Genomic DNA, 57,224 nt, shown 5'->3' on the forward strand with positions numbered 1-57,224 from the left:
TTGTGAACACATTGATTGATCCGGCAGAAAATCTAAATCGGGAAGAAAAGCTAAAATGGCTAATGAATGCCTATGGAAATGATGTTATTAGGCTTGCTTTTACATATTTAAAGCAAAAGGAATTGGCTGAAGATGTGGCGCAGGATGTTTTTATAAAATGTTATGAAAAAATGGATTCCTTTCGAAATGAATCATCCTATAAAACCTGGCTCATCCGGATTACGGTGAACAGGTGTAAGGATGTGTTGAGGAGCTGGCATTATAAAAATATGTATATTACGAATTTTTTTAAACAACAGACTGTGCCTTCCCTTGATTATCAGGTTATTGAAAACCAGGAAAATGAATTAATAGCTAAGCACATATTAAAACTTACTATAAAGTATCGAGAAATCATTATTTTATTTTATTATCAGGATTTATCCATCGAGGAAGTCTCGGACTTGCTAAAGATTAACGCTAATACGGTGAAAACCAGGCTGCATCGAGGACGGCAAAAATTAAAAGAATCATTGGAAGGAGAGGGAACAATACATGGAAAATAAATTGGAAAATTTAAAAGAAAAAATGGATAAAACCGTTTTGAAAGATGTGTATTTTGATGATAAGCATGCTAGGCATGTCTTGAACACAATAAAAAAGTCGGAATTTAAAAAGCGTGAATTTCCGTTGAAGAATAAGTTTAACGCTTTGCTTAGTGTTTCGGTCGTTTCAATCTTGTTTTTAGGAATTATCTATTTTGTTGGAATCCAGTTAAATTTATTAGATGGACCCGAAAGGAGACCGGCTGGTGAACCAAAGGAAACTCTGCCTTTAAAAGAGGAAGCAGCCTCTATAGAAGAAAATAAAGAAGCAATTAAAAAAATACTTGAGCTTGAGTTTACAGGTCCAGATGAGAAATTAATGGATTTAATGTGGAATCCCAAATATAAGACTGTTGTTAATGGTCAAGAAGAGAATAAAGAATTCGATCAATATATAGAAGAGAAATATGGACCATATTTTACAGAGTCGGGTCTCCAGTCCTTCATAGCTGCTTTTGGAGGGACTCAATACCACACTTTCGCTTACAATTCTGAATACCAGTTAAGTTTCAAGGATGCCATGATCGAGCAAAATGAGAATAACCCTAGACTTTTTACCTTTATTGCGAAGGTCGGTTATCAAAAGAACGGCGAGGAAGAAAAAACTGTGAATGTAGAAGGTAAGGTTTTGATCTCAACAGAAGAAAAAGGAAAGATTGGAGAATTTCAGTATGGAAACGACGAAGGTTTGTCGGATAAATTGAGAGAATAAAATCAACTTTTTGTTCAACTAATTAGATATTACTTTACCCCTTTTAAAATTAAAAGGGGTCTTTTTTTATGTACTGCCTGACGATTAGGTCGGACGAAACTGGTTTAACCTCCACCTCTCTTGACCATATTGATAATTGCCCCATATGATGAATTTCGTGGGTAATGATGTGACGTATGATCTTACCGTAAGTAAAGAAATGAGTATCACCTCTCTTACTGCTTATTTGAATATGTTTTTTCTCATAATCCTTTGGCAAATTTAGTAGGAAATGTTCCGTTACATTCTTTGTAAATAGAGAATACCTTTCAACATCTTCCAGATTAACTATAAAGTCCTTCTCAGAATAGTGATAAGGTTCTTCAAGCATGTAATTTATCCATAAAAGTTCACAATCTATAACATGAATAAGGTTTTTTAGTATGCTGCCCATACCACCAACTCTCTCAGCTTGTAGCTCTTCTGTTGGAATGGACTTACACCATTTAAGCCATTCTTCTCTTACTTGCCAATTATAAAAAAACAAATCTAACAAAATAGCTACCTCCCTAATGTTCTATAAAATATTTTAACAATAAATAATTTCTTTTGGTACTATTTGTTAAATATGCAAAAACTATTTAATGACTGTTTTGTAATGGATTTGTAAATTCATGAAGGAACTGAAACTGCTGAAAAATATAGATGGGCAAATTGTTTAAATTCAATATCAGTTTAACATTTTGGTGACATGCTCCTAAAAAGGTAATTAACGTATAGTGTGATAACTACCTTTTTAGGAGTGATGTGTTTTGTCCCATTATAATAATCGGTATTTCCCCCATATTAATAATGGTTATAACTACGGTGGGCAGTATCCATCCCCTGCCACCGGTATTCAAAACAGCCATAGAAATTCTGCAACAAGGGCTAAATCTTTTTCTAAAGAGGAAGCAGCCGCAATCGCCTTGCTTTTAGGCATTGATTTTTGCAAAAGCAAGTTTGATTTAAATGAATTTTGGATGGGGGTAAATACTGAGCTCGAACATGGAAAAATATCCAGTCAAACAAATGTAACGGATAATGATCCTCTAATGACGGGGAAAATTGCCCTGGCTCATCTCAACGAATTTCCTGATTACTACAAAAGATTAAAGGTACTTGAGGAAGAAGCAAAAGCCTTTTGGAACAAATAAAACAGGGGGACGGTTCTAGTGTTTTGAAAACACTAGAACCGTCCCCCTGTTTCGCTTGAGTCTCACCCTTACGTAATATGACGCTTTATTACTGTAAAATTACATTTCTTTAACTTATCTCAGGAAAAGACGGAATATCCATGCTGGTGGCGAATTGTATAGGTATAGAGAAAAATAGGGGGCAATATCTAAGAGAATTGGGGGGACTACAAATGCTGGAATTTGATACTAATATCGATCAATTTGCCACTATAAAAGTAATTGGAGTAGGTGGCGGCGGAAATAATGCCGTGAACCGGATGATTGAGGACGGCGTACAGGGAGTGGAGTTCATTGCCGTGAATACAGATGCTCAGGCTCTGAACATGTCAAAAGCTGAAGTCACTATGCAAATCGGCGGTTCGCTGACCAGGGGCCTTGGTGCCGGTGCCAATCCTGAAATCGGCAGAAAGGCTGTCGAGGAAAGCCGGAAGCAGATCAAGGATGTCCTGCAGGGGGCGGACATGGTGTTCGTAACCGCCGGAATGGGCGGCGGAACCGGGACCGGAGCTGCGCCGGAAATTGCCCATATCGCGCGGGAACTTGGCGCGCTTACCATTGGAGTGGTGACTCGTCCGTTCACTTTTGAAGGCCGCAAGCGGGCACAAAATGCGGCAGCCGGAATTGAAGAGATGAAGAAAGCTGTTAATACTTTAATCATCATTCCTAACGAGCGATTGCTGGCAATCGTCGACAAGAAAACGCCGATGATTGAAGCCTTCCGTGAAGCCGACAATGTCCTCAGGCAGGGTGTCCAGGGCATTTCCGACTTGATCGCTGTACCAGGCTTGATTAACCTTGACTTTGCTGACGTGAAAACGATTATGTCCCATAATGGAACGGCGCTTATGGGCATTGGAGTGGCTTCAGGTGATGACCGTGCTGCCGAAGCTGCCAAAAAGGCCATCTCCTCACCGTTGCTTGAAACAAGCATCAATGGCGCGAAAGGAGTGCTGATGAACATCACGGGGGGCGTGAACCTCAGTTTGTATGAAGTGCAGGAGGCGGCAGATATTGTGGCAGCTGCAACAGATGACCAGCTTAACATGATTTTTGGTTCGGTCATCAATGAAAACCTGAAAAATGAAATCATGGTGACCGTGATTGCTACGGGCTTCGATCATGATGAAGATGAAACACCGCCATCGAATTTTTCGCGCCGTCCGGGAGACATGATAGCCAATTCCCGCGAGCAATACCAGGCTCAGTCGAGACGGCGAGAGCCTGTTGCCTATTCAGAATCGAGGAATTATGGCCAAGCCCAAAACTACAGCCAATCCGGAGGCTACGGCCAATCCGGCAATTACAGTAAAACGCCTGCAAACGCTGAGCCCGCAAATGGCGAACGGGAAACCCAGCAGCAAGACGATTCGCTTGAAATTCCAGCGTTCTTGAGAAAGCGAAGCAGACGAAGGTAATTTTACGAAAAGGGCCAAATCATTGCGATTTGGCCTTTTTTTAATTCGAAAAAATAACCGTTTATTCCCTCTTTTTAACTGGCAGATTTTAATTTAAAGAAAGGTTGAATCATGGAGCTATATACAAACGAAGCCCTTGTGCAGCCTGATTTTGTGGACCTGTCCAGATTGTTGCATTTCCTTAATCATACTTGAATATGTAAATCGTTAATTACTTAGTCTAAACAGGATTTTTACATTAATCTCCATATTAATGGGGATACTTTAAGAAAATATGAGATGGGATTGAAAATTAATGGTTGAACACAAACCCAAAATAACATCTGCTGAAATTTCGATGTTGTGGAGTACTTACATAGGCGACACTATGTCTATATGTATGCTAAAACATTTTTTACATACTTGTGAGGATGAGGATATTAAACCTATTATTGAGCTTGCTCTTAGTTATTCAACCGATCATGTTATTCATATATCAGATATATTTAAAAAAGAAGGTATTCCTATTCCTCAAGGATTTGGAGAACAAGATGTAAATTTGCAAGCAAAGAAACTTTTTTCTGATGTTACGTATCAGCGTTACTTGCATCATATGGCTAGAACTGGATTAAATTCATATGGTTTAGCTAAGTCAATTTCTGCTCGTAAAGATGTCCGCGAATTGTTTAAACAGTTTTCAGATCAATCAGAAACGTTGTATGACCGTAATGCAGAGCTGATGCAGGAAAAAGGGGTCTTTATCCGAGCTCCTTATATTGCTTATCCTGATAAAGTGGAGTATGTTACAGAGCGGAAGTTTCTTGGTGGACTCATAGGGCATCGACGGCCACTCCTAGGTGTAGAAATTGCCCATTTAGGGATTAATATTGAAGTGGCAAATGTAGCTAAAACCTTTCTTCTGGGATTTAGTCAAGTCGCACAGTCAAAAAAAATTAGTGATTACTTTAAAGAAGGCTATGATTTAGGAAAGAAAATGGTTGAAGATTTTATGATAAAACTAAAAGAAGACGATAATTCTTATCCATCCACCTGGGATTCTACTATTACTAATAGCACTGATGCACCTTTCTCAGATAAATTAATGTTATTTCATACAAATTTACAAAGTGCCATCGGTATTGGAGACTTTGGACTTGCTATTGCTGCATCACTTCGGAAAGATGTAACCGTCAATTATGAAAGCTATATCCTTAGGGTTGGTACCTATGCTGAGGAAGGTGCAAAAATCTTAATTGATCATGGGTGGTTTGAAAAACCGCCTCAATCTATTGATAGAGAATTACTTAGAAACAAAAGTAAATTTTAATTAAGAGGGATTGGAGATAAAACAGGAAGAATTAAAGTTCAGAAGGAGAAAAATGATTCAATAATGAAGAAACTCCGCAGAAATAAATCTGCGGAGTTTTTTTTAATAGGAGTTCTATTATTTACGGGAAGCACGAAGGTCTTCCAAGGACCAGCCTTCGTATAGACCGATGTCATCGAATGCTTGCAGGAAGGCGTTGTATTCTTTGCTGCCTTCACCATACAGGTCAGTTGCAGACTGCAGGATGGCTTCACGGAACTCAGCGAATGACGCATCATAGTGCAGATAGTCATAAGCGCGGTACCATGTATCCGCTACAACCTTGCGTCCCATGTCATACTTTTCAGCAACAAGGTAGGCAGAGTACTGAAGGATTGTACAGTTGATGTGTACGCCTCCGTTATCAAGGTTGGCAGGAAGGTCATAGTACTCATCCATATGCATTGGGTAACGGCCTTCGCCATCCACACTGTAAGGGAAGTAAACGGCACCTACCTTGAATTTTCCAGGATTTTCGTTGCTTCTTAGGGCAGTTCGGCCACCTTCAAGCCATGCCGATCCCATGATATCTTCTCCGATTTCCCAGTTGGCATCGTCAACAATAGCTGCAAACGTATCAGAGTACGCTTCATTAACTGCGCCAGTTTCGAAACGATAACGCAGGCCGCCGTTATAATGAGTAATGCCGTGAACCATTTCATGAGCGGTTACATCCAGGGATGCAAGCGGGATGAATTGTTTTCCGTCACCATCGCCGTAAGTCATCATCGCAATACCATTGCTCCAGAAGGCATTGTTGTACGCTTTACCGTAGTGTACGCGTGAATTAATAGCCATTCCTTTGTCATCAAGCGAGTTGCGGCCATGGTTATTCTTGAAATAATCATAGACAATCTTGGAGTTGCTGTGGGCATCAACAGCTGGACCCTGTCCGACAGTTTCCCATGAACTGCTGTCGCCGCTGTAAAGGACGTCTTTCCAGGAAGCATCGTTATTGGAATACAGCCACATCTGGTTTCCAGTGTTCTTCATGTTATACGTAAAAATTCCGTTCATCCCAGAAATCGTGGAATCTGCCAGGTAGAAGCTGGAGCCTTCACCGCTGCCCGGGAGGTTTCCGTGAGAGGTGGACAGGTTCTTCAGGACTCCTGTCGTTCCAAGTCCAGTACCTCCGGCCGGCTTTAAGCTGCTTGCTTTTTCAATCGCAATTGGGGTTGGCCCCTGTGTGGATTTCTGGCCATTGTCAGCTGCATTGAAATCAACTACATCACTAAAGAATCCAAGACCAGTCATGGCATTATACTTGTCAATGACTTTACCAGTTTGTGCATCTATGTATGCATACCAGTTACCTTGTTCTTCATTGTAAAATTCCAGGTTCACCCTGTAGGCAAGGTAGAATTGATTTTCGTGAGGGAAGATGACGAGCTCGGAAGCCTCAAAGTCGACCTGTTCAGGTGCATCTACTGCTTTTTTCGCTGCACTTAGGGCGGCTGCCTTGCTGACTGCAGGTGTAGTGTCGATTTTAAGCTCATCCACAGCCGGGTTGTAATTTCCGTTGACACTCGTAATCTCGTTATTTTCGTTGTAATGAACATTGATTTGGTTTCTATCGACTGGAATTCCATCTTTAGTTTGCTGCAAACGAACGTGTGTTTTACCTTCTTCTTTCTCAACTTTCACTTCAGTAAGGTTTTTTCCTGGTGCTTTCATGTTAAAAAAGTCTTTATGCTGCTCCAGGAATTTCTTGGCGTTGTCACTGCTTGCCTCAGACCTCTTCGTGGAAAGCTTACCTGCTACAAACGCAGGTGTTCCTTGTCGATCCTCGCCAACGATCTTTACGTTCCCGTTGTTCAGGTTTTTGAATTGTTGAAGAGAGTTCCCCTCTGCGAAAGCCGCTCCGGAAAAAGAACTGCTTAGCAGGAAGGAAGATAGCAAGATTCCACCGACCTTCTTTTTCATCCTTACCCCTACTTTCTTATCATAATTTTATAAACTAGTATCTCGAAAATCGAAATACCTAGCTTACGTAAAAGAATACTCAACAACAGTTGAAGAATCAACAGAATTTTCTTTTAATTCAAATCAATGGAAATCTTGATTTGCCATGTTTTTTAGGCCTTATGAAATTGTTTTAATAAAAAGCTATGGTTCTATCAACCCAGCCGGCAAACTAGCAAAAATTCCGGAATTGCCTGAAAAGTCAATGCATTTTAGGGCATTATGCCAAATGGACCAAGGAAGAAACAACATGCAGAAAAACGTCGAATCCTTGCGGAAAAACAGGAAGAAAAGACTGTGCTTAGAATTAAACAGTTGGTTTTAAAACAGGGGGACGGTTCTAGTGTTTTGAAAACACTAGAACCGTCCCCCTGTTTCGAAAGGTTTTTACAGTTATTTGGCGAATTATTTATGTAATGGAAGGGAGATGGAAAAAGGTATGGTTAAAGAGAGTAAGGCTATGGAAGTGAAGCGGTATACAATACAGCAGTTTTATGGATCTGAGTCGATTGCGGGGAATTCGATTTCGTCTGATGGAAGGAAAGTTTTGTTTTCTGGAGACAAGACGGGGATTTACAACGCGTATTGTGTGTCGGTTGAAGACGGTGTGCGGACACAGCTCACGCATTCTGAGGAAAATGCTGTTCTTGTAGCGGGCTTTTTTCCCGAAGATGACCGCTTTTTATTTTTAAGTGATAAGGGCGGGAATGAAATACTACATATCTATTTAAAAAATGATAATGGGGAAGAGGTCGACCTAACTCCTGGCAAGCAGGAGCGGGCGGAGTTTTACGGCTGGAGTCAGGACGGAAAAAGCTTTTTCTACGGATCCAATAAGCGGAATCCTAGTTACATGGACGTCTATGAAATGGATATTGCTACTTATGAACCCACTTGTCTTTTTGAGAATGAAGAAGGATATGAATTTGGGTCTATTTCTAAGGATAAGCGGTTCATTTCCTTAGGGAAAGTGAACAATGCCAATGATTCCAATGTCTACATTTTTGACCGGGAAACGGAGAAGATGTTACATGTAACTCCGCATGAAGGGGATATTCAGAATATCCCACAAGCATTCTGCAGGAATTCCGAGAGCCTTTATTTCCTTACTGATGAAAATGAGGAATTCCAATTTCTAAGAAAGTATCACATTTCAACAGGTGCAACAGAGGATGTTGTGAAGGAAAATTGGGATATCATGTTCTCACGCTTCTCCAAACAATCCACTTACCTGGTTTATGGGATTAATCAGGATGCCAGTACAGTCGTGAAGGTTCTTCATTTGGGCACTGGAGACTATCTTGATCTGCCTCAACTTCCGGATGGGCAGATATTGGATTTGAAATTTTCGGCAGATGAGAGTCTGTTGACATTCCTGTTTAATGGCCCGAATTCTCCTACGAATTTATATAGCTACGAGCTAGAGACATCTCAATTAAAACAACTCACCGATACCCTTAATCCGGAGATCAGCCAGGCAGACTTGGCGGATGGGGAAGTAATTCGCTATCCTTCTTTTGATGGATTGGAGATTCCAGCAATATATTACCGGCCAAATGTGAAAGCGGGAGAAAAGGCGCCGGCACTAGTCTATGTCCATGGAGGTCCTGGCGGGCAGTCAAGAACGGACTACAGTCCGCTGTTCCAATACCTGGCAAATAACGGCTATGCTGTTTTGGCTGTCAATAACCGCGGCAGTTCGGGGTACGGCAAAACGTTCTTTAGTGCGGCCGACCTGAAGCACGGCGAAATTGACTTAGAGGATTGCATCCAGGCGAAGAAGTTTCTGCGGGGGCAGGCTGATATTGATGGAGAAAAGATTGGCATCATCGGAGGAAGTTATGGTGGCTATATGGTTCTTGCTGCACTGGCTTTCAGACCGAAGGAGTTCAATGTTGGGGTGGATATCTTTGGAGTTTCCAACTGGGAACGCACGCTGAAAAGCATTCCGGCCTGGTGGGAAAGTTTTCGTGATGCCCTTTACCAAAAAATCGGAAACCCTTATACGCAAACAGAATACATCCGAAGCATCTCTCCATTGTTTCATGCTGATAAAATCAACAAGCCGATGATTGTCTTGCAGGGAGCGAATGACCCGCGTGTCCTGAAGGTCGAGTCTGACGAAATCGTCGCCGCTTTAGAAAAGAACAATGTACCGGTGGAATATATTGTATTCCCTGATGAGGGACACGGTTTTATGAAAAAAGAAAACCGGATAAAAGGCTACCAGGCCGTCCTGGACTTTTTGGAACAATATTTAAAACGATAATACTCAAAAAAATCGTCTGGATTGAATTCCAGGCGATTTTTCGGCACGGGTAACGGGGACTGCTTGATCAGGACCTTCAAGAAAAATTGATAGATCTAATAGACGGTGCTCGTGTTATAAAAAAGGGAGTTGTTTTGGTAAAAACAGGAGAACCGTCCCCCTGTTTTTTCCCGTGTTTTTTACTCAATCGATTCTTCTTTATACAGTGCGGCATTGGCTCTTGTATTTAGACTTTGTGTGGATGCCCACAGGTTGCCAAGGAATCGGGGCATCATCTGCTGCGATGGGAGGATGCCGTATCGTGAAAAGTAGATGAACAGTTTTAGATAGGTTCTTGCATTGCCAGGCAGGTGAATTTCCTTCGCGTAATATTGATTTTCTGTGACTGTTGCGAATGATCGAGTTTCAAAGCCAGAGATGAAACGAGTCCTCTCGCCTTTGTACTCATTTTCAATGAAGTGGATTTTTTTTATGATGGTAGGGTCGTCGTTTCCATCGTAGTTGGCCAACCGCGCCTGATCGAAGGCTGAAATTGAATCAAGTGCTGGAACCAGCGACAGCACATGGCCATATGCCTTGTCATGGCCTTCGTAAAAGGGATTAATCTCCAATTTATCGAGCAGTTCAACCAGTGCTAATTTGTCTTCTTTTAAATAAGGGGGCCTGAAAATTTGCCGCGAGAGCTTTAACTCATCAAGCGTGCCACATTCAAAAGAGATGAAGAAATACCACTGCCCATAATCATCGAAGCTGATGTCGTAGGTTTTTTCGTCCTTTTTCAGCCGATAATCTTTGAACCGATTTTCTTTGTCGAATGTAAAATCCCTTGCAGCCTCATTACCAGGCATAAAGCCATAGGGAGACTCAATAGGAACTGCAATTTCTGAGAAGTATTTGTTTTTCATCTATAACACACCTTTTATCCAGATACATAAAGAGTACCCATTATCGAGTGACTGAACACTATAAAACCAGGAAAACAGAGGGACGGTTCTAGTGTTTTAGGTTATGGATAAAAAAACCACCAGCTTGAGGAATCTCAAGCTGGTGGGGATGACCGTCTTTTATAAAAGCCTTTATCTTACATGCCAAAACCTACACGCTGGTTATCTTGTTCGGAATTCCATTCTTGCTTCTTTGATTTTTTATTGGCTGATTGGAGCTCTGAACAAATATGTTCAATGTCGACTGCCTGATCGTAATGGTATTGGAGAGCCACTGCTGTATAGAGCTCATTTAACTGTGCAAATGAAAAGCCATTTGAAAGTTGAATCACTCTGTCCAATTCACTTGAAGTGATGAATTGCTGGATGTTCTTCTTCAGCAAATAATGTGTTCGCATGTCTTTTGAAGGCAGCTTTAGTTCATAGGCGCGATCGAAACGTCCAGCACGGTTGATCAATGCCGGATCTATTTTTTCTGGATAGTTCGTCGTCCCGATCAGGAAAATGCCTTCTTTTGAAGTCGCTCCATCTAAAGTGTTGAGAAAATACGAACGAACATGTTCCGGCATGGAATCTATATCTTCAATCACCAGGACCATCGGTGCCATTCTGGAAACTGAGGAAAAGACTTCTTTGATTGAGTAGCTGGAAGTATACTCTGTAATTTGCCAGTATGCTACCGGTGCTGAAATGCTGTTCGCAATGGATTTGACAAGAGTCGTCTTTCCATTTCCCGGTTTTCCGTAGAGCAGGATTCCTCTTTTATAAGGGATCTTGTAGGTGGTGAAAAACTCTTTGCTTTCCGAAAAGAACTCATCGATGGAGCGATAGATTTCTTTCTTCGTTGTTTCTTCCAAAAATACTTCATCCCTGTTGACAAGGTTCGTAATTCTTTCTTTGCTGGTATCCACACCATCATCGGTGTCTGTATAAACAGTCACGTAATTGCGAATATAATCCCGCTTCCTCTTAAGGATGTATTGAAGGTATTTTTCTAAGCTAGCTTGATTTTCGCAAAGGAGTAAGTCGTAAGTAGTGTCCATATGATTTTGAAAAATAGGAACACGTGCCAGCGCCACCTTGAATTCAGGATAATAAAAAACGGAGTTGTTGATTCTTGGCTTTGCAATCAGTTCCATTACTTTTTCTGTATGAGTGGAAGAGATCGTGGCCGTTTCAATGACATCAAGGATATAGGATACAAACTGGACCTTCTCATTGTTCGAAACCACATCCTCTTCTAACACTTCCCATATTTCATTGGTGGTTTCATCATCAGAAAATTGTTGAAATGTTACGCCGAACCGATCAAACAATTCCTCTTTAATTTGATGAATCAAATACCCATATTCATAATAGTTTGGAACCAGTGTTGCATCCATTTCTTTAAAAGATAAAATAAAATCTTTAGGCTTCATCATTTTCTTCCTTTTTAGAATTAAAGTTATTAAGATTCATTTTACTTTATTGATAAAATAGTTGAAATAGGAAAATATTAGTTTGCAAAAAGCAACTCTTTCTGACAAATCCAAAAGGAATATCGCATTCTATGTTGAATTTAAAATAATTGAAATTTGCAATGTGGAAAACAGACAGAATAATTTCGTTTACCATAATATTAATCTAGAGGTGTGCAGAATGATGAACCTCATAAACCGGATTACACTTGACTTAAAAAAATCAAATTTAACTCAATATTGGCCTGATTTTAAAATTGTTGCATTTGCTTTATATGATTCTTCGAATGTTTATTTATTTAACCACCCAAACCACAGGGATCTACCCAATACCTATCAAACCATTGAGTGGAATGAACAGTTTGTCGGCTGTACTCTGATTCTCTTTGAAGAGTACCCAACCGCGATTGTAAATCTTGAAATGTTTAATGACTACGAGAGCTTGTATTCGATCATCGTTCATGAATTGTTTCACGGTTACCAATATCTAAAGGATGAAAAGCGGTTCCCAGATGAAATTCTGGGAATTACTTATCCATTAACCAATGAAAATATAGGGTTAAGAAATCAAGAAAGATTTCACCTTTATCACGCGTTATTGGAAAAAGACATACAGAAGAAGAAATTCCATGTCTGTGCGTTCATGACTTTAAGAGATCATAGAGCGGTAAAAATTGGTGAGTATCATTCCTATGAGAGAATGATTGAAACCGTTGAGGGACCGGCGTGGTATGTTGAATTCATGGCTTACGAAGAGAAAAGCCAACTGGAATATATCTCAGTTTTACAAAAGTATGGGGAGTATTTGATTGATCCCTATGAATCTGCCTCTAATATCAGAAGAAGCTGCTATAGTTCAGGATTGGCTATGTGCTTCCTGCTGGACGAATTATCACCAGGTTGGAAGGTTGACTATTTAGATAGGGAGGAAACATTGTACGACTTTTTCAAAGGGAAGGTTTCATATGTACCGATAGACCACATTGAATTAGCTTCAGACACGGAGGGTGTCATTCAATATGCAATTGGAAATAGAGAGAAAGAGTTTAGATGGTTTGAAGAACTGGAAGGTGAGTTACTGATTATAGAAGGGGAGATGAGGACAACATCCTTTGATCCAATGAATATCATCTTATTGGACAATAGGCTTCTACATAAAAACTTTCTGAAAGTGAACCTCGGGTCTGATGAATTTTTGATTCAACAGCCTGTGCTTGCTAGTTTTATAGATAGGATTCAAATCATGAATAAAATGCAGCTTAAATTAAAGAAAGAGCCCATCGTAAATAATGACTCAATAACAGTTGAAAGTATTGGAGTTATAAAGGGAAGATATCACAAACAAGGGACCAACCATCACTTGTATCTTCATGCACAAAGGAGTGAAATCTCGAAATGATCAAAATTAAAAAATGTTCAATAGAAGATATAAAAGACCTTCAGGAGATTAGCCGGGAAACGTTCTATGAAACTTTCAAGGAACAGAATTCTGCTGAAAATATGGAGGCTTATTTAGAAAGGGCTTTTAATAGAACACAGCTTGAAAAAGAAGTATCTACTGCTTATTCAGAATTCTTTTTTGTATATTTTCACGATGAAATCGCTGGATATTTGAAGTTGAACACGGAAGGTGCCCAGTCGGAACAAATGGGTGAGGACACCCTTGAAATTGAGAGGATTTATATCAGGACCAAGTTTCAAAAGCATGGCCTTGGTAAGTATCTGCTAAATAAAGCGGTTGAGATCGCTATGGAACACCATAAAAAGAAGGTCTGGCTTGGCGTTTGGGAGAAAAACGAAAATGCGATTGCCTTTTATAAGAAGATTGGCTTTGTCCAGACTGGGTCACATTCATTTTATATGGGCGATGAAGAACAAATCGACTTGATCATGATCAAAAATCTTATTTAAGGTGGAAACATTATGTATATACCTACGCATTTTAAGCTGGAAGATGAAGCCATGATCCATGAATTCATTGAAAAGTATAGTTTTGCAACTTTGATTTCACAGCATAACGGAGTGCCTTACGCTACTCATCTTCCGTTGGCATTCAGGAAAACCGAAAATGCGTTATATGGCCATTTTGCACGTCCGAATCAACAATGGAAGGATGCAGTTAACCAACAAGTTCTTGCTATTTTTCATGGGCCGCACAGTTATATTTCACCTTCCTGGTACGAAACGATGAACGCCGTTCCTACATGGAATTATGTTTCTGTCCATGTATACGGAAAAATGGAAATAATCGAAGACCAACAAGTGATATTTAAATCATTAAATGAAATGGTTGGAAAATACGAAACTGCCTCAAGTCCATACAATTTAAGTGAGGTAGATGCGAGTTACATAGATGGCATGAGCCAAGGAATCGTGGCCTTCAAAATCAACATCACAAAAATCGAAGGAAAAGCAAAATTAAGCCAGAACCATCCAGCCGAACGACAAAAGTTGATAATCAAACAATTAGAAAACAGTACCCAGCAGGACGATCAAGAAGTTGCGGCACTGATGAAGAAGAATCTTGAAACAGAGGGACGGTTCTAGTGTTTTAATTGATCGTTGAACACCTTTAATGGGGGAGAATAGTGTGAAAAAGTATAAACATGCATTGATTTCATTAATGCTACTTGTCATTTGCTTAATCACCTGGCAAGTCACGGGATCGGCGGCTGAGAAAACAGCTGAAATGGATCAGGTAACTTCCTATGCGTTATATAGTTTCCTAGGCACACTAACTTTCCTGGTGAGCACTGTCATTCTGTTTTTAAATATTTTATTAAAACGAGTAAAAGGTTCTAAGCCATATAGCTAACATCAGTTCCTGGCATAGGTTTGGACAGGATTAATGGGGAAGTCATAGACAAACACAAAAAGAAAAGCCGCTCAACAAAGCGGCATTTCTCATTTTTAGTGCTTATTTATTCAAAGGGGGAACATCTTTCCTGACGACATCGAACAATCCTGCACCGATGATGTCGAGGGCTGATTGCATTCTTTCAGGTGAGATGTTGTCTTCGATTGTGTCTTGTGGTGTATGGTAGACTTTCTCGATATGATAGACTAACGGGCTCCAGCTGTCGATTCCCATCCAGATGAACAGGGCGGCTGGGATGCCGGCATTATGGAATGGGACATGGTCACTTGAACCGAAAGTACCTGGCAGGATATCAGAATTTCCTAAGCGTGCTCCGGCTGCCATAGTTGAATCCGTGACGATATTAGTCGAGCCGTTTGGCGTCATGGCATAAAGGTTTTTCGCTGGGCCGTAGCTTGTGGCAACCATGTCGGGAACAAAGACAGCCTCGATTTTATCTCGCTGTTCCTGAGTTAATTGATCCACATAATATCTTGCCCCGAGCAGGCCGCGCTCCTCGGAACCAAAGGCAATAAACTTCAATTCTTTATCGGTATTGTAGCCTTTATAAACACGAGCAAGTTCAAGCATCAACCCTACACCAGATGCATTATCGTTACCACCAGGAGCACCGACGACGCTGTCATGGTGAGCGCCCAGAATCACTTCTTTTGTATTTTTATTATTTCCTTTAGGAGCCTTTGTCGCGATAACGTTTACGGATTCCAGATTAGAGAAATGCTCAGCTGATAGGTTAATTTCAACAGGGCCTTCCGCCAGCTTTTCTTTCAGCCATTCCCCCTGAATGTATGCCGCTCCATATACTGGGATTTCAACAGCACTAGTTAAACTTGGGTTGAATGTTTGCCCATAATTTCCGCGGCTACCGACAAGACTTTGCAGGATGACACCCGCAGCTCCGGATTGCACAGCATTGTCCACTTGAGTGCGATAACCTGCTACTGAGGATGCTCTAGGCATTACGACAATTTTGCCTGCGGTATAAGCCGGGAAATCTGCTGGATTTGTCCCGCCATCGACAAAAATAACCTCTCCAGTGACATCTTCCTTGCTTACCTTTCCATTCGGTGCAGCAGCCATCTGCCAGGAAGTACCGTCAGCAAAGGAAACATCGGCTATGTACTGGTCCGCTACCGGGAAGTATTGAAACTCTACCTCGTAGCCGTAGCTTTTTAGGACATTCGCAATGTACTCAGCGGATTCCTTTTCCGCTTGCAGCCCGCCAGGACGAGGGCCAATCTCTTCAGATAAGTAACGGATATGCTCGATTGCTCGCGCTGCGTCCACTCTGGCAATCACTTTTTGATCCTGTGAATAGCCCGATTTCCCATTGCCAATATCGGTTTGAGCAAATCCGACAGAGCCGAACGCCATCGACAATGCTAAAAGTGAAGCCGCTACTTTTAACCCTTTTTTCTGTAAAACCATGTTTCTCCCTCCTATTAATCAGTTCTCTAAGATTCTAGTAAATCCAAAATCTTACATCTATATCTTATTTCACTAGGAAACGAAGGGACAAGTTAAAAAGTTCCTAATTTTCTAAATTTTACATAATATTAACGGGACTAAAGTATCAAAGGGGATGGATAGGGATTAATAAAATACCTTTTAAAAATTGGAAATTCCTGCTGATTTTCTCTCTAGCAAAATTTATACTAGAAACAGAGACTTTTAGGGGAGATATCATATGTATAAAATCATGCTGGTCGAAGATGATCCGCAGCTGTGCGAGCTGATCAAGGGGAATTTGGAGCGCTATGGTTACCAGGTGGAGCTGCCGGTTCATATTGCAAAGATCGAGGAAGAATTTGCGGGTATCCATCCTGATCTTGTTTTACTGGATATCAATCTGCCTTATTATGATGGCTATTATTTGTGCCGAAGTTTTCGCCAGCGGTCGAATGTACCGATATTGATGATTTCTGCACGGAGCCAGGAGATGGAGCAGATCATGGCAATCGAGCTTGGTGCGGATGATTTTATCACGAAGCCGTTCACATTTGAGATGCTCCACACGAAGATTAAGGCGACGTTAAGAAGGGTGTACGGGGAATATTCGGCAAAGGAAGAGGACAAAAACTGTGTTGGTTTGCTTTGTCTTGATGAAAAGACCTTCGAGCTCGAGTATAAGGGTTCAAGCGCAGAGCTTTCAAAAAATGAGTACAAATTGATGAAGAAACTGATAGAGCATCAGGGAACTTTTGTTTCGAGGGAAGCTCTGATCGAGGAAGTATGGGATGCGGTCACTTTCGTAGATGATAATACACTGACTGTCAATATGACGAGGATTAAACAGACTCTAGCTAAGCTGGGGTTAAGTCAGGTTATTAAAAGCAAGCGAGGAGTGGGCTATATGCTCGAGATGCAGAATGATTAGAACTCTGTTCTTCATGTTCATAAAAGACCGCTTGCTGCTGATTTTATTTTACATAATCAATATTGTATGTGTTGTGCTGTTTTTCCATCTGAGTGAACCTGCGAACAAGGAATACTTTTATCCATTGTCAATCGGTTTATTTTTCTTAACTGTATATTTGCTTATTGATTGGTTCCGTTTTTATCCAGCCCATCGAACGATTGCGATGCTTATGCAGGGGCAGAATGTCGATTTCACGGCACACACAATGGAGCAGAAGGCGTTCCAGCAATTGCTCCATAAACTTGTCAATGAATACACAAAGGAAAACAATCAGTTAAAAGAACATAGCAAAGAGAGAATCCATTTTCTTTCACACTGGATGCACCATTTAAAAACTCCGGTATCTGTGATCGAGCTGATTTTACATAATGAAGAAAAAACAGAAACGATGGAAAAAATCCATGAGGAGAACAGACGTCTTCACAATTCCATTGAGCAGGGACTGACGATGATCAGGATGGATCAGTTTGGCAATGACTTTGAGGTGCAGAATGTTGATTTGCTTGCTTCGTTACGGAAGCTGATTAATGCAAGGAAAAAAGAGTGGATCTATCAATCTGTTTTTCCTGCCATTGAATCTAATGGCGAACATGCGATGATCATAACTGATCCGAAGTGGAATGAGATTATGATTGATCAAATCATCACGAATGCAATTAAGTACTCTTCCCTGAAAGAAGGCAGCAAGAAACTGGTCTTTAAAATAGAGAAGAAAGGCGATCATATCGAACTATCGATTATCGACGAGGGTGCCGGCATTCCTGAGTATGATCTAGAACGGGTTTTCCAGCCGTTTTTTACTGGAGAGAATGGAAGGCAGCATCGGAATTCCACAGGTATAGGCCTGTACCTCAGCAAGAAAATCGCTGACAAAATGGGAGCGGGAATCACCATCCATTCCAAATATAGAGAAGGAACAACGGTCACCCTTCGCTGGCTGGCCGGCCAAAGAGGTTGAAGTCACTTCATGATACCTTACAAAACTGTAAGGTATTTTTTAGCGACTTCGATGGCTGCGTTTCTTTTTCATAACTATGATGGTGATAGATTGTTAGTGGGAGGTTGAGTCATGGTTATTATGGAAACTGAAAATATCGTGAAAGTATATGGCGGGGCAAGTGGGGAAGGTTCGACGAAGGCGCTTGACGGTGTCAGCCTTTCGGTCAATGAGGGAGAGTTCGTGGCGATCATGGGGCCATCAGGAAGCGGGAAGACGACATTGCTGAATGTCCTGAGCGGGATTGATCAGCCTAGCTCAGGCAGCGTTTCGATTTCTGGACAGGAAATTAGTGAAATGACAGGGGATGCACTTGCTCTTTTCCGGCGCAGACAGCTGGGATTTGTTTTTCAGGAGTTCAATCTTTTAGACAGTTTGACGGCAAAAGAAAACATCATCCTGCCGATGGTGCTTGAAAAGAAGTCAACAGCTGAAATGGAGGAGAAGGTCCAGGGTCTCGGGGAGCTTTTTGAAATCGATTCGATTCTTGATAAGTATCCTTATAATATTTCGGGCGGCCAGCAGCAGCGAACTGCCGTCAGCCGTGCTCTGGTGAATGAGCCGGCGATCGTTTTTGCGGATGAACCTACCGGGAATCTTGATTCCAAATCTTCGGCTGTCATCATGGAATGCTTTGAAAAAATAGTCAACGAGCTAGGAACGACGGTCCTGCTCGTCACGCATGATGTGTTCGCGGCAAGCTACTGCCAAAAGGTTGTGTTTATCAAAGACGGGCAGATTCATTCAAGTATCGTGAAAAAAGGGAGCAGGAAGGAGTTCCTGAATTCCATCATGGATCACCTGGCCGTCCTGGGAGGAAGAACCCATGACATTTAACCAGGTAGTCTGGAAGATGGCGAAGGCCGATTATAAAAAATACATCTTTTATTTTCTCTGTAACAGCTTCGCAGTCATGTTCTTTTTCATGTTTTCAACGGTGTATTTCAACAGCCGGATAGAACAGGCGAAAAAGCTTGAAGGCATTCAGGACGCATTATCGATCCCGGGAGCTGCGCTGATTATCTTTACGATTTTTTTCATCAGCTATGCCCATAATGTTTTCATGAAAAAGAGAAGAAGTGAGTTCGGGCTCTTCTTGTCATTGGGGATGTCACCAAGGGACATCAGCAAATTGCTCGTGATTGAAAATGGGATCATCGGAATGGCGTCGATTCTTTCCGGCCTTCTTGCAGGAGCGGTTTTTTCCAGATTGTCTTTCATGCTGCTGATGAGCAGTATCAATTTGCAGGACATTCCGTTTCATTTGAGCGGTAAAATGTTCTTATATTCAATCGGGGCTTTTTTGGCGGTCTTTTTGCTGGCGGTTGGAAAGTCGCTGATTTTTACACTTAGAAGCAGTATGATCCTCGTGATGAAAAGCAACAGGTTTGCAGAGACCATCAAAATGAGAAGTCCTCTCCTGGGTGCTTTCGGCCTGCTGCTGATGGTGGGTTCGATCCTTACTCTTTATTTTACCTATGAAGAGTCCTCAGGGGCGTTCCTGCCGCTTTGGACGATGGCGATGTTTTTAGGCTTGTATATCGCATTCAGCCAGGCTTCCAGCTTTTTAATTAGACTAGCTAAAAAATTTCCTGGTTACTATTTTCACCGATTGCTGTTTTTGTCCAGTCTTGAATATAAATTCAAGCAGATGACCTCAATCATTATGCTTGTTGCCGTGATGATTATGATCACGATTTTCTATAGCACCCTGCTTTTGACCTTTTATAAAGCTTCCGAAAAGGATGCGGTTAAAAACAATCCTTTTGATGTAGCGTATTATCAAATAGAGACAAAAAATAATCTGTCAGAGGCAGAGCTTAACAAGATCTTGCAGACGAAGGATCAGCTCGAAATTCCGATTTTTTACTATTTGGAAAAACAAATACTTGCTGGCAATGGTTATCACTCTTACAATTTCATGTCACTAAGAAACTTCAATGAACTGACTAAGCAGGAAAAGAGTCTTGAGAACCAGGAATTTCTCTTCTTCTTAAATTCTGAGCCTGAGTATGCCCATACCGAATTTTCTGAAACGTTCCGAATCTCAATGGGGAATGATGAGGTTACGTTTGAAATGAAGGATTATGTCGTGGAAAGAAGGATCAATCTGCTGCCTAACTCATATGAGTTTGTGGTTGTGAATGACGAAGTATTTGATAAGATGACCAACTCATTGGATGGCCATGTATTGACCCTGAATTTATTGAATGTTGAGGACTGGAAAAATAGTGAGGGTGCTGTGGGGGAATTGGTGAAGAAATTTGAAGCCATGAATCAGGCAGCACCGCCGGCCAATTTTTCAGATCTGCCATACATCGAGGAAGAATTGTTCCGGGTGGCCTCAAAGGTGGCTGACTTCCATCTGAACAAAACAACCAGCGGAATCATGTTTTACGTCACCACATTTTTAAGCATCCTGTTCTTCATGGGAACCTTCATTTTATTGTATTTGAACCTGTTTTCGGAAGTGGATACAGAAAAGGCCAAATACAAGAATCTCTATAAAATAGGAATGACCTCGAAGGAAGTAAAGAAGAATGTAACAAGGGAAATCATGACGATTTTCTTCGTACCAACTGTGATCGGAACTCTTCTGGCGTTCATTTACTTGGTGATCCTGTCAACAGATGTTGGAGGAATCATGAACAATCCAGACATCCTGATGCATTTCCTGTTAATCGCAGGAATCTACCTGGCCATCCAGCTTGGATCCTACTTTTACGCAAGGAAGAAAATGCTGATCCAGCTGTTGGGGTAGTTACTAGAGTGCTTCTTCCATAGTGAGAAAAGTAAAGCAGTTCAATTTGCAACAGAATTGGACTGCTTTTATGTCGCAATAAACTGGTTCTTTTTTTACAGATTCTGAAATGAGAGTCCACTTACTGGGTAATTATGTTAAAATAAAGGGAGTAAAGTTCAACCGTCCGATTAATGCGCGGGAGGATTGCCTATGAATGAAGGGGTATTATTTGGAGTTCTGATATTCATACCCGGAATCATCTTATTCCTGTTTCCACCCAAAGAGATCAACTACATTTATGGTTATAGAACTCCAAGATCAATGAGAAATAAAGAAAATTGGGAGAAAGCGAATAAATACAGCAGTCGTTTGATGATTATATTCGGGTTAATCATAGTTGTTATTTCACTTGTTTTTAAAAGTACAATTTTAAATTTAATATCGCTTGGAGTTTCAATCATCCTTATTTTTATTTTGGTAGAGATGAAAATATCAAAGAATTAGTTTATATGAGGGGGATTTATTTTGGAATTTATCATGATTTTAGTCGCGTTTTTAGTTTGTATGGTTATTGGATCGATATTGAATATTCTTTTGAAGACAACCAAGAAAATAAATTGGTTCATTACCTTCGCGATCAGTTTATCCGTAGCCGTATTTGTCCAAATCCTAAATGTTATGTGATATAACGAATTAGATTACCAGATATGTTTACTAAGCAACTTCCGGCATATTAGTATTTTTTTAACAAGTGATTTGAGAAATAGATTGTACAAAAACGCCTAATTCGTTTGATTTAATGGCTTTTTTTTCCATCGAAAGGGTATCATTCGTTATATAATCTGAGAAAAGGTAAATGTCAGAGGAAAGATTTATAATTCTGATCTTTCGGCCAAGCTCACCATCATTCAGCAAGCTTGGCTAGTTTGAATTAACTATTTGATTTAGAAGAATCCCCATTCAATTTCTCCAGCAACTCGATGATTCGTTTGTTTTGTTCGACTTGCTTCTCCGAATTTTTATATACCCGATACACCCATATTAATAAAACAATAAATGAAATCGGCGCTGCTAATCCAATGAATAAAGACATTAACCCCATTGCAGATGGTGCATACATTCTATCTCCTCCTCTGCTAAATAATACCATTTTTATCCTAGTGCAAGTGTTTAAAGTTTTATGACAAGTTTACTTAAAACATTTAAGTTTATTAGACCTTTTTGAAGCTACCTAGGGTCAGAAGGTCTATTAAAAAGAGTTTATTAGACAATTTGAGGGTCACTAGAGGGATAAACGTCTATTAAAAAAATTTTATTAGACATTTTGAGTGTTACCAGAGGCCGAAATGTCCATTAATTGCTCTAGCCTTCCAAAATTGTCTCTTACTCTCCCCGCGAAGTTTCCCACCAAGCAACCATTAAAAATGCTATAATTATCATAATAATTAGATAAATCACCAAAACTACTAGAAAAGGTGATCATATGCAGTATCTTCGTTATCAATGGGAGCCGTTTTTATCGTATGGGCAGCTGTTTGAGGTGGAGAAGAATAAGATTGTGTACCGTCAGGGGGAGGCGGGGCGCGGGATTTATTATTTAAAGAGCGGAGAGATCAAGGTGACGCTGCTGTCGGACAAGGGGGATGAGCGGATCATCAATATGGTGCCGCCGGGGATGTTGTTTGGCGAGCATGGAGTTCACGGTGAACCGTATTTGACGAGCGGGGCGACGACTTGTGCTTCGAGAATCTATTTTTTTTCGGATGAGGCGGTTGCAGCCATTACGAAAGAGCATCCGCATGCGGCTGGTATTTATACGGACTCGTTAATCTATAAATTTCGTACTCTTGCGGAAATCATTGCCCACCTGGACAGTCCGGTAGAACAGCAAATGGCCTTCTATTTGTTAAAGCTTGTTCAGGAAAACGGGAATGCCTCGATGAACCAGACTGCTTTTTCAAAGTATATCGGCACTTCCCGGATCACGGTGAACAAAATCATTCAAAAGTGGAAGCAAAAGGGGTACATAGAGCTTCATAAGCGTGAAATCGTAATTAAAGATTTTGATAAAATCAGGGCGATTGCCCAAAATCCAAATGATGCTTAACTCACCAGGTTTCTTAGGAAATCTGGTTTTTTTATGAAGTATTTTCGTTTGTTGATTTCGATGATGCCGGCTTCCTGCCACTCCTTCAATACTTTGTAGACTGTAATCCTGGTCAGGCCGGTGCAACAGGCAAGGTCTTGCTGGGATATCGGGATTTCGTAATTTTTGAATTCATCACAGATATTATGCAGGAGAACAGCAAGTTTTTGCTCTGATGTAAGCGCATTCAAATTAATCCGATCTAAAAGAATTTTCATTTTATGAATGACGCTTTTTGAAAAAAGTTTGAAGAGTTCTGGGTGGGCGATCATCAATTTGCGGAATTCGTCTGCTGAAAAATGATAGACAACGGAATCTTTAACGGCAATCGCGGTGGTGAAATGGGTTTTCTGGTCGAGTGACTGGACACCGAGCAGCTGGTTCGGGATGACAATATTCAACATGTTTTCTTTCCCAGTCGCGGTTTCTGTTACAATCCGGACCAGGCCTTTGTGAAGATAATAAAAGCCTTCTCCGTATTCTCCTTGCTTGTAGATATGCTCCTTCTTTCTGAAAAATTGGCGGGTGCCAAATTTCAGGTAATCCTCCCAATGGAAAATTTCCTCGTAAACCGTAACCATACCATGACCTCCCCGAAAGTAACGATGATATCTAACATTATCATAGGGGAAACAAGGTAAAATTTCTATAATTAGTTAGATAATTTAGACTTTTAAGAAAACTATTTTAAAAAAAACGTTAAATAGGCTACAGTTGCGAAGGAAATTTAGTATTACAATTCTTTATGAATTTTCAAATATTTTTTTCAGGAGGGTGTATATGGGAATTAGGACTGGGGCTCAATATATCGAAGCGGTTAAAGCACGTAAACCTGAAGTTTGGCTATCTGGCAGGAAGGTGGAGAATTTGTTCGAGGAGCCTGTTTTTAAGCAGCCGATCCTTGAAATTGCAAAGCTGTATGACATGCAGCACGATCCGGAATTCCAGGAGAAAATCACTCATGTGTGTGAGGAGACGGGCGAGCGTGTGAACAACGCATTTCTTGTGCCGAAAAGCTATGAGGACCTGGTGAAGCGCCGCAATGTATTCGAAGCATACGCAAGAGCTACATTCGGCCTGATGGGCAGGACACCGGATTTCTTGAATGTCGTGGTAACCTCCATGTACTACAATTCTTGGTTCTTTGAAAAATACAATAAAAACTGGGCGGAGAATGTCCGCAACTACTATAGATACCTGCGCGACAATGATATTTTCCTGACACATGCGATCATCAACCCGCAGAATGACCGCAGTAAAACATCGCATGAACAGAAGGATACGTACACACATCTTGGTGCGGTAAAAGAAACGCCGGACGGATTGGTGGTAAGGGGAGCAAAGATGCTGGCGACACTCGCACCGGTTACGGATGAAGTCATCATCTACTCTTTCCCTGGCTTTGCGCCTGGCGATGAGAAGTACGCGCTTGCGTTCGCAATTCCAATCGATACTCCAGGATTGCGCATCATTTGCCGTGAGCCGATGCAGGACGGAACACGTTCATTCTTTGACCATCCGCTTGCTTCCAGATTCGAGGAAATGGATGCCTTACTTGTCTTTGATGATGTCGTTGTTCCTTGGGACCGCGTTTTCCTTTACAACAATGTCGAGGCAGCGAACAAATTGTATCCGATGACTGGAGCTGGTCAGCAGCCGGCACACCAATCTGGGGTTAGAGGTCTTGTGAAATTGGAGTTCGCCACACATGTTGCCATGAAGGTGGCTGACACGATTGGCGTCGATGGGTATCTAAATGTCCAGGACCAGCTTGGTGAACTGGCGCAGTCACTTGAATCGATCAGGGCACTGCTGAAGGTGGCTGAGTATGAGCACACGATGACAGAGCATGGAGAAGCGATGCCAGCCTACGTGCCGCTTGAAACGATTCGCGGCTTGCTGCCAAAAATGTATCCGCGTGCGATTGAAGTCATCCAAATCGTGGGTGCAGGCGGCCTCCTGATGTCACCAACTGGGGCTGATTTTGAAAGTGCTGAATTGAGAGACTCGATTGATAACTACTATGTAGGACGTGAAGGCATCTCATCTCTGGAAAGGGTCAGCATCTTCAAGCTTGCATGGGATCTTTGCGGAGAAGCATTCGGCCAGCGTTTGCTGCAGTATGAGCGTTATTATACAGGCGACCCGATTCGCAAGAGAGGGATTTTCTATAACAATTATAAGCGCCAGACTCCGCTCACGATGGTCGACGAGGCGTTGAAGGGTGCACAGCTGGATGAGAAGGCGCTGGATGAAAAAGAGCTGGATAACAAGGAAGCGCTTACAAACTAGGCGATCATTACAGGAGGAGAAGGACGAATGAAAGCACATATTTATACCCAACTGGAATTGCCTCAATGTATTGTGGCCATTGGCGCTTTTGACGGTGTCCATCGCGGACATCAGGCAGTCATCAGGCAGGCGGTTCAGCGGGGCAGGAAGCTGAATATTCCAAGTGTGGTCTTTACATTCGATCCTCCACCCCGGGTTTTTTTTCAAGGAGCAAGGATGCTGAACACGGTCGATGAAAAGCTCATGAAAATGCAGAAACTGGGCGTCAAGCATACGATCGTTGCCAGATTCGATGAGGTGTATACCAAACGAAGTGCATACGACTTTATCGACTGCCTGGTGAAATTGAACCCAGCTGAAATCATGGTCGGCGGCGATTTCCGATTTGGCAAGGACCGCCTGGGGGATATTTCTCTCCTTGAAAAATATTTTAATGTGCGTGTGGCGAAACCTGTTTGCTGCTCCCAGGGAAGTGTGATTTCTTCCTCAAGGATTCGCCAGCTGATTTCTGAGGGGGAGATTCATCTCTCAAATGCCTTACTCGGATGGCCAGCAGGAAAATAGGGTTTATTTTAAAAGATTAGGGGGACCACGATGAAACTGCTAGGAATATCAGGAACGATCATCGGCGCGAAGACGGGCATCGTCGTCCGTAAAGTGCTGGATGATGTCAAAAAGAATTACCCGGACATCGAGGTGGAAATGCTCGATATGATGGATTACGATGTTCAGTTCTGCGATGGACGTCCAACGGAAAAATACTCGGATGATACAAGGACAGTGATTGAAAAAGTAACGTCTGCAGACTTTTACGTAATTGGAACCCCGATCTTCCAGGGGTCGATTCCAGGCGTGCTGAAGAATTTGTTTGACCTGATCCACCCTGATGCTTTCAGGAACAAAGTAATGGGGTTTGTCGCGAATGGCGGTACCTATCAGCATTTCCTCGTCGTCGAGAATCAGCTAAAGCCAATTGCCGGCTACTTCAGGGCATTCGTTGCTCCAAGCTATGTGTACGCCAATTACGACCATTTCAACCGTGAAAATGAAATCGTTGATGAAGATTTGCTGAAGAGGATTTCTCATCTGGCCGATGAAGTTGTTCATATGCAGAAGTCGTTGAAGGGAAGCAAGGTTGAGGCTTCAGAGTGAAATCAAAATTTTTAAAAACTGAAGGGAGACAAAAGATATGAAAAGTCAATTTGTTCCGATCAATCTGATGAAGTTTATTGAGGAAAACAGGGACCAGCTGAAGCCGCCGGTCAATAACAAGGTCATCTGGAAGGATGCCGAGCTGATGGTGATGCTGTTGGGCGGACCGAACAAGAGACGTGATTTCCATGTGGATCCGTCGGAAGAAATTTTCTACCAGATTCAGGGCAGCTGCTATGTAGAGGTCATCAATGGTGAAGGGAAGCGCGAGGTCGTTGAAGTAAAAGAAGGCGAGATGTTCCATTTGCCAGCGAACGTGCCGCACTCTCCGCACCGTGTCGCAAACACGATTGGACTTGTCATTGAGCGAAATCGTGCTGAAGGTGAGCTAGAGGATTTTGTCTGGTTCTGCGATAACTGCGACCACGAAATGCACCGCGCGACGATTCAGCTGACGAATATCGAAATGCAGGTAAAAGAAGCGATTGCGAGCTTTAACGGAAATGAAGAACTGCGCAAATGCGATAACTGCGGACATATGATGCCGCCAGAAGCGAGTGAATGGAAATGCGAGTAGACTTTCATACGCATATCATCCCGGAGAATTTCAGTGAATTGACAGCGCGCTTCGGCGGGGAGAAGTGGCCGACACTTGAGCGGACATGCGCCTGCGGAGCGAACATCATGATTGCTGGCAAGGTGTTCCGTGAAGTGACCGATCAGGTTTGGAGCGCTGAAAAGCGGATTAAGGATATGGAACGGGAAGGTGTCGATATCCAGGTCCTTTCACCGATTCCGGTGACATTTTCTTACTGGGCTCCTGCTGAGCAGGCGGAAATTTTGGCGCGCGTTCAGAACGATTTCATCGCGGAGACGGTAAGCCAGTATCCAACAAAATTCATCGGTCTTGGTGCTGTACCGATGCAAAATGTTGAAGTGGCAATCCGGGAAATGGACCGCTGCAAACATGAATTAGGTCTCGCCGGCATTGAAATCGGCACGAATGTGAATGGTGTCAATCTGGATGATCCTCAGTTTATTGAGTTCTTTGAAATGGCTGAAAAATGGGAAGTTCCATTGTTCATTCATCCATGGGAGACGCTTGGCAAGGATCGGATGCCGCGCCATAACCTGATGTACACGGTCGGGATGCCGAGTGAAACAGCGCTTGCTGGAGCGAGCTTGATCCTTGGCGGCATTATGGATAAGTTCCCTAAGCTGAAGATTTGTTTGGCACATGGTGGCGGCGCGCTGCCATACTTGCTGCCGCGACTGGATCAGGGCTGGAATGTGTGGCCGCATTTGCGTCTGCTCGACAAGCCGCCAAGTCATTACGCAAAGCAGTTTTACTATGATTCACTTGTGAATGAGCCTGTTAACCTGAATTACCTGCTGCAGAACTTTGGCCATGAGAAAATCATCATGGGTTCAGATTATCCATTCCTGCTGCGCGAGGTTCCTCCTGGGAAGGTGATTGACGATACGCTCGGGTTATCGAAGGAACAGACAGAAGCGATGCTCGGTAAGAATGCGCTTCGATTCTTGAATATTCCAGTTAAGGTGGGGAGTTGATTTTATGGAAAAGGTGCAGGTCACACCAGAAGACCGTTTGAAGGAATTAGGCTTGAGCTTGCCTGCTCCCCGCCCTGCGGCAGGGAATTACGTCAGCTGCGTGAGGACAGGAAACTTGATTTTTACTTCCGGACAGGGTACCAACGAATACCGTGGCCGACTGGGTGAGGATGTTTCGATTGAGGTCGGCTATGATGCGGCCAGGCAGTGCATGTTGAACCTGTTGACCGTGCTGAAGGAGGAACTTGGCGAGTTAAGCAAGGTGAAACGAATCGTGAAAGTACTTGGCTTTGTGAATAGTTCACCAGATTTTACGGATCAGCCGAAGGTGATGAATGGTGCTTCGGACTTGCTTGTGCAGGTGTTTGGCGAGCGAGGGAAGCATGGTCGTTCAGCTGTAGGGATGGCACAGCTTCCTTTGAACAATGCGGTCGAGGTTGAAATGGTCGTCGAAGTCGAGGATGAGGAGGCTGGATTAGGGTGAATCTGACTCAACCACAGGCTATAAAGGATGCAAAATTGTTTATAAATGGTGAATACCGTGATGCGATTTCAGGGGAGACGTTTGATACGATTGATCCTTCGACTAATAAGAAGTTGGCGTCGGTTGCAAAAGCTGGCGTCGAGGATGCCCAGCATGCAATTGATGTGGCCCAAAAGACATTTGAGAGTGGAGTCTGGAGTGAGATGCCGGTAGCCGAAAGATCCAAAATTTTGTGCCGGATGTCTGATCTTGTGATGGAAAAGGTAGATGAGCTGGCGCTTGTCGAGACGCTTGATGTTGGGAAGCCGATCAAGGAAAGCCGAGGGTTCGACATTCCAAGAGCTGCTGCCAATTTGCGCTTTTTTGCCGAGATGGCGAACTACATCAATCATGAGCATTACGACCAGGCCCGGTATATGTCCTATTCCAAATACGCTCCGGCTGGTGTGGCCAGCTTGATCATTCCGTGGAATTTGCCATTTATGCAAATGACGTGGAAGGCATCAGCGGCGATGGCGGCTGGCAACACAGTCGTTGTTAAGCCGGCATCCTATACTCCTCTGAGTGCGGTGATGCTTGGTGAGATTGCCAATGAAGCAGGACTGCCGCCAGGAGTGCTGAATATCATCACAGGCCCAGGCGGAAGTGTCGGTACCGAAATGACACGTAATCCTTCGGTTCGCAGGATTTCCTTCGTCGGTGACAGCACGACTGGCCGAACGGTGATGCAGAACGCGGCTTCTCAACTGATTCCGGTTTCGCTCGAGCTTGGCGGCAAGTCAGCCAATATCGTGTTTGAAGATGCGGACCTCGATGAAGCAGTTGCTGGTTCCATTGAAGCGATTTTCCGCAACCAGGGTGAGATATGCCTGGCAGGATCTCGTTTATTGGTTCAGGAAAGTATCTATGATCAGTTCATGGAGAAGTTTGTGGAAGCGGCCCGTGCTATCAAGGTCGGCAACCCGCTTGAAGAAAATACGGATATGGGTGCGCTTGTGTCCAAGGGCCATCTTGATACAGTCGATGAGTATGTGCAGATTGGTCTGGCGGAAGGCGCGAAGCTCGCGACAGGCGGGAAGCGTATTGCTTCTCTTGGCGAGGGTAATTTCTATGAGCCGACTGTTTTATACGATGTCGACAATAAGATGCGCGTTGCCCAGGAGGAAATTTTCGGACCGGTATTGGTCGTGATTCCTTTTAAAACTGAAGAAGATGCCATCCGGATTGCGAATGATTCGATGTACGGATTGGCCGGTGTCGTCTGGACAAACGACCTCCGTCGCGCCCACCGTGTCGCAGCAAAGGTAAACTCCGGCTTGCTGTGGATCAACTGCTGGTATTATCGCGACCTGCGCACACCTTTTGGCGGTTCGAAAGCGAGCGGCATAGGACGCGAAGGCGGCAGGCACAGCTTTGAGTTTTATACCGAAGCAAAGACGATAACGATGAAGCTTTAATTTGTTGTTGATCGTAAACTGGGATTATCTAACAATTTTGCGAATACTGGACTAAAGGAACGAGTGAAAACACGCCAACTGGTAATAAAAGTGTTTCAACTGGAGATAAATTGAGTCCAACTGGAGATAAATTGAGGTCAACTGGTATTAAAACGGACTCAACTGGTATTAAATTCAGTCCAACTGGTCTTATCGCAACTTTTGCGGTCAGATCCTACTGTTTCTCTACCATTTTTAAAAGATAAGGAGGGTGATTTCATGAGGGCAACAATCGAAAAGATTGCCGAAACGCTTTTGGAGGCGGAAAAAAGCAAAAACGCTGTGCAACCGATCACTAAACAATACGAAAATCTTGATGTGAGCGACGCATACCACATCCAGCTCGAAGTGTTAAAAAGAAAGCTGAGCGAGGGCAGGACGGTAATTGGCAAAAAGGTAGGTCTGACCAGTGTGGCGATGCAGAAGATGCTGGGAGTGGATGAGCCCGATTATGGCCATCTGCTGGATGATATGAAGGTCGCCAACGGAGGCAAAGTGAAGGCAGCAGATCTTCTCAGCCCGAAAATAGAGGCGGAGATCGGGTTCGTCCTCGGCGAAGATTTGCAAGGACCGAATGTCACGTTCCTTGACGTATTAATGGCAACTAAACATGTAATGCCGACGTTGGAAATCATCGACAGCCGGATTGCTGACTGGAAAATTGGTCTCATCGATACGGTTGCTGATAATGGATCTTCGGCGATGGTGGTTGTCGGCGAGCAAATGACTGATATCAACGGAATCGACCTCAGAAGTGTCGGGATGACTTTTTACAAAAACGACGAGATGATCGCGACTGGTTCGGGGGCAGCTGCACTTGGTCACCCGGCACATGCGATTGCGTGGCTGGCGAACAAGCTGCATGAATTCGGAATCACATTGAAAGCAGGCGAACTGATTTTACCAGGGGCGCTTTCGGCAGCGATTGCAGTGGAAAAAGGCGATACGGTATCCGCACAGTTCGGTCCGGTCGGGTCTGTTTCGGTTACTTTTGAATAGGGAGGTGCTAAGGTTGGTTAAAATCAAGGCAGCAATCATCGGCTCCGGCAATATCGGAACCGATTTGATGTATAAGCTTGAACGGAGTGAGGTCATCGAACTGACGGCGATGATCGGGATCGACCCAGAGTCTGATGGCTTGAAGCGGGCAAAGGAGAGAGGCTATCTAGCTTACGATAACGGCATTGAGGCGCTGAAGCACAACCCTGATCTGGCGGAAATTGTATTCGATGCGACTTCGGCGAAAACCCATGTCAGACATGCTAAGGTGCTGACGGAACTTGGGAAGCTGGCCATCGATCTGACACCTGCAGCGAGAGGCCCGTTCGTGTCCCCGGCAGTTAAAACAGATACTTATTTGGATGAGAAAAACGTGAACATGATCACGTGCGGAGGGCAGGCGACGATTCCGATTGTCCATGCGATCAATTCAGTTGCAGATGTCAGCTATGCCGAAATCGTCGCGACGATTTCATCGAAAAGTGCAGGGCCAGGTACGCGTGCGAACATCGATGAATTCACAATCACGACTCGCCGCGGAATAGAGGAAGTGGGCGGTGCTGATAAAGGGAAGGCGCTTATTATCCTAAATCCGGCAGAGCCGCCGATTCTGATGCGCGACACCATTTACTGTGAAGTGAAAAATATGGACGAGGCAGCAATCACAAGATCGATTAAGCAGATGGTTGAAACGGTGAAGGAGTATGTTCCAGGCTATCGCCTGAAGCAGGAGCCTTTGTTTGATGGCAGCCGGGTGACCGTCTTCCTCGAGGTGGAAGGTGCAGGGGACTACTTCCCGGTATACGCGGGGAACCTCGATATCATGACCGCGGCCGCGACAAGGGTTGCGGAGGATTTTGCGATCCATATGCTTGAAAAACAAAGTGTCGAAACGAAAGGCTAGGTGAGTGAGTTGAGGCGCAAAAGTGATAAGCCCATCAAGATTACAGAGGTATGCCTGCGTGACGGCAGCCATGTCATGCAGCATCAATATACAGAAGATCAGGTCCGCAGAGTTGCACGCGAGCTGGACGAAGCGGGCATGCACTATATCGAAGTGAGCCATGGAGACGGCTTGGGCGGTTCGACGCTCCAGTATGGCAAGTCGCTCGTCGATGAGATGAAACTGATTGAAGCTGCGGTCGATGAGTGTAAAAACTCAAAAGTGGCGGTGCTTCTAATTCCCGGAATTGGAACAGTCCATGAACTGAAGCAAGCCCATGATTTAGGCGCAAGCCTTGTCCGAGTGGCGACACATGTCACCGAGGCAGATGTTTCGGCACAGCACATCAGCATGGCCCGCGAGCTTGGAATGGAAACACTGGGTTTTCTGATGATGGCCCATATGGCACCGCCGGAAAAATTGGTGGAGCAGGCAAAGCTGATGGAAAGCTACGGAGCACAGGCAGTCTACGTCACTGATTCAGCAGGCGCTCTTTTACCGCATGAAGTGAAAGAAAGAATCGCGGCACTGCGAGACTCGTTGTCTATTGAAGTCGGATTCCATGCCCATAATAATCTATCATTGGCCGTTTCCAACACGCTCGCTGCGATCGAGGAGGGAGCGACCAGGATTGATGGCAGTATCCGCTGTCTTGGAGCTGGCGCTGGGAATGCACAGACAGAGGTTCTTTTATCTGTATTGGACAGAATGGGCGTCAATCTGGGAATTGATATCTATAAAATGATGGACATCGCCGAAACTATAGTTGGCCCAATGATTCCACGTCCTCAGGAGATTAATAGAGGCAGCCTGGTGCTCGGTTATGCTGGTGTCTATTCGAGTTTCCTGCTTCATGCGGAACGGGCAGGGCAGCGTTTCGGCATCGATTCCAGAGATATTTTAATAGAGTTGGGTAAGCGTAAGGTAGTCGGCGGCCAGGAGGATATGATCCTCGATGTTGCTGCTGAACTGGCGAAAGCCCGCAAGCAGGAGGTGTAAGGAATGACGATCACTAAGGGTGTAGACCTGGAAATAGTAGAATACTTGTATTCGGCGGAAAAAGAGCGCCGTGAAGTGGTAAAGGTAACGGACCGTTATCCTGAACTGAGCTTTGATGATGCCTATTCCATCCAGGAAAAATTGATTCAGAGGCGCGAGCAGGATGGCGCTCGGAAAATTGGGTTGAAGCTGGGATTAACGAGCAAGCCGAAGCAGCAAATGATGGGGGTTCACGAAGCAATTTATGGATACCTGACAGATGATATGCTCGCTTTGGAATGGGAGCCGCTTGAATTCAAAGATTTCATCCATCCAAAAGCCGAACCGGAAATCGCTTTTTTTATCGAAGAAGATTTACAGGGAACAAACGTGACAGCAGAAGATGTGCTGCGCGTGACGAAGTTTGTTGCTCCTGCAATTGAAATCATTGATAGCCGTTACTTGAATTTTAAGTTCACGCTGGCGGATGTTATTGCAGATAATTGTTCTTCTTCAAAATTCCTGATCGGCAGTAAGTGGATGTCACCTGAAAAACTGGATCTTGGCCAGCTCGGTATGGTGATGTCAAAAAACGGACAGGTTGTCCAGACTGGATCGAGCGCTGCTGTACTGGGGCATCCGGCCACTTCGGTCGCCTGGGCCGTCAATAAGCTTGGTGAGGTGGGAAAAGGGATTAAAAAGGGAGACGTCATTTTGAGCGGAGCAGTTTCTGAAGCAATTTCGTTCGAGCCAAATGACAACGTGCTTGTACAATTTGCCGAGCTTGGCAGTGTTTCTTTTACATGCAAATCTAGCACTTAGTTTTCATGACTAAGTGCTTTTCTTTAGAAATTTAAATATTCAAAATATAAAGATAAAATTTACGTTCTATGTTAAGCAGTTTACACTTTTACGAGATAAAAGTGATTATAATCACAGTTAGAGACAGCTTGGGAAAATTTTATGATAGCGTTTACAAAAAGATAAAAGGGGTGCGAGAAATGAAAGGATTAAAGAAGTTTGGTCTGACACTATTAATCTTTGTGCTGATGGTATCAGCTGCCGCGTGCAGCAGTGATACGGATGCGAAGCCTGCAGCAGGGTCTGGAGAGAAGTACACATTCAAGCTTGCACATATTACCCCAACTGATCACATGTGGCATCAGGCTGCTGAAAAATTTAAAGATGAATTGGATAAGCGCTCTGACGGAAGGATGCAGTTGGAAATCTACCCTGCGAGCCAGCTGGGAACGGAAGCGGATATGGTCCAGCAAATCTCTTCTGGTTCAGTTGATTTTGGTTTCATCACCGCTGCTTATATGAGCTCACGTGCACCGGCATTCACGGCCTGGTTTGCACCTTATGCTTTTGAAGATTTAAAAGCAACCAACGCTGCCCGCGATACTGAGATTGCGAAGAAAATCTTGGGAACGCTTGACGGCCAGGGAATCAAAGGTCTTGATTATGTTTTCGCCGGAAACCGTGTCATGCTGTTCAAAGATAAGGAAGTGAAGAAGCCTGAGGATATGAAGGGATTGGCATTCCGCGTCACTCCAAGTCCGCCGCTGCAGGACTTCTACAAGTCCCTGGGAGCTTCTCCTGAATCATTGCCGCTTCCGGAAGTATACGCTGCCATCCAGACTGGCGTCATCGATGGTATGGATATGGACCTGGATGCAACGATCACGAACAAGTACCATGAAGTTGCGAAATACGGTGCGGTCACGAACCACATGGTATGGCCTGCTGTTGCAATGATGAATAAAGCGAAGTACGACAAAATGTCTGATGATGATAAAAAGATCATTGACGAAGCTATCAAGGCTGCAGCTGATTTCTCTGCAAACACTCGTGCTTCCCAGGAAGAAGAGTTCAAGAAGACCCTCTCAGATGCCGGGATGACAATCTATGAAATCGACCAAAAGCTGTTTGAGCCGTATATCAAGCAATTCGATGAAAAGTATGGACCAACAGATCCACTGATCCAGGAATTCATCGACACATTCCGCAAATAACCTATTGGAGGGAAATGCGTGAAATACGTAAGCAATATGGTAGCCAGTTTCGAAAAGAAACTGGCTATTGTCCTCATGTTCGCCATGGCTGTGATTGTATCCGCTGCCGTTGTGTTCCGATATGTATTTAAGGAGCCGCTTTTCTGGGCAGGGGAAGTTTCGATTTTCTTGCTTATCTACATAACATTCATCGGTGGCAGCCTTGGCCTGAAGTATAAGACACAAGCATCAGTGACCCTGGTGACGGATTATCTTCCAGAAAAAATAAAAAAATGGGTGGCCGTTCTAGCCCACGTTTTCATGCTCGCATTCATGGCGATTCTATTATTCTATTGTTTTACCTGGATTACCTCATCCTCCGTAGCCATTCAAAGGTCCAGTGCAATCCTGCTGCCGATGTGGATTCCGTATGCCATCCTTCCTGTTGGATTGCTGTTTGCGACGATCCACTTAATCAGTAATATGCTGGAGATCTTTAAGAATCAGCATATTGACCGTGAAATTGTTACAAATCTCCAGGCTGCTGCAAAGGAGAGTGAAGAAGAATGATGGCACTGGTTATCATTGCATTTGTTGCTTTTCTATTAATGGGAATTCCGATTTCCTTAGTACTAGGCATGACAACGATTGTCTATTTTTTAGTGACCGGCAATACGATGCTGCTGGAATCCGCTCCTCAAAGGCTGTATTCGGGAATGGAGAATTTCGGATTGCTTGCGATTCCCTTGTTCATGCTGACAGGTGAATTGATGAACAGCGGCGGGATTACGAACCGGCTGGTTGTTTTTGCGAGGATGCTTGTCGGACATGTCCGCGGCGGACTGGCATATGTGACGGTCATCGCGAATATGTTCCTGGCCTCGATTCTTGGGTCGGCCAATGCCCAGGCGGCAATGATGAGCAAAGTCATGGTGCCTGAAATGGAAAAGGAGGGCTATAACCGGGAGTTTTCTTCTGCGTTGACCCTGGCATCATCGATTGTCGCACCGATCATTCCGCCTAGTATGATTTTTATCATTTATGGCACACTGTCGGGCACATCGATCGGCGGTCTGTTCATGGCGGGAATCATTCCTGGGACCATTTTTGGCATTGGCTTCGTGGCTTTGATCGCTTATTTGGGCTATAAGCACAACTTTCCGCGGAGCGAACGGGCAAGCTTTTCAGCCATCTTAAATTCCTTTGTAAAAGTATTGCCGGCTATTTTGGTTCCGTTTGTCATCACTGTTGGGATCCTCAGTGGTGCTTTTACGGCAACGGAATCCGCGGCAGTGGCTAGTGTGATCGCTTTTATCGTTGGGGTGTTCTTCTACAGGGAATTGAAGTGGAAAAGCCTGCCGAAAATATTGATCAATACAGTAATTGGGACAGCGACGGTGACATTCCTGATTGCGATGGCCAATCTGTTCGGCTGGCTGATTGCATTCGAGCAGATTCCGCAACTCATCGCGAACTCCATGCTGTCAATCTCAGACAGTCCATTTGTGTTCCTGCTGCTGGTCAATATATTCTTATTAATCATAGGGACCTTGCTGGATGGTATTGCAGCGCTGATCATCCTCGTGCCAGTGTTCATGCCGCTCGTTACAGGCTTCCAGATTGATCCGATCCACTTTGGTGTCATCATCTGTATTAACCTGACGATCGGCTTGCTGACACCACCTGTCGGTACAGGGCTGTTCATTGTATCCTCGATTGCCGAGGTTAAATTCGAACGCCTGATTAAAGCCGTCATGCCAATGCTCCTGATCGGCATCGCGATGCTGTTCATTGTCACATACTGGGAACAAACCACATTATTCATACCTAGAATGCTAGGATTCTAAACGATTAGAGGGTGGTGCCTGTCACCACCGTTTTTTTAAAAGGAGGTTGTGTGATGCCGATTATCCAGGTCCAGGTACTTGAAGGACGGAGTGATGAAAAAATCAAAGAGTTGATTGCCGGCATAACCGAAACAGCGGTTCAGACACTAGAGGTGAAGCCGGAGCAGGTGCGGGTGATTGTTCAGAATGTTCCTCCTCAGTATTGGGGAGTTGGCGGTGTTACGAAGGAAAATATTGAGGTGCGGAAAAGTTAAATTTTATTATGGGAAAGAAAGTCTCGACTCTTTATTTAGAGTGGAGACTTTTCTTTTGTCCCCCCTATTGTTGACTTACAAACTGTAGGAGCTCTTTATTAGGACCGTATAAAAATATTGTCTTTGACCCATCAATTGATATGCTTGGTTTTTCTGTGGCGAAATCTATTCCTAGTGACTTGAAATGAGAAATAGATTTTTCCATATCTTCTACGCAGAAGGCAAGGTGATTTACAATTCCCTTTTCAGCGTAGGGACCACTTGACACCAAGTCAAACATTAATTCGATTTCAACTGATGGGTCATTTTCTAGGTACAAAAATGCTATTTCTCTTCTGTTCCCTTTGGTTCCTCTTGAGCGTAAGATAAACCCCATTTTTTGTGTATAAAAACTTATTGATTCTTCAAGGTTTGAAGCCATGATTGCAACATGCTCTATTTTTTTTAGCAATTTTTTCACCTCATACATTTAGAGTATTATAACGTTTTAGTAGTATTTTTATAATTTTTGGCATTGATAAGAACATTACGATAAGCCTGCTCACTTGCATAAATGCAACTAATGTCGCATCGAGATTAAGGAATAAAGCAATTGAGGTCATTTCAACCGCACCTGCAGGTATGATGCCCAATATGCTACTGCCCATATCAAGTGGCGTAATGACATAAAACAATATGGCAATACCTATTCCAATAATTAGATAAAGGAATAATACAAGAACAGCACTCCATCCAACTCTTACTATTAACATTAAGGTTTCCTTATCAAAACGCAAACCGATAATTCCTCCGATCCAAGCTTGACCAATTCCGGAAGTAATTCTCGGTGAATATATTTCTCCCCCATTAATTAAACTTATCAAAAAGCCAGTAAAAATTGAGAACACCAAAGCACCGCCAGGAAGCTTAAACTTAAACGCTAAAAAAATCGAGATGATTATTCCTAAAAAAATATATGCCAAGTCCATAGGCTGAAGAGGCATTAAAGAAATTGGTTGAGTCGTAACAGTATTGTTTTTATCTAAGTAAGACAGTAGGAAAGGCACGGTAGAGACGATGAAGATTATTCGAGTACTGTGAAAAGCTGCAACTATTTTTTCATCTGCTCCATAATCATTGCTAACTGCTATTACTTCCGTTGCGCCTCCAGGTATGCAGCAGAAAAAGGCAGTAATTGTGTCAAGGCCAGATATTTTATAAAAAATAAAACCCAGCAGCAATCCGCTAAGAATCATTAGTGAAATACTTAGTAAAAAGGGAAAGAAGTATTGAATAAGAGATGAAAAAAAATGAACCTTTATCATTAAACCAATACTTATGCCGATCAATACTTGAGAAATTTTTATTAATCTAGAACTAAATAGCATATCTTTTAAATATAATCGGGCGAGAATACCACACCATAATGCACCAAGAAGCCATCCTGCTGGAATCTGCAAGAAAGTGAAGAGCCATCCAGCCAATATTGAAGCAGATAAAAATATCACCTTTTTTACATACATACTCAGATTCCTTTCTAGCAGGTATCTTTTAATAAGGCATTAGAATAGAACCTTAACCAGGATTAAGCTGATTGAGCCCATAATAACAGATGAAAGCAAGCCTACAATTAATGGGCGGATGCCCACTGATTTAATCTTTATAAAATTAGTTCCAAGTCCAACACTGGCCATAACCATTAATATGATGAATTTTGCTAAATCTGCTGTAGTATCAACAAATGTCTTAGGTAGGGGCGCAATAGTATTTAGTGCCGCTGCACCAGCAAAAATTATGATAAAGAAAGGGAACACCTTGCTGATTTTCACTTGATTAGCACCACGATCCATCTTAGCGCTTTTTATAGATATATAAATCGATAATATGACTGCAACTGGTACAAGCATCAAAGTCCTGATTAATTTTACCACTACGGATGCATCCCCGGCTGTATTGCTATAGCTATAGCCTGCTGCAACAACAGAAGAGGTATCATGGATGGCTGTGCCTGCCCAAACACCAAATTGATTATCAGGGAGGGATAATAAGTGACCTATAAGTGGATAGAACAATACAGCAAGAACATTAAAAGCAAAAATTGTATTTACTGCGTAAACGATATCCTCATCCTTTGCTTTAATGATTGGCCCTGTCGTGGCTATTGCTGTTGCGCCACAAATCCCAGTTCCCAGACTTATCAGTAGAGGTATATTTCCTTGTAAACCAAATAATCTACCTACAAAATACGTAAGAAAAACTCCTGCAACAACAGCTACTAATACAATAATTAGTGAATTCAATCCTACTTTGAAAATTTGGGCAAAGCTCAGACTAAAACCAAGTAGAATGATAGCGAGTTTCAAGAGTTTCTTTAGAGTGTAATTGATTCCATATTCGAAAATAGCAGGTACACCTAAGAATTGTCTAATTAAAATCCCAATGACAATTGCGATTACTGCTCCTCCAATTAACGGATAGTCTCTTCCTAGTGAGTTAGACAAAATGCCAATAGCCACTAAGAAAAGGATGCCCGGAACATATTTGGATTTGAGGATTTTAGATACTCGAGGCGTTATACTTGCGGGTTGTTGTATTTCTGTTAAGCTTCTCATTCGAAGACCTCCAATTGGTAAGTACTTATCATTAGTATAAGAAGGGTAGAGGAATGATCCTCTACCCCAAAAAACTAAAAGGCTTTAACTAAACCACCATCAACCAAAATGGTTTGTCCCGTAACATAAGTATTGGCATCTGAACAAAGAAACACTAGCGTTTTTGCAAACTCACCAGGATCACCATAGCGGCCTAAAGGGATACTTGCAGCGCTCTGCCTTGCAACTTCTTCAGTCGCAATTCCTAGTTTGCCTGCTTTCACGGTATCCAAATAATTTGTTCTATCCGTTGCGATTCTTCCCGGAGCAATAACATTTATTAAAATATTATCTTTCGCTAATTCCTGGGATAAAGTTTTTGTCAGACCCACAACTCCCATTCTAAAAGTATTGGAAAGGATCAGATTGTCTAACACTCTTTTAACGGAAGATGAAGTACAGTTAACTATTCTTCCTCCACCTTGTGATTGCATATACGGGATGACTTCCCTGATCGCTCTTATAAAACTTAACAATGTTAGATTATAAGCATTTTGCCAATCGTCATCATTAAAATTCAGGAAAGTTCCGGCTGGAGGACCACCAGTGTTATTGACAAGAACATCAATTCTGCTAAATTGAACTATAGAATTAGTTACAACCCGTTTGATGTCATCAGCGTTTTTTATATCACCTACTGTATAAAAAACATCATTATTTGTTTCTTTCTTAATCTCTTCAGCTGCAGTTGAGAGTTTATCTTCGTTGGAACTGAAGAGCATTACATTGGCACCTTCCCGTGCAAACTCAAGAGCTGCAGCTTTACCTAGGCCGGAGCTAGATGCGAGCACGATTACTCCTTTACCATTTAACCCTAGATCCATAAAATTTCTCCCCTTTAGGTATTTTGCAAAGTATCTTCTTTGACTAGTCTAAGGTTTTTTACCACTTCATCAACTTCGGCGAGTTCTTCGTTACTAGGAGTTCTTAAAGGTAGTCGCATAGGTCCTCCAGCAAGACCAAAGTATTTTTCCGAAACATATTTTACAACTGCGGCATGACCTAATTTTTCACATACTCTTCTAAAAGGCTCTAAACCTTCAAACATTTCTTTAGCTTTCTTATGGTCACCAGCCTCAACAGCCTCATACATATCCACGAAGTATTGAGGGAAACATGTAGCTGCCGTTGTAGACGTTCCACAATGTCCCAGTGATAGTACAGGGTACATGAAGGCTTCTGATCCGCCGAATACGGACACTTTTTCGCCCAATAGTGCCAGAGTCTTTTCTTGTTCGACTATATTTTGAGTTGCTTGTTTAATAGCAACAATGTTTTCAAGTTGAGTAGTCAGTTTTACCAAAAATTCAGGCGGAATATTATAGCCCTGGCGTGGTGGGGCATTGTAAAGAACAATCGGAATACCTACAGAATTTAGTTGTTCGAAATGAGAATAAACATTATCAAGTGATACTGCTGCATAATAAGGAGGTGTAACAATTACTGCATCTGCACCAACGTCCTTTGCATACTGGGTCAGCCTTACTGCAGTTAATGTGCCGCTATCAGATGTGCCTGCAATTACAGGTTTCTTTCCTTCGGCTGCTTCAACCGAAACACGAATGATTTCTTTTTTTTCCTCTGTATCCAACGCATAGAATTCACCCTGTGTACCCAGGACAATCAGTGCATCAACATTTGAGGAAGTCCCAAATTTAACATTTTTCCTTAGACCGTCATAATCCACTGAGTGGTCTGCATTTAGTGGTGTTGTCAAGATAGAGTGGATACCCTTCATGTAAGATAGCTTTCTGCTCAAATCAATCTCCTCCTAAAATAGTTATAATTTTTTAAGTTGTTATAACGTTATGATGTTTGTTCCTAAGAAAAACATAATCTATATTTTGAAAATATAAAACTTTCAGAATCCGTTGTTACTAACCAAAATTTTTCTTTAATTCATTAAAATCGGCTTTTTCCACTTGATTTCTTATTATTTTGGGGTTATCAATTTTTAATACAAGTTGCATAAATTATTAAGTTTTATAGAGATATTGGATATATGTGCAGGCAGCCAGATTAGCTAATGGGGGTTACAAGTTTACATATTTAATAGCAAGTAAAGCTTATAATTAGCAGGATCAAATAATTAAACTTGTATTAAATTTAGAAGGGGTCAAAATATTAAGAAAATCGAAGTAAATGTATAAATTATTGGGATTTTTAAGATAGAATAGTAAATAACAGTACTTTTTGAATATTTTATAATTTCAGAAAATGGTATATCGTATTAAATATCATAATGTTATGACAACTTAGACAAATTGAAAGCGTTATCACTAATTTAAGGGGGAATCAAGGTGAAAAGAAAGAAAAGGCTGTCGTTTGTAATTTTGATGGTGTTATTGTGTCTGGTTATCAGCGGTTGTAGTAGTAATGCAAATGGTGAATCAGCAAAGAAAAGTAAAGCCGATTTTCCTAATAAGCCTGTAACAATTATTGTAAATACAAACCCAGGATCCTCTGTTGATGTAATGGCTCGAAAAGTTGCTAGCATTGGAGAAAAATATTTAGGTCAGCCTATCGTCGTTGAAAATAAACCAGGTGGGGATGGGGCTGTTGCAATGGGCTACGTTCTAAATCAAAAGAACGACGGATATACCCTCTGGGCTGGTACAAAGACCTTGGTGGGTGCCCTGAACACAACTTTATCCCATTATAAAGTTGACTCTTTTCAACCTGTAATCAGGATTCAAGATGATCCATTCGCTTTAGGGGTGTCAAAAGACAGTCCTTTCAATAACCTAGACGATTTGATCATGTTTGCAAAAGAGAATCCTGGCAAAGTAAAAATTGGCGGCTTTGGATCCACATCTGCACATACTTTTGCTGCCTATGAGTTTATGGATAAAGCCAGTATAGAGATGACATGGATTCCCTTTGACGCAGGCTCAGATGGAATAACCAATGTTATGGGAGGGCATATTGATGTAGCACATTCGAATCCTTCTACTATGAAACAATTTGTAGAATCAGGAGACATTAAGATTCTTTCAGTTGCATCGGAAGAAAGATTAACGGACTTTCCTGATGTCGGAACATATAAAGAACAAGGGATTGATTTTGTAGATTCACAGTGGAGGGGACTTTTTGTAAAAGGTGGTACTCCGAATGATATCGTAAATGTGTTACATGATGCTTTAAAGAAAACGATGGAAGACCCTGAGTTTATTGAGTATATGAAAACATCCAACCAATACGATGGCTATATGAACCCAGAGGAATTCCAAAACTCAATACAAAAAGAATACGAAGCTACAAAGGCAATTGTTGAAAAAAATGGCATTGGAAAGTAAAACTGTAGAGGTGATTTAAGTGGGAATGACTGATTTTCGATCTGGTCTAGTTTTGTCAGTGATAAGCTTAGTTTCCATCGGTTATGCCTTGAGTCTTCCTCAGGGCATAACCAATATGGGAGTACTGCAGCCTGGAGTATTTCCCTTATTTATATCCATTGGGTTACTTATTTTTTCAATCATACTAACCATTCAAGGATTAAAAGGAAAAAAAAAGCAAACCGAGGGTATAGGACAATTTAATATGATAAGCCTCCTGCAAAATAAGAGTCTACTGCTCATAGCTGGCATATTTGTTTATTTTACCGTGGTTTTATTTTTGGGTTTTTTGGTTAGCACCATAATTGCGGTTTTTATCTCGATTCATTTTGTTTTCAAACATAAACTATCAAATTCATTATTCATCACACTGATTATCAGCTTTGGAACATACTTTATTTTTCAAAGCTTCTTGAATAATAAGCTTCCAGAAGGGATTCTTCTAACTGGAATTATTCAATAGACTTATATGTGGAGGGTATCTATGGAAACAATCCAATATTTAGTAGGCGGGTTGGCGAATACATTTACATTTCAAACGCTTTTATATCTAATTATTGGGGTCCTGGTAGGGCAAATTGTTGGGATTTTGCCCGGCCTGGGACCTGTTACAGGTCTAGCATTATTAATACCAATGACATTTGGAATGGATCCTATTCCTGCACTTGTCATGCTAACAGGTGTTTATTATGGAGCAATGTTTGGTGGAGCATTAACCTCTATTATGTTTAATACACCTGGTGATGCTGCCGCTGTAGTGACAACATTTGACGGGTACCCATTAACCAAGCAGGGAAAAGCTGGGCTGGCGATCGGAACAGCAACTATAGGTTCGACCCTAGGAGGGCTGGTAAGTGCGGTTTTAATTGTTTTGCTAGCACCCCTTGTAGCTAAGTTGGCTTTAGCCTTTGGACCCGCTGAATATACTATCCTTATAGCATTAAGCTTTCTTCTGATTATTGGATTAGCATCAAAATCAAAAGTTAAATCTGGGATTTCCGCTTTATTAGGACTAATGCTTGCACTGATTGGACAGGATCCTATAACCGGTACTCCTAGATATACTTTTGGTCATTTCGAATTGTTGCAAGGGATTGATTTTGTCGTAGTTGCATTAGGACTTTTTGCCATCGGAGAGATAATTAGTAGTTTAGAGAATTACAAGGAGATGAAGGATCAAAAGGTTGGAAAGGTTACTAAGATATTTCCTAATAAACAGGAATTCAAACAGATACTTGGACCTATCCGTAATGGTACATTAATAGGGTTTGTAGTTGGTCTTCTTCCTGGAGCAGGAGCAACTATATCATCTTTTTTATCTTATAGTATTGCTAAGAAATCATCCAAGTCCCCAGATTCTTTTGGAAAAGGAAATATAGAGGGTGTGGCAGCGTCTGAGTCTGCAAATAACGGTTCTGTAGGTGGAGCTATGGTTCCGATGCTTACTTTAGGCATACCAGGTTCAAACTCTACTGCAGTTTTATTGGGGGGGATGATGATCCTGGGATTACAGCCAGGACCTATGTTTTTTACTAATTATCCTGAAATCGCATGGACTGTGATTGTCAGTATGTTTGTGGGCATCATCATTCTATTCCTCATGAACACCCTACTGTTAAGGGGATTTATACAAATACTGAGAGTTCCGTATTCCATATTGGCCGTATCTATAATTATTCTCGCATTTTTAGGAGCTTTTAGTGTGAACAGGAGCATGTTCGAGGTTTTTCTAATGGGTGCCTTTGGGTGTCTAGGATACTTCCTTAAGAAAAATGATTATCCGTTAGCACCTCTGGTATTGACTCTGGTGTTGGGCGGCTTACTAGAACAGAATTGGAGAAGGGCTCTATCCATTTCAGATGGGTCTTATATTGCATTCTTCCAGAGTCCGATTTCTATAACCTTACTAGTGATTGGATTATTGGTCATTGTTATCCCTATCTTTAAAAAGTTTTCTAAAAAACAATCAGGTGGCAAGGAGATCAATGTATGAGAAAAAAACTAATATCAACTGCATCAATGCCATTATATAAAAATTGTGCAATGATTTTAAGACAGCAGATCCTTGATGGGAAATGGGATGGCGGGCAAAAGCTACCCTCTGAAAGTCAACTTACTTCTGAATTTAACGCATCTAGAATAACAATCAGACAAGCTATGCAACTATTAGAGAATGAAGGGCTAATTACAAGGTTTCAGGGAAAAGGAACGTTTGTTACCAATAAATCAGTTGAGCAGAGTCTGACGGGTATTCATGACTTCGCTAAGAATCTAAATAGAGTTGGCAGAAAACCTAGTTTCGTTATTGAAAATAATTCGGTTATTGCAAGCAATAATTTTTTATCAAGGTCTTTGAATGTTGAAATGAATTCCTGTTTATACAGAATTGAGCGGCTGAAATTAGATGAAGGAACACCGATGATTTTTGAAAGGTTATTTTTGCCCTGTGAACATGCACCTGAGTTGGCAATTAATGAACTCTCTCAGAAGTGGCTTTCTGATATTCTTTCAACTAAATACAATTTGCCGATCACAAAAGTTAGGCAAACAATTGAACCTATCATTATAGGTGATTATGAAGCTGAAAAGTTAGGAATAGCCGCCCAGTCACTCGGATTATTGATTGATCGAATAAGTTGGTCAAATGAAAAGGCGGTTTTATTGACTCGATCGATCATCAGGGGCGATATGGCAAAATTTGTGGTGGAAGTTGGGGAGCAATTTGATTAAAGTTGATAAGCATATTATTGAGGAACTTGTTGATTTTTGCTGTGAATTTTACGATAAGGAAATATCGGAAAGCACTTTGAAACAAGCGCAAATTAGTATGTTAGACTACTTTTCATCACTTATTTGGGGAACAACCAGTGAATATTATAGTTTTATGAAGGAGTATGCTGCAAGAATACCTGTGGGTAATAGCTCAATAATTGGGTTGAAAAAGAAGTCTTTGACAGCCGAAGCGGCTTTTGTTAATAGTGTTCTAGCTCATTCTATGGAATTTGATGATATTCATTTAGGGACAGCTGGATTGCACCCGGGAGTGACGACTATACCGAGTGTAATTGCTATAGCACAAGAGCTAGATTCTTCTGGTGAAGATGTATTAAAAGCAATTGTAATTGGTTATGAAGTTGCTGGTAGGATTGGGAAAGCTATTAGTCCTTCACATAGATATCGGGGGTTCCATGCTACTGGTACCATTGGTGTATTTGGGTCTGCAGCAGCATCAGCATTTTTAAAAAAATTACCCTCTAACAAATTCACAAACGCCTTATCTATTGCGGCTTCACAAGCGGGTGGTACATTTGCCTTCTTGTCAGGGGGGTAGGTATTAAATACCTTCATGCCGGTAATGCAGCAAAAAATGGGATTCATAGTGCCCTACTTGCAGAGTTGGGGTTTGCAGGTCCAGCTGGATTCTTAGAGCATCAGGAAGGATTTGCTCAGGCTTATGCGAACGATTATGATTTGGAATCAGTGAAAAACGACCTAGGATCATCTTTTGAGATTTGCAATACTTTTAGGAAGAAACATTTCATTTGTGGGCATATTTTTCCTGTAATAGAGGCTTTGCCTAATACACATCAAATCCAAAATATCGAGCATATATCTGCTATTAGGGTCTATACTTACAAGGCGGCTTCCGTTTTAACGAATAAAAACCCTACTAGTTTTGCAGAAGCAAAGTTTAGCATTCCTTACTGTATCAGTTCCTTTTTACTCTATAATATGATTAAAGATTGTTTTGAGGATAAGGCTGCAATCGATTCTTTAAATCACCTATCTGAAAAAGTTCATATATTTGAAGAAGTTGAGTATACAATTGACTTTCCAAAGAATAGAAGGACGAAGGTGGAAATAATCTTAAAGAATAATAAGGTTGTCACTGGTAAAGTAGATGTTCTAAAAGGTACACCTGAAAATCCATATACATTGAATGAAATCGCTGAGAAAGTGATAAATGCATTAGATTATAAAGGACGAAGAGAGCTTGCTTCAGAACTAATTTATGAAATTGAAGCCTTAAAGCAAAAGGATAATATAGGCTCTCTAATCGAAATAGCTAATAAAATCTAATAACCACCCTTGATTCCTTTGGAAACAAGGGTGGTTTTTTATAAATAAAACTTTGGAAAAAGAAGGGTTATGGAAGATACTAGAGGAATAATTATCTATATAAATTAAAAAGGAAAAAATATGAATTGTTCAACAGACCAAATACAGGCAGTCACAAAAGCAATTCAATTTATGAAGCAAAATCTGGATGAAGAACTGACTTCAGAAAGGCTGGCGGACATTGCTGGATACAGTCCGTATCATTTTACGAGGGTATTCAAGGAGGTTACTGGCGCCTCTCCCCGGCATTATCTTTCAGCATTAAGGATTGAGGAGGGGAAGGCCAGGCTCATCAAAAGAGATTCAGAATCTATCCTTAAGACAGTCATGATGATTGGTTTTCGCAGCCTGGGAAGTTTCAGCACGAAATTTAAACAGTTTGTTGGATTGTCACCGAAACAATTCCGAACTAGCGCGGATAAGCTCCATCAATTCATGAATGAATATGAGGACGTAGAATGGTGTTATTCCAGTCAGCTTCGCCTCCCAGTGATTAAATGCAGGATTGAGTGCCCTCCTGACTTCAGGGGATTGATTTTTGTGGGTTTGTTTTCACGGCCAATTCCCGATGAGAAGCCGATAATGGGGACTGCAATTAGACCGGAGCAAAGTGAATACATTTTTTCTAAGGTACCGGATGGGACGTATTATGTATTAGCTGCCGCTATTCCCTGGAGCCTGGACCCACGGGATTATTTCTTGTTATCAAAGAACTTGCGGGGAAAAGCGAAAGAACCTATGGAGATCACGGAGGGTATTTCTAAAGAGGTTTCTATAAAACTACGGCCACCATTGCCTTATGACCCGCCGATCCTGATCAACCTTCCGAAACTCTTATTTGAAAAAGAAAGCAAACTAGAAGAAAAATAGACTCGCTGGTTATGGTAATGTTAAACAAAGGAGTGATAACAATGTTAAATAAGGTTTGTGTTTTAACGATCAAAGTCAACAACATGGTAACAGCGCTTGATTTTTATACAAAGGTGCTGGATTTCGAGGTCTCCAGGCATTACGGAGAGAATATCGTTTCGCTTGTACATAATGAGGTTCCGATTGTGCTAGAGAAAGGGGAGCATGTCAATAGCGGTGGTACACAGAGAGTTTTAATGGGCATCCTTTCGAAAAACCTTGATGAGGATATTACACGGCTGCGTGATCGAGGTGCAAAAATTCTGTTTGAAGAATCGAAACCATGCCCGCCTGGAAGGTATAACATCATTGAAGACCCTTCAGGAAATAAAATCGAGCTAGTTGAGTTTTCTAATTTTTAATAAGGGGGATTTAGTGTGGGGAAAATTTATACTGAAATACAAGAGGAACTTACAATTGAAGCACCAGTTGATCTGGTTTGGCATGCCTGGACACTATCAGACCGTGTTTCCCAATGGTTTGCGCCCGAAGCAACGATTGAAGCAAAAGAGGGGGGGAAATATGAACTGTATTTTATTCCCGGGAATGAATTGAACATGAATACGAAGGGCTGCAAGGTAATCCGCCTGATCCCGGAACAAGAGCTCGTTTTTCAATGGAAAGGTCCAGATCAATTTAACCCGTTAATGAATAATAATGATGAGTTAACAACTGTATCAATACGTTTTGAGAAAATGGACGCTGAAACAAAGGTGCTGTTACGTCATGATGGTTTCAAGGAAGGAACAGCGTGGTCAGAAGCTCTCCAATGGCACCAGATGGCCTGGTCCGGTGTTTTGAAAAGCCTGAAAAATGCGCTGGAAAAGGGTAAAGGCGAGCTTTGCTGCCAGCCTGAATAAATTTTCCAGAACAAGCCTCCTATAAGGGGGCTCTTTTTCTGGTTAAAAACTCCACCCTTTGTTTTCATGTATTTGCTGGTCCATGTTAAAATGTATCAGACCATTGCATTGGGAGGACATCGTTTTGAATCAGGACTTATTTCGTGAAGCCGCGAGTTTTATCCGTATTAGTTATAAGGAACTTCATCGGCAGGAACAGGAGACGGAAAATAGAATTCAGGAAGTTATGGAAGAAATCCGATTGACCGGAACTTATTCTCACACGTATGAAGAGCTTGAGCATGGAGCGAAAATGGCCTGGAGGAATAGCAACCGGTGTATCGGAAGGTTATTCTGGGACAGCCTGACCGTGTTTGACCGCAGGGATTTGGCGACAGAGGTTGAAATTAGAGATGCGCTATTCCAACATATCAATTTTGCGACGAACGAAGGGAAAATCAGGCCCGCCATTTCGGTCTTCAGGCAGAAAAATTCAGAGAACGAGGTTCGAATCTGGAACCACCAGCTCATCCGTTATGCAGGTTATGAAACAGAATGCGGAATCCTCGGTGATCCTCATTCTCTGGATTTTACAAGAAAATGTGAGGAGATGGGCTGGCGAGGCGAAGGAACCCGATTTGATGTTCTGCCGCTGTTGATTCAGATTGACGGAAATACGCCTAAGTTGTATGAAATGGAGAAAGAATTAGTCCTTGAAGTGCCATTAAGGCATCCTGAATACAAGTGGTTTGCCGAGATGGATCTTAAATGGTACGCCGTTCCTTTCATTTCTGACATGAGGCTTGAAATCGGCGGAATTGAGTACACAGCGGCACCTTTTAATGGCTGGTATATGGGAACGGAAATTGGGGCGAGGAATCTGGCAGATGAGTTTCGTTATCATTTATTACCGCTGATTGCCGACCAAATGGGTTTGAATCGGAACAAGAACAGTTCATTGTGGAAAGATCGGGCATTGGTAGAATTAAATGCGAGTGTATTGCATTCCTTCAATGAAGATAAGGTAACCATCGTCGACCACCATACAGCAGCATCGCAATTCAGGGTATTTGAGGAAAAGGAGAAGGCCGCCAGTCGGGACGTGACTGGGGACTGGACCTGGCTGATTCCGCCGATTTCTCCAGCAGCTACTCATATTTTTCATAACTCATATGAAAATGGAATTGTAAAACCAAATTACTTTTATCAAGAACGTCCGTACTAGCAGAAAGGAACCACTGACCAGTGGTTCCTTCTTTTTATTGACTTGGCTGTTTGCCGTTTGCGATATCTGCCGCATAAGGGATGATGCCTTCTGCTTCTAATCCGAATGTATCGATTTGCTGTGAATGGAGCACCTTGCCGTCCTTATCAAGAACAGCAAAACCGCGAACGGAGATTGGTGCTTCGGGATCAAGTAATTCTACCTTGCGGATCAGTTTCAGATTTTTATCGGAAATAACCGGGTACTCTAGTCCCAATTCTTCCTTCATCGCTTTATGTTCATCAACTGACGATGCGCTGACTGCGTATACATTGCCAGGGAACTGGCTGAAAAGCTCTTTCTTGTTCTGCAGCTCGACCAGCTGCGATTTACAGAAGTCTCAGCCAACTCCTGTGAAAAAGAAAACGAGCGCAGGCTGATCCATGTTTTCAAACTGGATGTCCTTGCCGGTTTCATCAGGAAGTGCAAGAGATTTCGAATCGGAATCAGATTCATCACCAGAACAGCCGCTGATGATCGCGGTGACGAGCAATAGCATGATGAGGTAAAAGGTTTTTCGCATATTGCACCTCCTTGTTTATGTAGTTAAGTATATAATGTTTAGCTGAAAACCCATTATACCATTTATGGAGGATTTGTTTCTATTCAAGGCTTTCACTGTACCTATTTTCCTATTTTTATAAATACAAATCTTACATTTAGTTAAAATTCAGAAAATATGATAGAATTTAAATTAGTAACAGGTCATAATATCTAGTAATTAATATGGAGGGACTGCATTGCTGACGAATCATCTGGATTTTCGGCTGGAACCAAGGATTAGGGAGCTTTATGAGGAACATAAAATGCGGGCAGAAAAAATCGATTGGGGCTATCATGAATTTTTGCCATGGGACAAGGCAATGGATTTCAAGCGTGTGCCATGGGATGAAAGCCAGGTCAACCTGCCTTCACCGGTGATTACGGCGATTGAAACGGCGCTTTTAACTGAGGTGAATTTGCCATGGTTTACATCATACCTCGATCAGACATTTAAAGGATCTTTGTCGGTAATCAAGGAATTTGTCCATACATGGACAGCGGAAGAGGACCAGCACTCCAATTTGCTGGAAACCTATTTGCTGATTACGCGGAACGTCGAGCCGATGCGGCTGCATCAATTACATAAAATGACGCTTGAGAATGGCTGGGATCCTGATTTTCACACGCCGTTTGAAACGATGGTCTATACCTCGATGCAAGAGCTGGCGACAATGGTGTTCTACAATAATGTCGCAAAGGTTGCAGGCCCGCATGATCGGGAATTGGCCACGCTGCTTCGCCGGCTTGCGAAGGATGAAACGCTGCATTATGCATTTTATCGTGATGTGATCAAATTCCATCTGCAGCTGGAGCCAAACTATTGTTACTACCTGGGCAATGTGATCATGAACTTTAAAATGCCAGGTGCCGTCATGCCAGATTTCGAAAACCGGATGGCCATCATTGCGAAAGAGGCGAATTACGGTCCCCTTGAGTATTTTGATCAGGTCCTTGATGTAATCGTTGATTACTGGGACATTGAGAACCTGAGACCAATCGCTCCGGAAGCGGAAAAAGCTCGGCTGGATATTTTGAATTATCATGCACGGTTGAAAAGGGTCAGGGAGAGGTTTTATAAAAATAAGTAGAGTAAATGGAACCAGGAGGGATTACTCCTGGTTCCATTTTGTTAGAATAGGAATGAGGTTGCGAAATATTTATAAAGGAATTCCGCAATGTACATAGAAATGGTTATGTATCACACAAAGCAAAAGGAGTTTATATGAAAAAAGGGTTTACAGTATTTTTCATCGGATTGATTATGTATATGGCAGGCATCTATTTATCCACGATTTGGACTGCTCCAGGTGCGGCGCTTGGTGTTTTAGGCGGGATACTGATGGGCGCGAGTACTTATTTTTATGTGATGAACCGTAAGCGGCAATCATAGGTTACTTTAGATTCTCATAATGCTCATTGAACACTTTAAACAGCCTTTCATCGCCCCCGCGGTCGGGATGGAGGGCTTTGAGCAGTTTTTTGAATTCTTTTTTGAGTTCCTGATTGCTGCTGTTCTGGCTCAGTCCCAACAAATCTTCCATGTGTGTGGTACTCGTACCTGCCGCTTCAATTTGGCTATTGAGCATTTTTTTCAAGGTACGAACCTTTGATTGCTCGATGTGAAGCCGGGTTTTCAAGAGGTCCAGTTGCTGGGCCAGCTGGTTGTTGTCAAGCTTGGCTCTTATCAGCTGCGCGGAAATCTCATCAGTGTGTTTGTGGACGATAAAGTCTGTCAGGTCTTTTTGGTTAATGGTATAGGTAAGATTTCTTCTCTGACTCATTTCAGCACAGAGTTGCCCAGCCTCAATCCAGTGCAGGACGTCCTGCTCGCTAGCCTCAATGCCCGAAGAAGTTAATCGTTCTGCTGCTTCTTTTACAGTTAGCATCTCATTCACTCTCTTTATCTACGAAAAATTATCAGACAAATCTATCATACCACTGAATTTTTTCAAAAAAAGAACAGGAGTGTGACATTGTGTTACACAGGGGTGCGTAAAGTTTAAAAAAAGGGGGAATGTAATCATGGTTATTAATTTGAACGAAGTGATTGAGATATTGGAAAGGACGCCACGAACATTGGAAAGTTTCCTATCAGGGCTGTCCGATGGCTGGCTGACAGCCAATGAGGGAGAGGGAACATGGAATGCGTCAGAAGTGATCGGCCACTTGATTGATGGCGAAAGATACAATTGGATTCCGAGACTGCAAATCATTTTAAGTGACAATACTGAAAAGACATTCCCTGTATTTGACCGGTTCTCTCATTTGCAGCAGTATGCAGATTGGTCGATTGAGGAAAAGCTAAACGAATTTGAGTCATTAAGAATGGAGAATATCGAGAAGCTCAGAGCGATGATGACCAGTGAACAACAGTTCGGTATGATCGGAATCCATCCCGAATACGGGGAAGTGACAGCCAGGCAGCTGATCTCGACCTGGGCTGTACATGACCTCACTCATCTTGCACAGATTACAAGAGTCCTGGCAAAGCATTATGATCAGGAAGTCGGTCCGTGGAAAGGATATTTAGGGATATTAAACAGATGAAACCTTTTCTCTAAAAAGCTCGTCTGTACTGTTGTGCGAAAGGAGATGATAGTTTTGATTAAAGCGATTGTTTTCGATTTTGATGGTTTAATCATAGATACAGAAACTGTCTGGTACGAAGCTTACAAAGAAGCACTTGGATTTTATCATGCAGACCTCCCGCTTGAGGAATTCGCGAAATGTATTGGAACGCACGATACTGTTCTGTTCGACTATTTCAAATCACAGCTTGGCGAAGATACGGATTGCGATGAAATTGAAAGCAGGGCAAGCGAGATTGTTGATGTGAAGCTTAGGACCGTTAATGCCCGCGATGGGGTGAAAGAATACTTAGAAGAAGCGCACCGCTCAGGCTTAAAGATTGGGCTGGCCACAAGTTCATCACGTGCATGGGTCACCCGATTATTGAATGAACTCCGCTTGATTGATTACTTTGAAGCGATTGTAACAAAAGACGATGTTGAAAAAGTAAAGCCAGCGCCTGACTTGTATGCAAAGGCAGTAGAAAAACTAAGGGTTCAGCCTTCAGAAGCACTGGCTTTTGAGGACTCCCTTAACGGATTGAATGCAGCGGTAGCAGCAGGGTTGAAATGCGTGGTTGTGCCAAACCCGGTAACTGAAGCGCTCGCATTTGAAAAACATGAGCTGAAGATGGCATCGATGGGTGAAAAGACGCTGGACGAAGTGATTAAAACGATCAACACACAAACTGTACGATAAAAAACAGCCCTGCGAAATTTTTGCAGGGCTGTTTCCTTATCTCACCGCACCATGAGGCAATACGGCATGTACTCCTTTGACGCCATTAACGACCTGTGTCACCCTAAGATCAACTGTGACGCTGGCCAAAGCGAGGGCTTCCGTACGATCAAGCTGATGAAGGTCCCTCAGCAGTTCAACCATCTCGTCCAGGGCCTGTCCCGCAGCGAGGTTCAAGTCCTCATTGAATCCGAATGTGATCCATCCTTCCGGCGTATTTGCCCGCGGCATCTTTAATTGAAGATCTTCCCGGAGAGTCAGCGTGATATCAACAAGATCCATCGGACATTCGATAGCCGTACCAGAAACCTCACCGTCTCCCTGTGCGGCATGACCATCACCAATCGAAAACAATGCTCCTTCTACCGAAACCGGCAAATACAAGGTGCTGCCTCGCTTCAACTCCTTGCAATCGATGTTGCCGCCGCAGTAGCGGGGAGGAGAGGTGTGATGCACACCATGCTCTGCTGGTGCGACTCCCATCAACCCAATGAAAGGGTTCAAGCCGACATGGATGGGACGGGAGCCGATTTTGGTGCTCGCTGTCATCGCAAAGGGATTCAACTCCCAATCGAGGCGGATTCTATCTGAACCGGTCAGTCCGAGCACATCGTTTTGCCAGCTTTTTTTGCCGCCAGCCCAGTTCGTCCCATACCAGCCTGGCACGACATCGTTCAATTTTACCTCCAGGACCATCCCCGGCTTTGCGCCTTTCACCTCAATGGGTCCGACCATGGGGTGCAAGGGATTTTCTTCTTTTACCGCTGAGCGAAAAAACTCTCTATCAGTGCCTTTTGTGCGTGAATAGCCCCATTCGATGTCCGGTGTCTGCATCCGGATGCTGTCTCCGGAATCCACCGTCAAAATCGGCTTGTACGCATTGCTGAAGGATCCATGGAGATTATCAGATTTCAATTCAATTGTATGTATCATTGCGCCATCTCCTTATGCAATTTCATTCTTAGCCAGCTTTTGCTGCGTCTTTCTTTTAAAAAGCTTTGGATTCGTACCAATATATACTCCGGATAATACCATTGCCGCTCCGATCGCATGGGCAGTCGTGAACTTTTCTCCTAAAAACAGAGTAGCCATGATGACTGCGGAAACCGGCATCACGTTGATAAAAATTGATGCTTTCGCTGCTCCGACTTCCTTGATTCCGTTGTAGTACATGACAAACGAAATGACCGTGACCAGTACACTCATATGAATGATTGCTAGCCAGGTCACACCGGATGCCTGCTGGACATCCTGCCAGGATGTTTCTGCAACAGCAAATGGCAGTAAAAACAATGTGCCAAAGGCAACCGCGTAGGTTGTGGATTCAACGGAACTGAACTTCTTTAGAACGATTTTCCCGACAACACTGTACAGCGCCCAGCTAATCACAGCTCCCATCAACACAAAATCAATCGGTTCGAAGCCAAGCTGGAGAAGAGACAGCAGATGTCCATCAGTAATAATGAAAAAGGCGCCGGAAAGGGCAATCGCCAGGCCAATGACATTGTTGCGTGTGATCGTTTCTTTTAAGAATAAGGCTGATAAAAGGACAATCAACACGGGATTGGAGGCGATGAACAGCGAACTTTTAATGACCGGGGCGTGTTTGCTGGCCATGAAAAAGAATATGTTATACAACGCGATGCCCGTCAGGCCAAGAACTGCAAACAGGCCAATATCCTTCAAGTTTGGTTTCTTCAGATTTTTCTCCATTACAAACATAAGCGGGAAAAGGAGAATTGCCGCGCCGAAAAAACGGAAGAATGCGACCGTAGCAGGTTCAAAGCTTTCCACCGCGAATTTACCCGCGATGAACGCACTTCCCCATGTAGCCGTAGCGAATGTCAGCATCCCATATGTAATCCATAACTTTTTGTTCATCAAATTCCCTTCCATCTTTTTAAATTATTTAACTAGTATTGTAGCATCTTTTTCGGCAAGCGAAATAAAAAAATCTAAATGAGCTGAAACTTTTTTCGTCCTGCTAAGTCTAATGTAAAGGAAAATCAAAAACGGATATGAGGTGCTTTTTTGAAAAAGTTAATCGCAAGTTTCATTTTATTGAGTGTCATGTTTTTATTATCTGCATGTAATGGAGGAACTGAAATAGAAACCAGCATTGAAAAGCAGGCGGAAAAGAAATCGGAAAAGAAAGTTGATGAGCCCGGCAACACGGGAGTCATTCCTGAAGCCCTCTCAGCCAGTCTGGTAGAAGTCGATGAAGGCACGGAAGGTAAAGATTTTATTTACGAAGTGAAAAACAATACTGACAAGGAGATTGAAATTCCTTTTGACGAGAATGGCGGCCATGTTTATGTGCTCAGGGATCAATCTGGGAAAGAGGTCAACCGGAATGATGGACTGGGGACAATTCAAAGCAACCAGATCGTCAGTGCCGGAGAAGCCATTACGATTAAAATTGGAATGGGCGGATTGAAAAAAGGAACGTATGAACTAGAAGTCTGGATGGAGTCGGAACTGGACAACACGTATAATCAGACAATTACTTTTACCATCGAATAAACCCTTACAGGCAGAGGAGAAAACCTCTGCTTTTTGTGTACCAATTACTGGAATAAGGTGGTAAAATTAGACTGGGGGGATTACCACATGGGTTGGAAATTCATAATATTAGCAGCCATGATGATCTCAGTGCTTGCTTTCATTAAATTTGTGATTAGAAAATCGTTGAAGATCCCAAAAGTAAAAAAGGAATTTTTCTCTTACAATCATATTAATGATCAACATCGAAAAATAGACTGGGCTGTAAGATTCACGGCACTGATCGTTTATTTCTTCCTGATTCATCAACTGATGCTCGAAGAATTCCCGCTCAATGTATTTCTGATCATACTGTCTTTTTTATACAGCACTGAAAATTTTGTTCGAGCGTATTTTGAGTGGAGGCATTCAGAGCATCCAAGACAGTGGATCCTGTCACTGGCAGAAGGAAGTGTATTCATCATGATGGCGATGATCATTGTTCAAAATGACATTATGTTTTGGTTAACGAACAGATGATGAAAAGACCAAGAGGGATCATTACTGTCATTTTCATCGTTTCTTTTTTGGCCATCCTGTTTTTTGTGCTAACTGATGACAAACACTATCAAAACGTGAGTATGGTAATGATTATTGAAGAAAAGGCTCACTACATTGAACCAGGTAAATACCAGAAAA

Annotated in this window: 65 protein-coding genes and 1 pseudogene (1 of these 66 only partly in view); 49 read left to right on the forward strand and 17 right to left on the reverse strand. The window is 42.4% G+C overall.

Annotated features, from left to right (window positions below):
• Window positions 1-11 precede the first annotated feature (11 nt).
• Both EJA10_RS02465 and EJA10_RS02470 read left to right on the forward strand, forming a co-directional pair.
• A complete protein-coding gene (locus tag EJA10_RS02465) occupies window positions 12-545 on the forward strand; it encodes a sigma-70 family RNA polymerase sigma factor (protein WP_281274462.1) in 534 nt (177 codons plus the stop codon).
• Entirely contained in the window at window positions 535-1,296 is a 762-nt protein-coding gene (locus EJA10_RS02470; RefSeq protein WP_125478427.1) for a hypothetical protein, read from the forward strand. Before EJA10_RS02465 ends, EJA10_RS02470 begins: the two co-directional genes overlap by 11 nt.
• Window positions 1,297-1,345: 49 nt before the next feature.
• Here EJA10_RS02470 and EJA10_RS02475 read toward each other — a convergent pair whose 3' ends face one another.
• Window positions 1,346-1,831, reverse strand: coding sequence for a DinB family protein (locus EJA10_RS02475; protein ID WP_170169040.1), 486 nt, complete (start codon window positions 1,829-1,831; stop codon window positions 1,346-1,348).
• Between the two features lie 256 nt (window positions 1,832-2,087).
• On the opposite strand from EJA10_RS02475, the gene EJA10_RS02480 reads away from it, so the two are divergent.
• From EJA10_RS02480 to EJA10_RS02490, 3 genes are all read left to right on the forward strand, one after another.
• Window positions 2,088-2,471, forward strand: coding sequence for a DUF5661 family protein (locus EJA10_RS02480; protein WP_246017651.1), 384 nt, complete (start codon window positions 2,088-2,090; stop codon window positions 2,469-2,471).
• A 212-nt stretch (window positions 2,472-2,683) separates the two neighbouring features.
• Window positions 2,684-3,928 (forward strand): cell division protein FtsZ, encoded by a 1,245-nt coding sequence (gene ftsZ / locus EJA10_RS02485; RefSeq protein ID WP_125478429.1) that lies wholly within the window; start codon window positions 2,684-2,686, stop codon window positions 3,926-3,928.
• Between the two features lie 295 nt (window positions 3,929-4,223).
• Window positions 4,224-5,234 carry a DUF3231 family protein gene (locus EJA10_RS02490; RefSeq protein ID WP_125478430.1) on the forward strand — a complete coding sequence of 337 codons (1,011 nt, stop codon included), beginning with the start codon at window positions 4,224-4,226 and terminating at the stop codon, window positions 5,232-5,234.
• Window positions 5,235-5,351: 117 nt separating this feature from the next.
• Here EJA10_RS02490 and EJA10_RS02495 read toward each other — a convergent pair whose 3' ends face one another.
• Window positions 5,352-7,196 (reverse strand): M4 family metallopeptidase, encoded by a 1,845-nt coding sequence (locus EJA10_RS02495; protein ID WP_125478431.1) that lies wholly within the window; start codon window positions 7,194-7,196, stop codon window positions 5,352-5,354.
• A gap of 478 nt (window positions 7,197-7,674) precedes the next feature.
• Here EJA10_RS02495 and EJA10_RS02500 point away from each other — a divergent pair, with 478 nt between their 5' ends.
• Entirely contained in the window at window positions 7,675-9,504 is a 1,830-nt protein-coding gene (locus tag EJA10_RS02500) for an alpha/beta hydrolase family protein (protein WP_125478432.1), read from the forward strand.
• Window positions 9,505-9,683: 179 nt separating this feature from the next.
• On the opposite strand, the gene EJA10_RS23635 is transcribed toward EJA10_RS02500, so the two are convergent.
• Together EJA10_RS23635 and EJA10_RS02510 are read right to left on the reverse strand one after the other, a co-directional pair.
• Window positions 9,684-10,409, reverse strand: a complete 726-nt coding sequence (locus tag EJA10_RS23635) for a hypothetical protein (RefSeq protein WP_211340520.1) — start codon at window positions 10,407-10,409, stop codon at window positions 9,684-9,686.
• A gap of 176 nt (window positions 10,410-10,585) precedes the next feature.
• On the reverse strand, window positions 10,586-11,869 hold the full coding sequence (locus EJA10_RS02510; RefSeq protein WP_125478433.1) for an ATP-binding protein: 1,284 nt from the start codon (window positions 11,867-11,869) through the stop codon (window positions 10,586-10,588).
• A 79-nt stretch (window positions 11,870-11,948) separates the two neighbouring features.
• On the opposite strand from EJA10_RS02510, the gene EJA10_RS02515 reads away from it, so the two are divergent.
• From EJA10_RS02515 to EJA10_RS02530, 4 genes are read left to right on the forward strand one after another with little or no spacing between them, the layout of a single operon-like run.
• A complete protein-coding gene (locus tag EJA10_RS02515) occupies window positions 11,949-13,304 on the forward strand; it encodes a hypothetical protein (protein ID WP_246017652.1) in 1,356 nt (451 codons plus the stop codon).
• Window positions 13,301-13,816, forward strand: a complete 516-nt coding sequence (paiA, locus tag EJA10_RS02520) for a spermidine/spermine N(1)-acetyltransferase (protein ID WP_125478434.1) — start codon at window positions 13,301-13,303, stop codon at window positions 13,814-13,816. The genes EJA10_RS02515 and paiA overlap by 4 nt, the downstream gene beginning before the upstream one ends.
• A gap of 12 nt (window positions 13,817-13,828) precedes the next feature.
• Window positions 13,829-14,452, forward strand: coding sequence for an FMN-binding negative transcriptional regulator (locus EJA10_RS02525; RefSeq protein ID WP_125478435.1), 624 nt, complete (start codon window positions 13,829-13,831; stop codon window positions 14,450-14,452).
• A 43-nt stretch (window positions 14,453-14,495) separates the two neighbouring features.
• Window positions 14,496-14,720 carry a hypothetical protein gene (locus EJA10_RS02530; RefSeq protein ID WP_125478436.1) on the forward strand — a complete coding sequence of 75 codons (225 nt, stop codon included), beginning with the start codon at window positions 14,496-14,498 and terminating at the stop codon, window positions 14,718-14,720.
• A gap of 102 nt (window positions 14,721-14,822) precedes the next feature.
• Here the strand turns inward: EJA10_RS02530 and EJA10_RS02535 are convergent, their stop codons facing one another.
• On the reverse strand, window positions 14,823-16,211 hold the full coding sequence (locus tag EJA10_RS02535; RefSeq protein WP_125478437.1) for a M28 family peptidase: 1,389 nt from the start codon (window positions 16,209-16,211) through the stop codon (window positions 14,823-14,825).
• A 259-nt stretch (window positions 16,212-16,470) separates the two neighbouring features.
• Here EJA10_RS02535 and EJA10_RS02540 point away from each other — a divergent pair, with 259 nt between their 5' ends.
• The 6 genes from EJA10_RS02540 (at window position 16,471) to EJA10_RS23195 (ending at window position 21,626) form a co-directional block, all read left to right on the forward strand.
• Window positions 16,471-17,160 (forward strand): response regulator transcription factor, encoded by a 690-nt coding sequence (locus EJA10_RS02540; protein WP_125478438.1) that lies wholly within the window; start codon window positions 16,471-16,473, stop codon window positions 17,158-17,160.
• Entirely contained in the window at window positions 17,153-18,160 is a 1,008-nt protein-coding gene (locus tag EJA10_RS02545) for a sensor histidine kinase (protein WP_125478439.1), read from the forward strand. Before EJA10_RS02540 ends, EJA10_RS02545 begins: the two co-directional genes overlap by 8 nt.
• 111 nt (window positions 18,161-18,271) lie before the next feature.
• Entirely contained in the window at window positions 18,272-19,036 is a 765-nt protein-coding gene (locus tag EJA10_RS02550; protein WP_125478440.1) for an ABC transporter ATP-binding protein, read from the forward strand.
• Window positions 19,026-20,960, forward strand: a complete 1,935-nt coding sequence (locus EJA10_RS02555) for an FtsX-like permease family protein (RefSeq protein ID WP_125478441.1) — start codon at window positions 19,026-19,028, stop codon at window positions 20,958-20,960. Before EJA10_RS02550 ends, EJA10_RS02555 begins: the two co-directional genes overlap by 11 nt.
• 192 nt (window positions 20,961-21,152) lie before the next feature.
• On the forward strand, window positions 21,153-21,446 hold the full coding sequence (locus EJA10_RS02560) for an SdpI family protein (RefSeq protein WP_125478442.1): 294 nt from the start codon (window positions 21,153-21,155) through the stop codon (window positions 21,444-21,446).
• A 21-nt stretch (window positions 21,447-21,467) separates the two neighbouring features.
• Window positions 21,468-21,626, forward strand: a complete 159-nt coding sequence (locus tag EJA10_RS23195; RefSeq protein WP_170169041.1) for a hypothetical protein — start codon at window positions 21,468-21,470, stop codon at window positions 21,624-21,626.
• 247 nt (window positions 21,627-21,873) lie between these two features.
• Here the strand turns inward: EJA10_RS23195 and EJA10_RS02565 are convergent, their stop codons facing one another.
• Window positions 21,874-22,062, reverse strand: a complete 189-nt coding sequence (locus tag EJA10_RS02565) for a hypothetical protein (RefSeq protein WP_125478443.1) — start codon at window positions 22,060-22,062, stop codon at window positions 21,874-21,876.
• A gap of 363 nt (window positions 22,063-22,425) precedes the next feature.
• On the opposite strand from EJA10_RS02565, the gene EJA10_RS02570 reads away from it, so the two are divergent.
• On the forward strand, window positions 22,426-23,049 hold the full coding sequence (locus tag EJA10_RS02570; protein WP_125478444.1) for a Crp/Fnr family transcriptional regulator: 624 nt from the start codon (window positions 22,426-22,428) through the stop codon (window positions 23,047-23,049).
• Here EJA10_RS02570 and EJA10_RS02575 read toward each other — a convergent pair.
• Window positions 23,046-23,669 carry a Crp/Fnr family transcriptional regulator gene (locus EJA10_RS02575; RefSeq protein ID WP_125478445.1) on the reverse strand — a complete coding sequence of 208 codons (624 nt, stop codon included), beginning with the start codon at window positions 23,667-23,669 and terminating at the stop codon, window positions 23,046-23,048. The two genes, EJA10_RS02570 and EJA10_RS02575, sit on opposite strands and share 4 nt — an antisense overlap.
• A 199-nt stretch (window positions 23,670-23,868) precedes the next feature.
• Here EJA10_RS02575 and EJA10_RS02580 point away from each other — a divergent pair, with 199 nt between their 5' ends.
• From EJA10_RS02580 to EJA10_RS02650, 15 genes are all read left to right on the forward strand, one after another.
• The gene (locus tag EJA10_RS02580; RefSeq protein WP_125478446.1) at window positions 23,869-25,380 is read left to right on the forward strand and encodes a 4-hydroxyphenylacetate 3-hydroxylase family protein; all 1,512 of its coding nucleotides are present in this window, start codon (window positions 23,869-23,871) and stop codon (window positions 25,378-25,380) included.
• Between the two features lie 27 nt (window positions 25,381-25,407).
• Complete coding sequence (locus EJA10_RS02585) at window positions 25,408-25,944, forward strand: FAD synthetase (protein WP_125478447.1); 537 nt, start codon at window positions 25,408-25,410, stop codon at window positions 25,942-25,944.
• Window positions 25,945-25,974: 30 nt separating this feature from the next.
• Entirely contained in the window at window positions 25,975-26,532 is a 558-nt protein-coding gene (locus tag EJA10_RS02590; protein WP_125478448.1) for an NADPH-dependent FMN reductase, read from the forward strand.
• A gap of 37 nt (window positions 26,533-26,569) precedes the next feature.
• The gene (locus EJA10_RS02595) at window positions 26,570-27,109 is read left to right on the forward strand and encodes a 3-hydroxyanthranilate 3,4-dioxygenase (RefSeq protein ID WP_125478449.1); all 540 of its coding nucleotides are present in this window, start codon (window positions 26,570-26,572) and stop codon (window positions 27,107-27,109) included.
• On the forward strand, window positions 27,094-28,104 hold the full coding sequence (locus tag EJA10_RS02600; RefSeq protein ID WP_211340521.1) for an amidohydrolase family protein: 1,011 nt from the start codon (window positions 27,094-27,096) through the stop codon (window positions 28,102-28,104). Before EJA10_RS02595 ends, EJA10_RS02600 begins: the two co-directional genes overlap by 16 nt.
• 4 nt (window positions 28,105-28,108) lie before the next feature.
• Window positions 28,109-28,588 carry a RidA family protein gene (locus EJA10_RS02605; RefSeq protein WP_125478450.1) on the forward strand — a complete coding sequence of 160 codons (480 nt, stop codon included), beginning with the start codon at window positions 28,109-28,111 and terminating at the stop codon, window positions 28,586-28,588.
• Window positions 28,585-30,045 (forward strand): aldehyde dehydrogenase, encoded by a 1,461-nt coding sequence (locus tag EJA10_RS02610; RefSeq protein ID WP_246017653.1) that lies wholly within the window; start codon window positions 28,585-28,587, stop codon window positions 30,043-30,045. The genes EJA10_RS02605 and EJA10_RS02610 overlap by 4 nt, the downstream gene beginning before the upstream one ends.
• 258 nt (window positions 30,046-30,303) lie before the next feature.
• The gene (locus tag EJA10_RS02615) at window positions 30,304-31,083 is read left to right on the forward strand and encodes a 2-keto-4-pentenoate hydratase (RefSeq protein WP_125478452.1); all 780 of its coding nucleotides are present in this window, start codon (window positions 30,304-30,306) and stop codon (window positions 31,081-31,083) included.
• Window positions 31,084-31,096: 13 nt separating this feature from the next.
• Window positions 31,097-31,987, forward strand: coding sequence for an acetaldehyde dehydrogenase (acetylating) (locus tag EJA10_RS02620; protein WP_125478453.1), 891 nt, complete (start codon window positions 31,097-31,099; stop codon window positions 31,985-31,987).
• Between the two features lie 9 nt (window positions 31,988-31,996).
• Window positions 31,997-33,025 carry a 4-hydroxy-2-oxovalerate aldolase gene (dmpG, locus tag EJA10_RS02625; RefSeq protein ID WP_125478454.1) on the forward strand — a complete coding sequence of 343 codons (1,029 nt, stop codon included), beginning with the start codon at window positions 31,997-31,999 and terminating at the stop codon, window positions 33,023-33,025.
• Between the two features lie 3 nt (window positions 33,026-33,028).
• Window positions 33,029-33,826: a 2-keto-4-pentenoate hydratase gene (locus EJA10_RS02630; protein WP_125478455.1), complete on the forward strand. Its 798-nt coding sequence runs from the start codon at window positions 33,029-33,031 to the stop codon at window positions 33,824-33,826.
• Window positions 33,827-34,005: 179 nt separating this feature from the next.
• On the forward strand, window positions 34,006-35,019 hold the full coding sequence (locus tag EJA10_RS02635) for a TRAP transporter substrate-binding protein (protein WP_125478456.1): 1,014 nt from the start codon (window positions 34,006-34,008) through the stop codon (window positions 35,017-35,019).
• An 18-nt stretch (window positions 35,020-35,037) separates the two neighbouring features.
• Window positions 35,038-35,568: a TRAP transporter small permease gene (locus tag EJA10_RS02640; protein WP_125478457.1), complete on the forward strand. Its 531-nt coding sequence runs from the start codon at window positions 35,038-35,040 to the stop codon at window positions 35,566-35,568.
• Window positions 35,565-36,845, forward strand: coding sequence for a TRAP transporter large permease (locus EJA10_RS02645; RefSeq protein ID WP_125478458.1), 1,281 nt, complete (start codon window positions 35,565-35,567; stop codon window positions 36,843-36,845). The genes EJA10_RS02640 and EJA10_RS02645 overlap by 4 nt, the downstream gene beginning before the upstream one ends.
• Before the next feature lie 53 nt (window positions 36,846-36,898).
• Complete coding sequence (locus EJA10_RS02650; protein ID WP_125478459.1) at window positions 36,899-37,099, forward strand: 4-oxalocrotonate tautomerase; 201 nt, start codon at window positions 36,899-36,901, stop codon at window positions 37,097-37,099.
• A 64-nt stretch (window positions 37,100-37,163) separates the two neighbouring features.
• On the opposite strand, the gene EJA10_RS02655 is transcribed toward EJA10_RS02650, so the two are convergent.
• The 5 genes from EJA10_RS02655 to EJA10_RS02675 all read right to left on the reverse strand — a co-directional run bounded on the left by EJA10_RS02655 (window position 37,164) and on the right by EJA10_RS02675 (window position 41,488).
• Window positions 37,164-37,550 carry a VOC family protein gene (locus EJA10_RS02655; protein ID WP_170169042.1) on the reverse strand — a complete coding sequence of 129 codons (387 nt, stop codon included), beginning with the start codon at window positions 37,548-37,550 and terminating at the stop codon, window positions 37,164-37,166.
• A 10-nt stretch (window positions 37,551-37,560) separates the two neighbouring features.
• Window positions 37,561-38,601, reverse strand: a complete 1,041-nt coding sequence (locus EJA10_RS02660) for an AbrB family transcriptional regulator (RefSeq protein ID WP_125478461.1) — start codon at window positions 38,599-38,601, stop codon at window positions 37,561-37,563.
• A 39-nt stretch (window positions 38,602-38,640) separates the two neighbouring features.
• A complete protein-coding gene (locus EJA10_RS02665) occupies window positions 38,641-39,690 on the reverse strand; it encodes a YeiH family protein (protein ID WP_125478462.1) in 1,050 nt (349 codons plus the stop codon).
• A 74-nt stretch (window positions 39,691-39,764) separates the two neighbouring features.
• A complete protein-coding gene (locus tag EJA10_RS02670) occupies window positions 39,765-40,553 on the reverse strand; it encodes an SDR family oxidoreductase (protein WP_125478463.1) in 789 nt (262 codons plus the stop codon).
• Between the two features lie 14 nt (window positions 40,554-40,567).
• A complete protein-coding gene (locus tag EJA10_RS02675) occupies window positions 40,568-41,488 on the reverse strand; it encodes a dihydrodipicolinate synthase family protein (protein WP_125478464.1) in 921 nt (306 codons plus the stop codon).
• Window positions 41,489-42,029: 541 nt separating this feature from the next.
• On the opposite strand from EJA10_RS02675, the gene EJA10_RS02680 reads away from it, so the two are divergent.
• The 10 genes from EJA10_RS02680 to EJA10_RS02725 all read left to right on the forward strand — a co-directional run bounded on the left by EJA10_RS02680 (window position 42,030) and on the right by EJA10_RS02725 (window position 50,156).
• Complete coding sequence (locus tag EJA10_RS02680) at window positions 42,030-43,025, forward strand: Bug family tripartite tricarboxylate transporter substrate binding protein (RefSeq protein WP_125478465.1); 996 nt, start codon at window positions 42,030-42,032, stop codon at window positions 43,023-43,025.
• A gap of 25 nt (window positions 43,026-43,050) precedes the next feature.
• Window positions 43,051-43,527, forward strand: a complete 477-nt coding sequence (locus tag EJA10_RS02685; RefSeq protein WP_246017658.1) for a tripartite tricarboxylate transporter TctB family protein — start codon at window positions 43,051-43,053, stop codon at window positions 43,525-43,527.
• A 21-nt stretch (window positions 43,528-43,548) separates the two neighbouring features.
• A complete protein-coding gene (locus EJA10_RS02690; protein WP_125478467.1) occupies window positions 43,549-45,057 on the forward strand; it encodes a tripartite tricarboxylate transporter permease in 1,509 nt (502 codons plus the stop codon).
• Window positions 45,054-45,794 carry a GntR family transcriptional regulator gene (locus tag EJA10_RS02695; RefSeq protein WP_125478468.1) on the forward strand — a complete coding sequence of 247 codons (741 nt, stop codon included), beginning with the start codon at window positions 45,054-45,056 and terminating at the stop codon, window positions 45,792-45,794. Before EJA10_RS02690 ends, EJA10_RS02695 begins: the two co-directional genes overlap by 4 nt.
• Window positions 45,787-46,395: an MmgE/PrpD family protein gene (locus EJA10_RS02700; RefSeq protein WP_170169043.1), complete on the forward strand. Its 609-nt coding sequence runs from the start codon at window positions 45,787-45,789 to the stop codon at window positions 46,393-46,395. Before EJA10_RS02695 ends, EJA10_RS02700 begins: the two co-directional genes overlap by 8 nt.
• Before the next feature lie 2 nt (window positions 46,396-46,397).
• Entirely contained in the window at window positions 46,398-47,144 is a 747-nt protein-coding gene (locus EJA10_RS02705) for an MmgE/PrpD family protein (protein WP_281274464.1), read from the forward strand.
• Between the two features lie 120 nt (window positions 47,145-47,264).
• Window positions 47,265-48,053 (forward strand): helix-turn-helix domain-containing protein, encoded by a 789-nt coding sequence (locus EJA10_RS02710; RefSeq protein WP_125478471.1) that lies wholly within the window; start codon window positions 47,265-47,267, stop codon window positions 48,051-48,053.
• Between the two features lie 41 nt (window positions 48,054-48,094).
• Window positions 48,095-48,454 (forward strand): VOC family protein, encoded by a 360-nt coding sequence (locus EJA10_RS02715; RefSeq protein ID WP_170169044.1) that lies wholly within the window; start codon window positions 48,095-48,097, stop codon window positions 48,452-48,454.
• A gap of 15 nt (window positions 48,455-48,469) precedes the next feature.
• On the forward strand, window positions 48,470-48,952 hold the full coding sequence (locus EJA10_RS02720; protein WP_125478473.1) for an SRPBCC family protein: 483 nt from the start codon (window positions 48,470-48,472) through the stop codon (window positions 48,950-48,952).
• Window positions 48,953-49,034: 82 nt separating this feature from the next.
• Window positions 49,035-50,156 (forward strand): nitric oxide synthase oxygenase, encoded by a 1,122-nt coding sequence (locus EJA10_RS02725; protein WP_125478474.1) that lies wholly within the window; start codon window positions 49,035-49,037, stop codon window positions 50,154-50,156.
• Between the two features lie 34 nt (window positions 50,157-50,190).
• Here the strand turns inward: EJA10_RS02725 and EJA10_RS02730 are convergent.
• Window positions 50,191-50,520: pseudogene (locus tag EJA10_RS02730) on the reverse strand (redoxin domain-containing protein); the annotation flags it as partial.
• Window positions 50,521-50,535: 15 nt separating this feature from the next.
• Entirely contained in the window at window positions 50,536-50,718 is a 183-nt protein-coding gene (locus EJA10_RS02735; RefSeq protein ID WP_125478476.1) for a hypothetical protein, read from the reverse strand.
• 217 nt (window positions 50,719-50,935) lie between these two features.
• On the opposite strand from EJA10_RS02735, the gene EJA10_RS02740 reads away from it, so the two are divergent.
• Together EJA10_RS02740 and EJA10_RS23200 are read left to right on the forward strand one after the other, a co-directional pair.
• Window positions 50,936-51,826 (forward strand): acyl-ACP desaturase, encoded by an 891-nt coding sequence (locus tag EJA10_RS02740; protein WP_125478477.1) that lies wholly within the window; start codon window positions 50,936-50,938, stop codon window positions 51,824-51,826.
• A 134-nt stretch (window positions 51,827-51,960) separates the two neighbouring features.
• Window positions 51,961-52,128: a hypothetical protein gene (locus EJA10_RS23200; RefSeq protein ID WP_170169045.1), complete on the forward strand. Its 168-nt coding sequence runs from the start codon at window positions 51,961-51,963 to the stop codon at window positions 52,126-52,128.
• A 1-nt stretch (window position 52,129) separates the two neighbouring features.
• Here EJA10_RS23200 and EJA10_RS02745 read toward each other — a convergent pair whose 3' ends face one another.
• The gene (locus EJA10_RS02745) at window positions 52,130-52,624 is read right to left on the reverse strand and encodes a DnaJ domain-containing protein (protein WP_125478478.1); all 495 of its coding nucleotides are present in this window, start codon (window positions 52,622-52,624) and stop codon (window positions 52,130-52,132) included.
• A 136-nt stretch (window positions 52,625-52,760) separates the two neighbouring features.
• Between EJA10_RS02745 and EJA10_RS02750 the strand changes: the two genes are divergently transcribed.
• Window positions 52,761-53,285 carry a DinB family protein gene (locus tag EJA10_RS02750; RefSeq protein WP_125478479.1) on the forward strand — a complete coding sequence of 175 codons (525 nt, stop codon included), beginning with the start codon at window positions 52,761-52,763 and terminating at the stop codon, window positions 53,283-53,285.
• A gap of 57 nt (window positions 53,286-53,342) precedes the next feature.
• The gene (locus tag EJA10_RS02755) at window positions 53,343-54,005 is read left to right on the forward strand and encodes an HAD family hydrolase (RefSeq protein WP_246017661.1); all 663 of its coding nucleotides are present in this window, start codon (window positions 53,343-53,345) and stop codon (window positions 54,003-54,005) included.
• 36 nt (window positions 54,006-54,041) lie between these two features.
• Here the strand turns inward: EJA10_RS02755 and EJA10_RS02760 are convergent, their stop codons facing one another.
• Window positions 54,042-54,977: an acetamidase/formamidase family protein gene (locus EJA10_RS02760; protein WP_125478481.1), complete on the reverse strand. Its 936-nt coding sequence runs from the start codon at window positions 54,975-54,977 to the stop codon at window positions 54,042-54,044.
• 12 nt (window positions 54,978-54,989) lie between these two features.
• A complete protein-coding gene (locus EJA10_RS02765; protein WP_170169046.1) occupies window positions 54,990-55,925 on the reverse strand; it encodes a DMT family transporter in 936 nt (311 codons plus the stop codon).
• 150 nt (window positions 55,926-56,075) lie between these two features.
• Here EJA10_RS02765 and EJA10_RS02770 point away from each other — a divergent pair, with 150 nt between their 5' ends.
• From EJA10_RS02770 to EJA10_RS02780, 3 genes are all read left to right on the forward strand, one after another.
• The gene (locus EJA10_RS02770; protein WP_125478482.1) at window positions 56,076-56,567 is read left to right on the forward strand and encodes a hypothetical protein; all 492 of its coding nucleotides are present in this window, start codon (window positions 56,076-56,078) and stop codon (window positions 56,565-56,567) included.
• An 87-nt stretch (window positions 56,568-56,654) separates the two neighbouring features.
• Entirely contained in the window at window positions 56,655-57,065 is a 411-nt protein-coding gene (locus EJA10_RS02775) for a DUF4181 domain-containing protein (protein ID WP_125478483.1), read from the forward strand.
• Window positions 57,062-57,224 carry the beginning of a hypothetical protein gene (locus EJA10_RS02780; RefSeq protein ID WP_125478484.1) on the forward strand. Its footprint extends 227 nt past the window's final position, so only the first 163 of its 390 coding nucleotides appear in the window; the start codon lies at window positions 57,062-57,064; the stop codon falls past the right edge of the window. Before EJA10_RS02775 ends, EJA10_RS02780 begins: the two co-directional genes overlap by 4 nt.

Source organism: Mesobacillus subterraneus (genome assembly GCF_003937825.1).
GTDB lineage: Bacteria > Bacillota > Bacilli > Bacillales > Cytobacillaceae > Mesobacillus > Mesobacillus subterraneus.

Coding starts and splice junctions, on each gene's coding strand:
- EJA10_RS02690 (WP_125478467.1), top strand. CDS start 43,549: ATGGAAACAATCCAATATTTAGTAGGCGGGTTGGCGAATACATTTACA.
- EJA10_RS02470 (WP_125478427.1), top strand. CDS start 535: ATGGAAAATAAATTGGAAAATTTAAAAGAAAAAATGGATAAAACCGTT.
- EJA10_RS02650 (WP_125478459.1), top strand. CDS start 36,899: ATGCCGATTATCCAGGTCCAGGTACTTGAAGGACGGAGTGATGAAAAA.
- EJA10_RS02575 (WP_125478445.1), bottom strand. CDS start 23,669: ATGGTTACGGTTTACGAGGAAATTTTCCATTGGGAGGATTACCTGAAA.
- EJA10_RS02550 (WP_125478440.1), top strand. CDS start 18,272: ATGGTTATTATGGAAACTGAAAATATCGTGAAAGTATATGGCGGGGCA.
- EJA10_RS02735 (WP_125478476.1), bottom strand. CDS start 50,718: ATGCGAAAAACCTTTTACCTCATCATGCTATTGCTCGTCACCGCGATC.
- EJA10_RS02570 (WP_125478444.1), top strand. CDS start 22,426: ATGCAGTATCTTCGTTATCAATGGGAGCCGTTTTTATCGTATGGGCAG.
- EJA10_RS02540 (WP_125478438.1), top strand. CDS start 16,471: ATGTATAAAATCATGCTGGTCGAAGATGATCCGCAGCTGTGCGAGCTG.
- paiA (WP_125478434.1), top strand. CDS start 13,301: ATGATCAAAATTAAAAAATGTTCAATAGAAGATATAAAAGACCTTCAG.
- EJA10_RS02695 (WP_125478468.1), top strand. CDS start 45,054: ATGAGAAAAAAACTAATATCAACTGCATCAATGCCATTATATAAAAAT.
- ftsZ (WP_125478429.1), top strand. CDS start 2,684: ATGCTGGAATTTGATACTAATATCGATCAATTTGCCACTATAAAAGTA.
- EJA10_RS02600 (WP_211340521.1), top strand. CDS start 27,094: ATGGAAATGCGAGTAGACTTTCATACGCATATCATCCCGGAGAATTTC.
- EJA10_RS23200 (WP_170169045.1), top strand. CDS start 51,961: ATGAAAAAAGGGTTTACAGTATTTTTCATCGGATTGATTATGTATATG.
- EJA10_RS02645 (WP_125478458.1), top strand. CDS start 35,565: ATGATGGCACTGGTTATCATTGCATTTGTTGCTTTTCTATTAATGGGA.
- EJA10_RS02685 (WP_246017658.1), top strand. CDS start 43,051: ATGACTGATTTTCGATCTGGTCTAGTTTTGTCAGTGATAAGCTTAGTT.
- EJA10_RS02555 (WP_125478441.1), top strand. CDS start 19,026: ATGACATTTAACCAGGTAGTCTGGAAGATGGCGAAGGCCGATTATAAA.
- EJA10_RS02545 (WP_125478439.1), top strand. CDS start 17,153: ATGATTAGAACTCTGTTCTTCATGTTCATAAAAGACCGCTTGCTGCTG.
- EJA10_RS02595 (WP_125478449.1), top strand. CDS start 26,570: ATGAAAAGTCAATTTGTTCCGATCAATCTGATGAAGTTTATTGAGGAA.
- EJA10_RS02745 (WP_125478478.1), bottom strand. CDS start 52,624: ATGCTAACTGTAAAAGAAGCAGCAGAACGATTAACTTCTTCGGGCATT.
- EJA10_RS02615 (WP_125478452.1), top strand. CDS start 30,304: ATGAGGGCAACAATCGAAAAGATTGCCGAAACGCTTTTGGAGGCGGAA.
- EJA10_RS02585 (WP_125478447.1), top strand. CDS start 25,408: ATGAAAGCACATATTTATACCCAACTGGAATTGCCTCAATGTATTGTG.
- EJA10_RS02750 (WP_125478479.1), top strand. CDS start 52,761: ATGGTTATTAATTTGAACGAAGTGATTGAGATATTGGAAAGGACGCCA.
- EJA10_RS02665 (WP_125478462.1), bottom strand. CDS start 39,690: ATGAGAAGCTTAACAGAAATACAACAACCCGCAAGTATAACGCCTCGA.
- EJA10_RS02525 (WP_125478435.1), top strand. CDS start 13,829: ATGTATATACCTACGCATTTTAAGCTGGAAGATGAAGCCATGATCCAT.
- EJA10_RS02760 (WP_125478481.1), bottom strand. CDS start 54,977: ATGATACATACAATTGAATTGAAATCTGATAATCTCCATGGATCCTTC.
- EJA10_RS02725 (WP_125478474.1), top strand. CDS start 49,035: ATGTTAAAATGTATCAGACCATTGCATTGGGAGGACATCGTTTTGAAT.
- EJA10_RS02710 (WP_125478471.1), top strand. CDS start 47,265: ATGAATTGTTCAACAGACCAAATACAGGCAGTCACAAAAGCAATTCAA.
- EJA10_RS02660 (WP_125478461.1), bottom strand. CDS start 38,601: ATGTATGTAAAAAAGGTGATATTTTTATCTGCTTCAATATTGGCTGGA.
- EJA10_RS02630 (WP_125478455.1), top strand. CDS start 33,029: ATGACGATCACTAAGGGTGTAGACCTGGAAATAGTAGAATACTTGTAT.
- EJA10_RS02495 (WP_125478431.1), bottom strand. CDS start 7,196: ATGAAAAAGAAGGTCGGTGGAATCTTGCTATCTTCCTTCCTGCTAAGC.
- EJA10_RS02765 (WP_170169046.1), bottom strand. CDS start 55,925: ATGAACAAAAAGTTATGGATTACATATGGGATGCTGACATTCGCTACG.
- EJA10_RS02590 (WP_125478448.1), top strand. CDS start 25,975: ATGAAACTGCTAGGAATATCAGGAACGATCATCGGCGCGAAGACGGGC.
- EJA10_RS02605 (WP_125478450.1), top strand. CDS start 28,109: ATGGAAAAGGTGCAGGTCACACCAGAAGACCGTTTGAAGGAATTAGGC.
- EJA10_RS02580 (WP_125478446.1), top strand. CDS start 23,869: ATGGGAATTAGGACTGGGGCTCAATATATCGAAGCGGTTAAAGCACGT.
- EJA10_RS02565 (WP_125478443.1), bottom strand. CDS start 22,062: ATGTATGCACCATCTGCAATGGGGTTAATGTCTTTATTCATTGGATTA.
- EJA10_RS02560 (WP_125478442.1), top strand. CDS start 21,153: ATGAATGAAGGGGTATTATTTGGAGTTCTGATATTCATACCCGGAATC.
- EJA10_RS02510 (WP_125478433.1), bottom strand. CDS start 11,869: ATGATGAAGCCTAAAGATTTTATTTTATCTTTTAAAGAAATGGATGCA.
- EJA10_RS02500 (WP_125478432.1), top strand. CDS start 7,675: ATGGTTAAAGAGAGTAAGGCTATGGAAGTGAAGCGGTATACAATACAG.
- EJA10_RS02535 (WP_125478437.1), bottom strand. CDS start 16,211: ATGGTTTTACAGAAAAAAGGGTTAAAAGTAGCGGCTTCACTTTTAGCA.
- EJA10_RS02635 (WP_125478456.1), top strand. CDS start 34,006: ATGAAAGGATTAAAGAAGTTTGGTCTGACACTATTAATCTTTGTGCTG.
- EJA10_RS23635 (WP_211340520.1), bottom strand. CDS start 10,409: ATGAAAAACAAATACTTCTCAGAAATTGCAGTTCCTATTGAGTCTCCC.
- EJA10_RS02490 (WP_125478430.1), top strand. CDS start 4,224: ATGGTTGAACACAAACCCAAAATAACATCTGCTGAAATTTCGATGTTG.
- EJA10_RS02775 (WP_125478483.1), top strand. CDS start 56,655: ATGGGTTGGAAATTCATAATATTAGCAGCCATGATGATCTCAGTGCTT.
- EJA10_RS02670 (WP_125478463.1), bottom strand. CDS start 40,553: ATGGATCTAGGGTTAAATGGTAAAGGAGTAATCGTGCTCGCATCTAGC.
- EJA10_RS02715 (WP_170169044.1), top strand. CDS start 48,095: ATGTTAAATAAGGTTTGTGTTTTAACGATCAAAGTCAACAACATGGTA.